Raw genomic sequence first — 56,625 nt, 5'->3', positions numbered from 1 at the left:
CCAGCGCCATCTGGTTCAGGGAGTTACGTGCTTTATCCAGATCCTGAGAACGGAAGGTTAACAACCCGCCCAGAGAACCGGAGGTTATCTGTTTTTCCGGGATCTCAACGTTGCCAGAAGCCGCATCTACATACGCAACAGTGATACGCGAAGGATCAGCGCTGGACTGAACGGCCGCCAGCTGATTGGAGGTGCTTCCCTGAACCAGGGTATAACCGTTCGCGAAGGAGATGTTGTAAGTACCGCTGTCCTGCACGGCCACTTCAACACCCACAATCTGGTTCAGGTTATTGACCAGCTGGTCACGCTGATCGAGCAGTTCGTTCGGGGATGAACCAGCACCCACACCAGTCAGACGTGAAATCTGATCGTTGAGGTTCGCAATTTGCTTCGCGTAGGCGTTGATCTGGTCGACGCTACTGGTGATAGAGGTATTAACCTGCTTATCCTGATCGCGCAGATACTGGTCGTTAACTTTGAACTGGTTAACCAGGCCATCGGCTTTGCCGAGTACCGTCTGACGCGCAGCGGGGTCTTCTGCGTTACTGACCAGCGTTTGCAGGCTGGTAAAGAAGTCCTGCAACGTCGTGGACAGCGAGTTTGTGGTATCAGAGAGCACGTCGTCAATTTTCGACATCTGCTGATAACGCGTTGTCAGCCCGCTGTTCTGGGTATCTGCCGCACGCAGCTGGTTAGTGATAAATGCATCATACTCACGCTGAACACCGGAGACATAAACCCCGTTGCCAACCCAGCCACCGCCTGTCAGCGTGCTGTTAGAGGCTCCCAGAATGGTGTTCTGGCGAGTGTAACCTGCCACGTTGTAGCTTGAAATATTATTACTGACGGTATTGAGTGCCGCCTGTGCAGCACTGAGGCCACTCATGGCGCTGTTAATCAAACTGGACATGGGGGTTCCTTTTATACTTTCAGACACGAGTCCTGATGAAGGTTATCGGCAGCCTCCACCGGGACTTGAGAACTTTCAGAACAGATTTTCGAGATCTGTGCTATAGGCTTTGCTGACTTTCTCGCCCATTGATTTCAGCTGCTGGATCATACTGGTGAGCTTACGCGCATAGTTTGGATCGGTGGCGTAGCCCGCATTCTGCAACGCTTGCGCGCCCTGCTCCGGCGTTGCCGCCTGGGTCACGGCGGTATAGCGCGGGTTGCGGCTCAGAACGTTCACGTAATCCGACAAGGCTTCCAGATAAGAGCTATACACACGGAATTTCGCTTTCACTTTCACGGCAGCGCCGTTTTCGTATTCCGTGGTGGTTATCTCGGTGGTTGGCCCTTTCCAGTTGGCGTTGGCCTTAACGCCAAAGATGTTAAAGCTTGGCTCACCGTTTTCTTTACGGATCTGACGTTGCCCCCAGCCCGACTCCAGCGCAGCCTGCGCCAGAATCAGGTGATGCGGTACGCCGCTCTGCTCACTGGCAAGCCGCGCAGGCAGGGAAAGCTGAGCCAGGAAGTCCTTGCTGTCACCGGAAAGCGGCTCGTCACTGTTATCCGTCGCCTTCGGCATCGCTTTACGCACCATCTGCGTCAGCGCCTGGTTCTGATAACTGGTCACCGTTTCCAGGTCAAACTTCATCGGCACCTGCTGCGGCTGCTCTTCCTGTGCCTGCACACCCTGTGCGGCTTCGGTCTGTTTCACAATCATGTCAGCCAGACCTAAGCCCTTCCCGGCCGTCATCTGCTGCGCAATCTGCTGGTCATACATGCTGGTATAGAGTCGCGTTGAGTCGCTGCTGAAAATCCCGTCTTTCGGCAGGGTTTCACGCATACTTTTCAGCATCATCTGTACAAACATCCCTTCCACCTGGCGGGCGACCGGGCGAATATTCGCCGATGGATCTTTACCCGCTTTGGTTTTCAGTTCGTTGAGCGACTGGGCATCCCAGGCGGCACTGGTCAGCAGTTTGCTATCGGTCAGCATTAGATGATTTCCACTTTGGCACGCAGGCAACCTGCAGTTTGCATCGATTGCAGAATGGACATCAGATCTATTGGCGTTGCGCCCAATGCGTTCAGCGCACGTACCACGCTGTTCAGGTTGGCACTGGAGCGCACGCTTTGCAGCGAACCGCCGCTCTGGCGCATATCAATCTGCGTTTGCGGCGTCACAACCGTCTGGCCGCCACCAAATGGCGTATTCGGCTGGCTGACGTTCGCGGAACGGTTCACCGTCACCGAGAGGTTACCCTGCGCCACGGCACAGCTGTCCAGCATCACTTCACGGTTCATCACCACAGAACCTGTACGCGAGTTAATAATGACTTTGGCATCCTGAAGCGGAACGTTCACTTCCATATTCTGGATATCCGCCAGCATCCGCACCTGGTTACTGCTGCCTGTAGAGGTACGGATCTGCACGGTACGTGCGTCCAGCGCAGTTGCGCTGCCATAGCCACGGCTGCGGTTGATGGTGTCGGCAATTTGCTGCGCCATCGTGAAGTCTTCATTATTCAGTTGCAGGTTAATGGTGTTACCGGAACCGAACTGGGTTGGCAGTTCACGTTCGATAATTGCCCCGCCGGTAATACGTCCGCCGTTGAGCTGGTTAACCTGCACGCTGCTGCCGCCCGCAGATGCACCCGCCCCACCGACCAGGATGTTCCCCTGCGCCAGCGCATACACCTGGCTATCGACACCTTTTAATGGCGTCATCAGCAGCGTACCGCCGCGCAGGCTTTTGGCGTTACCCATAGAGGAAACGACCACATCAATGGTTTGCCCCTGGCGCGCAAACGCCGGGAAAGAGGCGGTGACCATTACCGCGGCCACGTTTTTCAGCTGCATGTTCGTGCCCGCCGGTACGGTAATACCAAGCTGGGAGAGCATGTTGTTTAAGCTCTGGGTGGTGAACGGTGTCTGGGTGGTCTGGTCACCCGTACCGTCCAGCCCCACGACCAGGCCATAACCAATCAGTGAGTTTTCACGTACGCCCTGTACGCTGGTCAGATCGCGAATACGGTCTGCCTGAGCAAAGGTAGCCACCAGCGCCAGCGCCGCTGCGAAGAGGAATTTAAACATGAGTCACCTCGCTTACATCGGCGATAAGTTAAGGAAGAAGCGTTGCAGCCAGCCCATATTTTGCGCTTCGTTGATGTAGCCGTTGCCGACGTACTCGATGCGCGCATCCGCCACCTGGGTGGACGGTACGGTATTGGTGCCGCTGATGGTGCGAGGGTTAACCACACCGGAGAAACGAATGAACTCAGTGCCCTGGTTGATGGCAATCTGTTTTTCACCCACTACGTGTAAGTTGCCGTTAACCAGAACCTGGTCAACCGTCACCGTCAGCGTACCGCTGAAGGTGTTGCTGGCATTTGCGCCACCTTTACCATTAAAGGTGTTACCGCCAGATGCATCAACATCGGCACGCGCATTGCCAAACAGGCCCTGCAGATAGCGTGGTACGGTGTCGAAGCCAAAATTAGTTTTGCCATCACGGCTGGCGTTCGCCGACGAACTCTTGCTCGCACTGACGTTTTCCTGCAACACAATGGTCAGGGTATCGCCGACGTTACGTGGGCGACGGTCTTCAAACAGCGGCTGATAGCCATAGTTAATCGGCTGGGCGGTCTGGAAAATGGAGCCGTTCACAACTGGCGAAGGGCCAGGAGCGGGTTGGGCGGTCGTCGCACCCTCAACCAGTGGTTTAGACGGGACCCAGGCACACCCACTGAGGGTAACAGCCAGCACAGTCAGTATTGGATAACGAAACGCCGCGTTTTTTTGCATTGCCTTCATCTTCGAAAACAGGGAGCCGGTGTGGCAGTTACCACACCGGGCTACACCTTAGAGTTGCGTCAGTTTTTGCAGCATCTGGTCGGTCGTCGACACTGCTTTACTGTTAATTTCATACGCGCGCTGAACCTGGATCATATTCACCAGTTCTTCCGCAACGTTAACGTTCGAGGTTTCGACATAACCCTGATACAACAAACCTGCGCCGTTCAGGCCTGGCGTACTTTCATTTGGCGTACCGGAGGATTGCGTTTCGGTGTAAAGGTTCTCACCAATGCTTTCCAGACCAGTATCGTTCATGAAGGTGGTCAGGTTGAGCTGCCCTACCTGCACCGGGTTGGTCTGCCCCTGCTGCGTTACGCTGACCACACCATCACGTCCGATGGTGATACTCAGGGCGTTCGCCGGGATAGTGATCGCAGGCTGAACCTGGAAACCACCCGCTGTTACCAGCTGGCCGTTCTGATCAACCTGGAAAGATCCATCGCGAGTGTAGGCAGAGGTTCCGTCAGGCAGCTGCACCTGGAAGAAACCCTGGCCTTTGATCGCCACGTCTTTACTGTTGTTGGTCTGAGACAGGTTGCCCTGGCTGTGCAGACGCTCGGTCGCCACCGGACGAACACCGGTACCGATCTGCAAACCGGACGGCAGCGTGGTTTGTTCAGAAGACTGAGCACCTGGCTGACGAATAGTTTGGTAAAGCAAATCTTCGAACACGGCGCGCTGACGCTTGAAACCATTGGTACTGACGTTTGCCAGGTTGTTGGCAATAACGTCCATATTGGTTTGTTGTGCGTCCAGGCCCGTTTTCGCGATCCATAAAGAACTGATCATAAGAAGTCCTGTTAACTCATAGCCAGAAGTTGGTTAGCTTTGCTCGCGTTTTCATCAACGCTGCTGATAATTTTCATCTGCATTTCAAAACGACGGGCACTGGCGATCATATCGGTCATGGCTTCAACCGGTTTGACGTTACTGCCTTCCAGCACACCAGACATCACACGAATACTCGGATCAGCCTGTAATGTGGCACCGCGCGTGGCTTGCGCCGCCTGGGTCAGACGGAACATCCCGTCATCACCACGCTGCACTTCTTTACCTTCCGCTTTAACCAGCTTCAGACGACCGACAGGCGCAACGGTGTTTGCCGGGTCACCTGGGTTTAATGCCGAGATGGTCCCGTCAGCAGCGATGGTCAGCTCTGAGCCTTCCGGTACGGTAAGCGGGCCAGCTTCACCCATAACCGGGTGTCCCTGGATCGTCAGTTGCCCGGTGGCGCTCACCTGGATATTACCGTTGCGGGTATATCCCTCGCTGCCATCGGCAGTTTGCACGGCCAGCCAGCCGTCCTGCTGAAGCGCAACGTCCAGTGGACGCGAGGTGTAATCCATCTGACCCGGCGTCATATCCGCACCTGGTGTTGAGGCCGTTACCAGCGTACGCGTAGGTAACGACAGCCCTTCTACCGGCACGGCGCGCAGCGCATTAAGCTGCGCACGAAAACCCGGTGTAGAGGCGTTCGCCAGGTTGCTGGCGGTGACGGCCTGCTGATTGAGCGTCTGGCTTGCGGCGCCCATCGCTGTATATATTGCGTGATCCATTGCGCTTTCCTGTTAGCCGCTTAACGCAGGTTAACCAGCGTGTTGAGGATCTGATCCTGAGTTTTGATCGTCTGTGCGTTCGACTGATAGTTACGTTGAGCAACAATCATGTTCACCAGCTCTTTACTCAGGTCAACGTTAGAAGCTTCCAGGGCACCGTTGGTCAGCGTACCGAAGTTACCGGTTCCTGCTGTACCCAGCAGCGCAACGCCGGAAGACTGGGTTGCAGACCAGACGTTATCGCCTTCAGACTGCAAACCTTCGTTGTTAGCGAAGTTTGCCATCACGATCTGACCCAGAACCTGATTCTGTTCGTTGGAGTAGTTACCTACAACGGTGCCGTCATCGTTAATCTGGTAGCTCACCAGGTCACCCGGCTTGTAGCCGTTCTGGGTGGTTGCCACAACGTTGTTGGAACCGGTGTTCTGCTGCATGGAGTTCAGGAAGCTCAGGTTGAACGATGCAGGCGTTGCGCCACTGACTGAATCGGTAACGATATTGATAGACGGGGTGGTGTTGGCAGTAGTGGCCAATGACCAGGTTTCTGGCGTGGTGCCAAGCGCGGTGTAGTTATACACACCTGCCAGGTTACCGTTGTTGTCAAAATTCATCTGCGCCGCTTTGCTCACGGCAGCGTTAGCAACGCTTGAGTCCTGGGTATACAGATCCCAGGTGTTGTCCGCGGTTTTGACATAGTAAACGCTCATATTATGTTCGTTACCCTGGCTGTCATAAACCGTGACCGAACCCTTCTTGTTGTAGCTGTCCGCGTTGGTCGGATCAAATGCAACTGTCGGAACATCGTCCGTGGAGTTCAGGTTGATCTGCTGGGTCGCCGTGGTGGTCGATTTCGCGGCCATCAGGGTATTCGGAATCGAAATAGGCTGTGGGTTCGCACCGGTCTGTACCGATGGCGGTGTGCCCGCAACAGGGTAACCAGTCAGTTGCAGACCCTGCATGTTCACCAGGTTACGGTTTTCATCCAGTTTGAACTGGCCGTTACGGCTGTAGAACACGGAACCGTTCGCATCGACCATACGGAAGAAACCGTTCTGGCTGATTGCCACATCCAGGCCACGACCAGTGTTGGTGGTGGTACCGTCGGTAAAGTCCTGAGTGATGCCTGCAACTTTAACGCCCAGGCCTACTTTGGAACCGGCAAACATGTCTGCAAAAGAGGCAGAGCCGGATTTAAAACCGTAGGTCGCGGAGTTGGCGATGTTGTTGCCAATGACATCCAGGTTGGTGGCCGCAGCATTCAGGCCGCTGACCGCTTGAGAAAAGGCCATGACTTACTCCTGATAAGTGTTAAGGCTTAAATAATCTGCCGAACTTCGTCGAGTGTGGTGGTACCGGTGGTACCCAAATCCAGTTTGTTGCCGTCGCTGCCTTTAATCACGCCCTGCACCAGGCCAAACTGAAGTGGCTGTGCAACCAGCTGAGTGGTCCCGCTGCTGGCCGCGATAGAAACGGTGTAAGAACCGTTCGGCGCAGTGGAGCCATCGGTCGCGCTGCCGTCCCAGGTAAAGGTGTGAACACCGGCCGACAGTGCACCAATATCAATGGTACGAACCACGGCTCCGGTGGAGTCTTTAATCGTGGCGGTAACTTTGTCAGCAGCCTGTTGCAGCTCGACGCCAAACGGTGTAGTAGAGGTGGTTGTCGAGCCATCGGTGGTGGTGCTGCCGGCAAGCACCATCATGCCAGGGATCATAACGCCGTGACCAATCAGGTTCGCCGCCTGAAGCGACTGGCTGCTGTCGATTTGGCCAGATACTGAGCCAAGCGTGGTGTTGAGCTTTTCAATGCCGCTAACGGTACTGATCTGCGCAAGCTGCGTGGTCAGTTCGTTGTTCTGCATCGGGTTGGTTGGATCCTGGTTCTTCAGCTGCGCCACCAGCAGCGTCAGGAAGCTGCTTTGCAGATCGGAGGCACTGCTCCCCGTCAGGGAGCTGGAGCTGGTAGAGCTGGTACTGGTTACGCCCGAGTTAGTGGTGTCATTCACATTGACGGCGATGGACATGCGTGTCTCCTTTACTGGCCGAGAGTGAGTGTTTTGAGCATCATGCTCTTCACGGTATTAAGCACTTCGACGTTGGCCTGATAGCTACGCGAAGCCGACATGGAGTTGACCATTTCACCGACCACATCCACGTTTGGCATTTTCACGTAACCACTGGCGTCGGCGAGCGGATTACCCGGCTCGTATACCAGTTTGTCCGGTGCCTGGCTCTCTACCACGTCAGAGACTTTCACGCCGCCCGTCGCCGCGCCTGGCGCAGCATCGACCTGAAAGACAACCTGTTTTGCACGATAAGGCTGCCCGTCCGGGCCGGTCACGCTGTCGGCGTTTGCCAGGTTACTGGCTGCCACGTTCAAGCGTTTGGACTGCGCTGTCAGCGCCGAACCGGCGATATCAAAAATATTCAGCAAGGCCATGAATTAGTTGCCCCCCTGGAGGACGCTCATCATGCTTTTGATTTGTCCACCGAGTACGCTCAGGCCTGTCTGGTACTGAAGGCTGTTATCGGCAAACTGTGTACGTTCCCGGTCCATGTCTACGGTGTTACCGTCGAGTGAAGGTTGATCGGGGACACGATAAAGTAAGTCAGTGGTTGGCGCAGTCATCGCCTGAGCGGGAATATGGCGTGAGGATGTCAGTGCAAGCGCAACCCCTGTCCCTTCAGTACGTCCCCGCTCCATCACTTTTTTAAGCTCACTGGAAAAATCAATATCGCGCGCCTGAAACCCGGGGGTATCCGCGTTAGCGATATTGGCGGCTAAAATTTCCTGCCGCTGGGCGCGTAAATTGAGCGCTTCCTGCTGAAAACGTAAGGCAGCGTCGAGTTTATCGAGCATGTCTCCTCCGCTGATGGCAAAATTTCAGTTCACAGCTTAAATCTCAACCCGTCTGCCTTATCGACGGAATAAGCGCAAAATGCGTCGCTATTTATTGCGTTGATGCAAAACCACTGAAGGTAGAATCCTCTCAATTCTGAAAACGGTGGAACGTGCGATGCGGACGTTGAAACATGGCCTTGCGGCAACCTTATTGTTTTTAAGCCCCTTTGTTCAGGCAGATAATGTTCAGGCCGACAATAGTCAGGCCAATGGCCTTAGCGACCAGTTGACGAGCTTCTTTGCCCAGCAGCTGGCGGGCTTTAGCGATGACGTCACGGTTATCGTGCGCACACCGCCCAATATGTATCCTTCCTGCGACCAGCCCTCTTTCAGCGTGACCGGCAGTGCAAAACTGTGGGGCAATGTGAACGTGCTGGCGCGCTGCGCCAATGAAAAACGTTATTTACAGGTTGCAGTTCAGGCGACGGGCAATTATGTTGTCGCCGCCCAGCCTATCGCCCGGGGAAGCGTGTTACAGACAGGAAGCGTGACGCTAAAGCGTGGCCGCCTGGACCAGTTGCCGCCTCGCACCATGCTCGACATTAATCAGGCGCAGGACGCGGTAAGCCTTCGTGATGTCGCCCCAGGCCAGGCCATTCAGCTGTCTATGCTGCGCCAGGCATGGCGAGTAAAAGCAGGCCAGCGGGTGATGGTCGTAGCCAACGGAGATGGGTTTAGCGTCAACAGTGAAGGCCAGGCGTTAAATAACGCCGCCGTTGCACAAAATGCCCGTGTGAGGATGTCCTCAGGCCAGGTGGTTAGCGGAACTGTCGATACTGATGGGAATATTCTGATTAACCTATAATCTTTTTAAAGATTTCGCTGCGACTGCCGATAAATAATCAACTAATGATGATGTCAGGCGCAAACGCCGCGAACCCTCGATGAGGACAACATAATGAGCATTGATCGTACATCAGCCCTAAAACCGGTTAGCAGTGTACAACCTCGCGAAACGAATGACGCTACGCCGCAGAAAACGCGTCTGGAAAAACCGTCGACTGCAAACAGCACCAGCGTCACCCTGAGCGATGCGCAGGCGAAACTGATGCAGCCAGGCAGCAGCGATATCAACATGGACCGTGTTGAATCACTGAAAACCGCTATTCGTAACGGCGAGCTGAAAATGGACACCAGCAAAATCGCTGATGCACTGATTCAGGAAGCGCAGAGTTTCTTACAGAGTAACTAACCGTATGAGTCGACTGCCAGAAATACTGGATCAAATGACGGTTGTCCTGAACGACCTGAAAACGGTAATGGATGCAGAACAACAACACCTGTCTTCCGGTCAGATCAACGGCAGCGCGTTGCAACGTATTACCGAAGACAAAAGTTCGCTCCTGGCGACTCTGGATTACCTGGAGCAGCAGCGACGCGCGGAACAAGATCCGCGACGCAGTGCAAACGATGAGATTGTCGAACGCTGGCAGACTATTACAGAAAAGACCCAGCACCTTCGCGACCTCAATCAGCATAACGGCTGGCTGTTAGAAGGACAGATCGTTCGTAATCAGCAGGCGCTTGAAGTGTTAAAACCCCATAAAGAAACGGGGCTTTACGGCGCAGATGGTCAAACATCCAGTGCGAGAATTACGGGCGGGAAAAAGATTTCGATTTGACGTTTTAACGGCGAATCAGGGAACGGGGAGCACCATCTGGTGAACTCCCCTTTTGGCGTTTATGCCGTACGGCGGGCAAACTCTTTCACTTTAAACCCAAGTACTGCAAGCGTTGCGAAGTAAGCCACAATACCTACCACCACTACAGCCATCAGACGCAGCAGGCGATAAGGCATCGTACCCTGGGCCCAGTCTGGCATCACGTACATCATGCCGAGTAACGCCGCTGACATCACCAGCACCGCAATCAGTAAACGCACCAGGAAACTCGCCCATCCCGGCTGGGGGGTAAAGATATCCTGTTTACGCAGCTGCCAGTACAACAGCCCGGCGTTCAGGCAAGCCGCAAGGCCAATCGACAGTGACAGGCCGGCATGTTTCAGCGGGCCAATAAACGCAAGGTTCATCAACTGCGTCATGATCAGGGTCACGATGGCAATCTTAACCGGGGTTTTAATGTTCTGACGGGAATAGAAACCGGGAGCGAGCACTTTAACGACAATCAGCCCCATCAGCCCCACAGAATAGGCCACCAGCGCGCGTTGAGTCATGGCGGCATCAAAAGCAGTAAATTTACCGTACTGGAAAAGAGAAACGGTCAGGGGTTTAGCGAGGATCCCTATCGCCACCGAAGCAGGCAGCGCCAGCAGGAAGCAAAGACGCAAACCCCAGTCCATCAAACGGCAGTATTCATCATGATTGCCGCTGGCGAAGCTTTTCGACAGCGATGGCAACAGGATAGTCCCCAGCGCAACGCCCAGCACGCCTGACGGGAACTCCATCAGACGGTCAGCGTAATACATCCAGGAAACGGAGCCGGACACCAGGAAAGAGGCAAAGATGGTGTTGATGATAAGCGAGATCTGGCTGACGGATACGCCCAGGATCGCCGGGCCCATCTGCTTAATCACCCGCATCGCCCCGGCATCGCGGAAGTTAACGCGCGGCAGCACCAGCATCCCAATTTTTTTCAGATGCGGCAACTGATAGGCCAGCTGTAATACACCGCCCACGGTAACGGCCCAGGCCAGCGCCAGAACCGGCGGATTAAAATGCGGGGCCGCGAACAGCGCAAAGCCAATCATGCTGACATTAAGGAACGTGGGCGCAAACGCCGGAACGGAGAAGCGGTTCCAGGTGTTCAGAATGGCACCAACCAGTGAGGCCAGCGAGATAAGCAGAATATAAGGAAAGGTAATGCGCAGAAGCTGGCTGGTGAGGGCAAATTTATCGGCCGTATCAGCAAAACCTGGCGCCGTCACCATAATTACCCAGGGGGCCGCCAGCATCCCGATTACGGTCACTACCGCCAGTGCAAGCGTCAACAGGCCAGAAACATAGGAGACAAAAACGCGGGTGGCATCTTCGCCTTGCTTGCTTTTATATTCCGCAAGGATGGGAACAAACGCCTGTGAAAATGCCCCTTCGGCAAAAATACGGCGCAGCAAATTCGGCAGCTTGAACGCGACGAAAAAGGCGTCAGTGGCCATCCCTGCGCCAAAAACCCTTGCCACAATGGCATCGCGCGCAAAGCCAAGCACGCGGGAAAACATGGTCATCGAGCTGACTGCCGCCAGCGATTTTAATAAGTTCATTAACGTGAATTTCCAGAACCATACGGATTTGTAGGCCGGGTAAACGAAAGCGCCACCCGGCAAAGCCAACGAGCGGCGCTTAGTCTAACCCGATTTCAACGAATTACTATCCGCAGATGTTACAGCGAGTTATTCACTCATGGCATCTCGCCAGAGCCTTTCAACAATACGCTGCGCCAGGATTGCCTGCTCGCCAGAGGTTTCAGGAACCGTCTGATTTTGCACGCAGGTGATAAAGTGACGCGCACACCCGACAAAGCCACGTTGCTCAAGCGTGCTCTGCCACCCTGGAACGGACTGCATCACCACGCCGTTGCCCTTCTCTTCCCGCCACTCGCGCATATCGGTAATGTCATACAGTGCGCCATCGGTAACGGCCTGCACCGATTCCCGCTGGCTTCCTGCCCGGCGGTGCATACTGGTTGTTACCTGGAGATGATCCACCGAAAAATGATGTTCGGCATACACCATTTCGCCCTGCTCGCTGGTTAACAGCGTTCCGCTTTTCAGCTGCGCGTTGCCGTTGGTGAGCCACAGTGCGGTGTCCACAACATGCAGATAATCATCGAACAACGTAAAGCGCAGATCGTTCGGCCCAATGCTGTCAGTACGGTGCTTGTCCATGCGCAGCGAGGCAAGGTTCCCGGACTGGGCTTTGAGCTGCTGATAGAGTGGCGCAAAGCGACGGTTGAAACCCACCATCAGTTGCAGATTTTTGCTGGCCGCAAGGTCAATAAGGCGCTCAGCATCCTGAACGTTTTCCGCCAGCGGCTTATCCACGCAGACATGCACACCGGCGTTCAGCAATTCGCTGACTACCTGATAATGCGTTGAGGTTGAGGTATGCACAAACACCGCATCACAGTCGCGGGCTAAATCCAGCAGCGAGTTGGCATACGGGATGCGCCAGGTATCACAGATGCGCTGCGCTTTTTCGCGAGTAGGCGACCACGCCCCTTGCAGCGTCCAGTCCGTCGCTGCACCTAATACCGGCAACCAGGCTTTTTGAGCAATACCGCCAAGCCCGACGACTCCCACGCGTAATTTTGTCACCGTTAATCTCCCAAATGAGCAAGCAAGGCATCCAGACGCTGTTTAAGCCCGGCGACTTCTTCTTCAAGCGCTTCGACTCGCGCCGTCAGGCTGTCATTGCCCTCTTGTGCATCGGTTTCGGTATAACTGTCCAGCGGTTCCACATCACCGCTGAACAGGTGCATAAAGCGGCTTTCGCGCTTGCCCGGCTCCCGCGCAAGGCGTTGCACGTAAGGGCCATCTTCGCGTGTCGCCAGCCCTTCCAGCGTTTGCTCGACTTCCTGCATATCGCTGAATTCATGCATTCGGGAAGCACGTGAACGCAGTTCGCCAGGGGTTTGCGCGCCACGCAACAGCAGCGTGGTGATGACCGCCACTTCTGCGCTACTTAATTTGAGATCGCCAAACTCGGAATTACAAAAACGTTGTTCGTACTTGGTCACCCGGTTGCCAAACCCGCTCACCGTGCGCAGATAATGCCGTTTGACCAGCGCGTCCAGTACATCCTGCACGTCGTGTTCACCGAGATTCATCACCGGCTCGCGGTTGGTCTTTTGATTACAGGCCATGGTCACCGCATTCACAGATAACGGATATTGCTCTGGGGTGGTCACCTGCTTTTCAAGCAGGCAGCCAATGACCCGCGCTTCGGTGGCGGTTAACTGATATTTCATCTTTTCTCCTTAACGACCTGCTGTCCAGTCTGGGGTGGTTAACGCCGTCAGCACATGGTCACGCCATTCACCATCGATAAGCAGATAATCTTTGGCGTAACCTTCTTTCTCAAAACCTAAACGCGCCAGCAAATTTCCGCTGCGTTGGTTATGCGGCATATAGTTCGCCATGATGCGATGAATGTGTTGAGTGCGTTGCATATAGCGAATTGCCGTGGTCAGCGCTTCAAACATCAACCCCTGACCTTGCCACTTCTGTCCGATGGAATACCCAAGATAACAGGCGTGAAATGACCCACGCACTACGTTGGAAAAGTTAGCTATGCCAACGATCTCTTTTTCTTCCGGGTCCAGCAGCGCAAAATAGAACGCACTACCTTGCTTGTGAAACTCCGTAATCATACTGAGCCTCGCCTGCCAGCCTGACGGGTAACAATGGCTCTCATCCCGAACGGGTTCCCAGGGTTTTAAAAACTGGCGATTCTCGGCGTAATAATCCGCCAGACGCCAGGCATCACGCTCATGCACCAGACGGACGACAAGCCTGTCCGTTGTCAGGCGCACTTTTGGCACATTACTGCGATAGCCAAACATCGATACCACTCCTTCCCGTCGCTTCTGCTCTACCCATTAGCTTTACTATACCTGCGCCTTTGCCGTCTGTGAAAACAGTGACATACCATTTTGACCTCTTTTCACATTTTTCGATGAGAAGTCTCTATCAAAGCACCCTTTTGATAAAAAAATATTGTCGCTGGCGGGGTGGGAAAAAGCCTGACGACCCCGCAGAATATTAGCGTACTCACCATCTTCTTTTCCCTGGAGGGGAAATGTCCCGCGTATCACAGGCCAGGAACCTGGGTAAATATTTCCTGTTAGTCGATAACATGCTGGTCGTGCTCGGCTTTTTTGTCGTTTTTCCGCTTATTTCGATTCGCTTTGTCGATCAAATGGGCTGGGCGGCATTAATGGTCGGCATCGCGCTGGGTTTACGCCAGTTTGTCCAGCAGGGGCTGGGCGTATTTGGTGGTGCAATCGCTGACCGTTTTGGTGCCAAACCAATGATTGTCACCGGGATGTTGTTACGCGCGGCAGGTTTCGCCACCATGGGAATTGCGCATGAACCCTGGCTGCTGTGGTTCTCCTGCTTCCTTTCCGGTATAGGCGGCACCCTTTTCGATCCCCCACGAACGGCACTGGTGGTCAAGCTGATCCGCCCGCGCCAGCGTGGTCGCTTCTTCTCTATTCTGATGATGCAGGATAGCGCCGGTGCGGTGATTGGTGCGCTGTTGGGAAGCTGGTTGCTGCAATATGATTTTCGTCTGGTGTGTGCCACCGGCGCAGTGCTCTTTATTCTGTGTGCAGCCTTTAACGCCTGGCTGCTGCCTGCGTGGAAATTATCGACGGTAAAAGCCCCGGTGCGTGAAGGTCTGGGCCGCGTGCTAAGTGATAAACGTTTTGTCACTTATGTCCTGACCCTGACGGGCTATTACATGCTCGCGGTTCAGGTCATGCTAATGCTGCCCATCATGGTCAACGATATTGCCGGCTCGCCCGCGGCCGTCAAATGGATGTATGCCATTGAAGCCAGCCTCTCATTGACGCTGCTTTATCCGATTGCTCGCTGGAGCGAACGCCGGTTTCGTCTTGAGCATCGGCTGATGGCCGGGCTGCTGCTGATGACCCTGAGCATGATGCCGATTGGGCTAGTGAATACCTTGCAGCAGCTCTTTATGCTGATATGCACGTTCTACATCGGTTCGATTATCGCCGAACCGGCGCGTGAAACGCTGAGTGCCTCTCTGGCAGACGCCCGCGCCCGTGGCAGCTATATGGGGTTCAGCCGTCTTGGGCTGGCCTTTGGCGGTGCGCTGGGCTATGCCGGCGGTGGCTGGCTGTTTGATGCGGGCAAAGCGCTGAATCAACCAGAACTTCCGTGGATGATGCTGGGCGTGGTGGGCTTTATTACACTTCTTGCATTGTGGTGGCAGTTCAGCCAGAAACGCAGTGCGCGCGGGATGCTCGAGCCAGGCGCATAACCTCTCTGTTCGACGGGAGCGCTCTCCCGCCCTTCTTTATCAGTTTTTTCTGCTGGTTTCTGCCAGATCTCACTGACATACTGACGCATCAGGACAGAAGCGCCGATATTTTTTTGAGGAACGCCATGAAGAAGATCGTCTTTGCCGCAGCATTCGTCGTTAGCGGCCTGCTGGTGGGTTGTAACCAGCTTACGCAATATACCGTCAGTGAGCAGGAGATTAATCAGGCGCTGGAAAAGCATAACAACTTTTCAAAAGACATTGGCGTGCCGGGCCTTGCCGACGCGCATATCGTGCTGAGCAAGCTCACCAGCCAGATAGGGCGTGAAGAGCCGAACAAAGTCACCCTTACCGGTGATGCAGACCTGGACATGAATTCCCTCTTCGGTAGCCAGAAAGCGAATATCAAACTCAAGCTCAAAGCACTGCCGGTCTTCAATAAAGAGAAAGGGGCCATCTATCTGCAAGAGATGGAAGTGGTGGATGCAGTGGTTTCACCCGATAAGATGAAACCGGTGATCCAGACCCTGATCCCCTACCTCAACCAGTCGCTGAGCAGCTATTTCAACCAGCAGCCAGCCTATGTTCTGAGTGAAGATAAGAGCAAAGGCGAATCACTTGCCAAAAAATATGCAAAAGGGATAGAAGTGAAACCGGGAGAAATCATCATTCCATTCACCGATTAACCCCAGGGGCGCTCAGGCGCCCTTTTTTTTACGGAAATGTGTGCAAACGAAAACGTTTCCGCTTATGATTTGTGTCCGGCAAAAACGGCCATCCCAATGACTGATTCCTGACAAGCCGGAGCTCATCCATGACTGCACAACCCCAGGTTCTTAAAATCCGCCGCCCTGACGACTGGCATATCCATCTGCGTGATGGCGATATGCTGAAAACCGTCGTGCCTTATACCAGCGAAATTTATGGCCGCGCGATTGTTATGCCTAACCTGGTTCCGCCAGTCACCACCGTCGATGCCGCTATCGCGTATCGCCAGCGTATTCTTGATGCCGTCCCTGCGGGTCATGATTTTACCCCGCTGATGACCTGCTATCTGACGGACTCACTCGACCCGAACGAAGTGGAGCGTGGGTTTAACGAAGGGGTGTTCACCGCCGCTAAGCTCTACCCGGCCAATGCGACCACCAACTCCAGCCACGGTGTAACCAGTATCGACGCCATTATGCCGGTACTGGAAAGAATGCAGAAACTGGGGATGCCGCTGCTGATCCACGGCGAAGTTACCCATGCTGATATTGATATCTTCGACCGTGAGGCCCGTTTTATTGAAACGGTGATGGAGCCGCTGCGTCAGCGTCTGCCTGCACTGAAAGTGGTGTTTGAGCACATCACCACCAAAGATGCCGCCGAATATGTTCGCGACGGCAATGAGCTTATCGCTGCTACCATCACCCCACAGCATCTGATGTTTAACCGTAACCACATGCTGGTAGGCGGTGTTCGTCCGCATCTCTACTGCCTGCCGATCCTCAAGCGTAATATTCACCAGCAGGCACTGCGCGAGCTGGTGGCAAGTGGCTTCGACCGCGCATTCCTGGGCACCGATTCCGCGCCACACGCGCGTCATCGTAAAGAAGCGAGCTGCGGCTGTGCGGGCTGCTTTAACGCGCCAACGGCACTTGCCAGCTACGCAACCGTGTTTGAAGAGATGAACGCGCTGGCGCATTTTGAGGCCTTCTGCTCCCTGAACGGCCCTCGTTTCTATGGCCTGCCGGTCAATGAAACCTTTATCGAACTGGAGCGCACCGCGTACCAGGTTGAAGACGCCATTCCACTGACAGACGACACGCTGATCCCATTCCTGGCGGGTGAAACCGTGCACTGGACAGTTAAACGCTAAAAATATCAATGCCCCTTGTTGTCAAATCCACAATATACCTGTATAAATAAACAGTATATTACACAGGGGGCATTTATGCGTATTGAAGTTACCATCGCCAAAACAACCGTTCTGCCTGCTGGCGCGCTTGATGCGCTTGCCGGTGAATTATCCCGCCGTATTCACAACAGTTTCCCGGAAAACGACGGTGCCGTAACGGTACGTTATGCTACCGCGAACAATCTGTCCGTCATTGGCGCTGCGAAAGAAGATAAAGATCGCATCAGCGAAATCCTGCAAGAAACGTGGGAAAGTGCCGACGACTGGTTCATCACCGATTAAATCTTGCTCCCTCATTGTGTTTTTTTGCCGGGTCGCCCCGGCTTTTTTTTATCTGCTATCTGGTATTCGGGATAGTTCAAAATAATTGGGTGTCTTCTTTAAAAAACGTGAACAAGATGGTGTTTTATTGTTCGAACAATCCTAAAACACAGAAAAATGTGTTGCCAGCTATTTATTTTTCCCGTCATAACCCTTATTTATTGATATACTGAAATTGCTTCAGAAAAACATGCATTGAACCTCAAAGTCGTTGTCTTCTAGCACGTATTAAGGGGGTTATCATGGAAAAGAATAGTGAAGTCATCCAGACCCATCCTCTCGTTGGCTGGGATATCAGTACCGTAGATAGCTACGATGCTTTGATGCTGCGTTTGCACTACCAGACCCCGAATCAGCCAAACCGTGAAGAAGCGGAAATTGGGCAGACGCTGTGGCTTACCACTGCCGTCGCACGTCAGTTTATTTCTATTTTGGAAGCAGGTATTGCAAAAATAGAATCTGGCGACTACCAGGAAAATGAGTATAAACGGCATTAACCTTATGCCCACATTTCACTCAACAGGCACCCTCGGGGTGCCTTATTTATTTCTCCCTTGTATAACCCTCCGATGTTAATTACTCTGCTACAAAGTGTTGGTTTATGAGATACCTATGAAATACGACTTAATCATTATAGGCAGCGGCTCCGTGGGTTCTGCAGCAGGTTATTATGCAACGCAGGCCGGTCTTAACGTTCTGATGATAGACGCCCATCTTCCTCCGCATTCTGAAGGCAGCCATCACGGTGATACCCGTCTGATTCGTCATGCCTATGGCGAAGGTGAACGCTATGTGCCCCTCGTGCTGCGTGCCCAGACGCTTTGGGATGAACTGGCCACGCTCACCGAAGAGCGCGTCTTTGACCGAACAGGCATTATTAACCTCGGACCTGCCCATTCCGCTTTTCTGGCCACCGTCGAACACAGCGCGCGTGAGTTTAATCTTGATGTTGAGCGTCTTGACGCCGAAGCCATCATGAAACGCTGGCCGGAGATCCGTGTTCCTGATGATTACTTTGGGCTGTTTGAAGCCAATTCCGGCGTGTTGCATTGCGAGACGGCTATCAAAACCTGGATTTCTCTTGCTGAAAAAGCAGGATGCGCTCAACTATTCAACTGCCCGGTAACTGCCATTACCCATCACGAAGATGGCGTCACCGTCAGCACCCAGGAAGGCGACTACTCTGCCTCTCGTTTGCTTATCAGCGCTGGCACCTGGGTTACAAAACTGCTGCCTGACCTGCCCGTACAGCCAGTGCGTAAAGTCTTCTCCTGGTTTCAGGCGGATGGTCGTTACAGCAGCCAGAATAAGTTCCCGGCCTTCACTGGCGAATTGCCCAATGGCGATCAGTTCTACGGCTTCCCGTCAGAAAAAGACGCGCTCAAGATTGGTAAACACAACGGCGGGCAAGTTATCTCTTCACCAGAAGAGCGTAAACCTTTTGGCTCTTACCCGACCGACGGTTCTGAAGCCTTTACGTTCCTGCGAAATATCCTGCCAGGTATTGGCGGCCTGCTCTACGGTGCAGCCTGCACCTATGACAACACGCCGGATGAAGATTTCATCATCGACACCCTGCCTGGCCATGACAACACGCTGCTCATCACCGGGCTTAGCGGCCACGGGTTTAAATTTGCCTCTGTGCTGGGCGAAATCGCTGCACAATTTGCACAGGGGATCGCGCCACAGTTTGATCTGAAGCCCTTCTCCCTCTCCCGTTTTAACGGATAATACGCCAACAGGCTCCGAAGGTACGGAGCCTATGTTTTATCACTACATCTCTCGGGGTATTATGCGCAAAATCGTTAGCTACCTTATCAATAATATTCGCGAGCATTTAATGTTTTATATTTTATTGTGGTCGCTGCTGGCAATCATCGATTTTATTTATATTGTATTTTACTAAAAACAAACACTGACAATAACTGACATAACTTTATATTAATTTAATTGCACGAACTTACTGAATTACACCACCTCATCACTTTCAAAATCACTGAAATAAATTAAATAAATATCGTCATTCTATTTTTTAAGTTGCAATATCTTTTTACTCAGTCCATTTTTACCGTTCTGTTTATTACGAATGGTAATATTTATGCAACTGCGAAATTCGTCTTCGCGCTACGGTATTATATCCATGTGCTTACACTGGGTATTTGCTCTGGCTATTTATGCCATGTTCGGTCTTGGACTCTGGATGGTGACGCTCAGCTATTATGATGGCTGGTATCATCAGGCACCTGAGTTGCATAAAAGCATTGGCATTCTGCTGATGATGGGGCTCGTTTTCCGCGTGGTGTGGCGACATATTTCTCCACCGCCGCCGGCTCCGCAAAGCCACGGTAAATTCACGCGTCTTAGCGCAAAAGGGGCACATATTGCCCTCTATGCCCTGCTCATCGCCATTTTGGTTAGTGGGTATCTTATCTCCACCGCAGATGGCAAGCCGGTCAGCGTCTTTGGCATTTTTGATGTTCCCGCCACATTGACGGATGCCGGTTCACAGGCCGATATCGCGGGCATTGTTCATCTGTGGCTTGCCTGGAGCATCGTTATCTTTTCAGTCCTTCATGGGCTTGCTGCGCTCAAACACCACTTTATTGATAAAGACGATACGCTGAAGCGAATGCTCGGCCGTTCGTCAGTTGACTCTGGAGCATAAAATGAAAAAACACCTGTTGGGTATCGCGTTAGGTTCGCTGTTATTTACCACCGGTTCTGCGGTGGCCGCTGATTATAAAATTGATAAAGAAGGCCAACATGCTTTCGTCAATTTCCGGATTCAGCATCTTGGTTATAGCTGGTTATATGGCAGTTTTAACGATTTCGATGGCACATTTCGTTTTGATGACCAAAACCCCGCCGCGGATAACGTCAACGTCACCATAAATACCAGCAGCGTGGACACAAACCATGCTGAGCGCGATAAGCATTTGCGCAGTGCCGATTTTCTTAACGTAACCAAATTCCCGCAGGCCACATTCACTTCAACAGAGGTGAAGAAAGCCGGAGATAAACTTGATATTACCGGTAATCTCACACTCAACGGGGTAACAAAACCGGTCACACTTCAGGCAACGTTAATCGGCCAGGGTGATGATCCGTGGGGCGGAAAGCGTGCAGGTTTTGAAGCCACCGGGAAAATTCACCTGAAAGACTTTAATATCACCACGGATTTAGGACCGGCGTCCCAGGATGTCGAATTGATTATTTCTGTGGAAGGTGTTCAGCAGAAGTCGTAATAATGCAGCCCGGTGAGCCAACACACCACCGGGCTTATTTCTTTACTCCGGGTCAGGAATACCCAGTTTGGTATTCAGGCGACCACGAGATTTATTAAAGATCTTGTTGCCGTTTTCACGGCCAGCGCGACGGCGGCGTTGCTCTTCTTCAGGCAACATGCTCTCTTCACTGCACAGCTCGCTACAACAGTTGTGGTACTTCTCGGCACACGTCGGACACTGGATAAACAACAGATGGCAGCCATCATTTTTGCAGTTCGTGTGTGTATCGCACGGTGTACCGCACTGGTGGCAGTGTGAAATCACATCATCTGAAATCCGCTCGCCCATACGCTCATCGAACACGAAGTTCTTGCCGATAAAGCGCACCGGCAGCCCTTGCTCGCGGGCACGACGGGCATACTCAATGATGCCACCTTCAATGTGCCAGACTTTATTAAACCCGTTGTGTTTCATCCAGGCGCTAGCTTTTTCGCAGCGAATACCGCCGGTGCAGTACATAACGATTTTTTTATCTTTATGTTCCTGCATCATTTCAACGGCTTTCGGCAGTTGTTCACGGAAAGTATCCGCCGGGATTTCCAGTGCGTTTTCGAAATGACCCACTTCGTATTCGTAGTGGTTACGCATATCGATGAACACCGCATCCGGGTCGTCCAGCATCGCATTCACTTCGGCCGCTTTGAGGTATTCCCCCACATCGCCCGCATTAAAACTCGGGTCGTCGATACCGTCGGCAACAATACGTTCGCGGACTTTCATACGCAGCACCCAGAACGATTTACCGTCATCGTCCAGCGCAACATTCAGACGCAGGTCGTTCAGCGCAGGGTCAAACGCGTAGAGGAAATCACGGAACGCATTTACTTTGCTTTCAGGGATGCTGATCTGCGCATTAATACCTTCACGTGCCAAATAGACGCGTCCGAACACATTCAGTGCAGTGAATGCCTGGTAAAGTGTATCGCGGGTCGCTTGTGGATCGTTGATGGTGAAATATTTGTAGAATGAGATTGTCGTGCGCGGTTCGGTTTCAGCCAACATACGCTCTTTTAACATCTCATTCGATACGCGGTTGTGTAACACTGGCATGGTGTACAAGTCCTGCAATCGTTAAGAGTAAGAAAAATCGGTCGGCATCATATAGCAAACAATGACAATTTACATCCACACAATTTACGCTACATTTCACTCAGCCCGAATTATTGCATGTAACATTTGCTGTATTAACGCTCGATTCGATGACGGACATTTTGGTTAAGCCTTAAAAAATGAGACAATAAGACCTTCAGGACGTAAGAAAACAGGACAGACATGACCCAGTTACCGAAATTTACTGCCGACCTTTTGCATCCCCGTTATTGGTTAACCTGGCTTGGTATTGGCTTTTTGTGGCTGCTTGTACAACTCCCTTATCCGGTTATTTTCCGTCTGGGTAAAGGATTGGGTCGTATCGCACTAATGTTCATGAAGCGTCGCGCCAGAATTGCTTACCGCAATCTGGAACTCTGCTTTCCGCAAATGAGCGAATCAGAACGTCATGATATGGTCGCCAAAAATTTCGAGTCTGTGGGCATGGGGCTAATGGAAACCGGTATGGCATGGTTCTGGCCTGACAAACGCATGGCACGCTGGACTGAGATAACCGGAACAGGCATGGAGCCGGTGCATTCTCTTCAGGAGAATCAGACCGGGGTTCTGTTAATTGGTGTGCACTTTCTGACGCTGGAAATCGGCGCGCGTATGTTCGGAATGCAGGCACCGGGTATTGGCGTTTACCGCCCGAATGACAACCCGGTAATCGATTTAGTGCAGACCCATGGCCGGATGCGCTCAAACAAAAGCATGATCGACCGTAAGGATCTGAAAGGGATGATCCGTGCGCTCAAGTCAGGTGAAGTTGTCTGGTATGCCCCGGACCATGATTACGGCCCGCAGGCCAGCGTGTTTGTCCCCTTTTTTGCCGTTGATGAAGCCGCCACAACAACCGGCACCTGGATGCTGGCGCGGATGTCAAAAGCCGCTATCGTTCCCTTTGTTCCGCGCCGTAAACCCGACGGTTCAGGCTATCAGTTAATCATGCTGAAACCGGAAATGACACCGCCGCTGGACGATGCCGAAACCACGGCCAAATGGATGAACGGCGTTGTTGAACAATGCATTATGCTGGCGCCGGAGCAATACATGTGGTTGCATCGTCGCTTCAAGACCCGCCCGGAAGGTGTTCCCTCCCGTTATTAATCCTGTGCGGCCGCAGTGGCCGCATTTTGTTTTAGCTTTAAAAGCTCCCCGACATTGCAGCAATCATAACCCAGGCGCATAATTAGCAGGCTTATTACCTCTACTTTATCGTGCGCTGCACCTCGTTATGCGGATTGTTATGTCACCCTCAGATGCCCCCATAAACTGGAAACGTAACCTCACGGTTGCCTGGCTTGGCTGTTTTCTCACCGGTGCAGCATTCAGCCTGGTGATGCCTTTCCTTCCCCTCTATGTCGAACAGCTTGGCGTGACAGGTCACAGTGCGCTGAATATGTGGTCAGGACTGGTGTTCAGTATCACCTTCCTGTTCTCGGCGATTGCCTCACCGTTCTGGGGCGGGCTTGCCGACCGTAAAGGGCGAAAAATCATGCTACTGCGTTCCGCGCTTGGCATGTCCATTATTATGGTGCTGATGGGAATGGCGCAGAACGTCTGGCAGTTCCTGATTTTACGCGCACTGCTGGGTCTGCTGGGCGGGTTTGTGCCCAACGCTAACGCTCTTATCGCCACGCAAATTCCCCGACATAAAAGCGGCTGGGCACTGGGGACGCTTTCAACAGGTGCGGTGAGCGGTGCGCTACTGGGGCCACTTGCTGGCGGGTTACTGGCAGATAATTACGGGTTGCGACCGGTCTTTTTCATCACCGCCAGCGTGTTGTTCCTCTGTTTTATCGTCACCTTGCTCTGTATCCGGGAAAAATTTACCCCGGTTGCCAAAAAAGAGATGCTCCACGCCAGGGACGTTCTGGCTTCGCTGAAAAACCCGAAACTGGTATTAAGCCTGTTTGTCACCACCATGATAATCCAGGTCGCCACGGGCTCTATTGCTCCGATTCTGACGCTCTACGTGCGTGATCTCGCGGGTAATGTGAATAATATTGCCTTTATCAGCGGGCTTATTGCTTCTGTGCCCGGGGTTGCCGCGCTGCTGAGTGCGCCGCGTCTGGGAAGACTGGGCGATAAGATTGGCCCGGAGAAGATCCTGATTTGTGCGCTGGTCATCTCGGTATTGTTGCTCATCCCGATGTCGATGGTGCAATCCCCGTGGCAGCTGGGCCTGCTCCGTTTCCTGCTGGGCGCCGCAGATGGCGCACTTCTTCCCGCGGTTCAGACCTTGCTGGTTTATAACTCCACCAACCAGATCGCCGGGCGTATTTTTAGCTATAACCAGTCGTTCCGTGACATCGGCAATGTCACCGGACCGCTCGTCGGCGCAGGGGTTTCTGCAAGCTTTGGTTTTCGCGCCGTATTTATCGTGACTGCAGGTGTGGTCCTGTTTAACGCCATCTATTCCTGGTTCAGTTTATCGAGAGCATTACGCCCTGCTCCCGGCGAGCCGGCTGAACAAAATAGCCCTGCCCGCGAATAAGACGAAGGCGTGACGGCATATTTTCGTATTCATACTTGCAGGATCTGATAATCAGCTATTCTTTCCCTGAATACCTTCTCGAAAACAGGGAGAAACTGATGACCATGTACGCCACGCTGGAAGCAGGGTAAAGTAAAATACATCATAAATTTGTGCCGTTTTAGCCCACACAGATTCTCCCACAAATCACTTTCGTATCGTTCCTTTCAGCCTTGTAGCAGGATAATTTGAGTTGTTACGTATATTGGCAATTTCTTGTTTTATCCGGTCGATTTCTCCCAGTAATTTGAACGCCTCCCTTAAACCCTTGCGTAGCTTCCGCTTCTGTTCTTCTGTAATCTCTTGTATTTTCATGTTTAATCTCTATCTATAGATGTACATACTATGCGGTCATAAGTTTGTGCCGTCATAGTCCACACAAACGCTTTCACAAATCACCTTCGTACCGTTCCATTCATCTTTGTAGATACTGGTGTCGATACCGCAACCAGGCTGGAACGTGTACCCCGTCTCATTCACGAACTTCTGGTACTTAGTTGTCTGTACTGAAGAGTCATAGTACCTATTACCTGAATACTTAAATCCTGCTGAACCTTGCGGTATGTAGTGGTCAACAAAAACTGGCCACGGCTTTGGAGTTTTTCCAGAACAATCGTTCTGATTCATTCGGCGTCAAGCCACCATTATATTGATGGGGTCTGAGCTGGCTGTAATATCCCGTGATGTAGTTCGTTATCGCTGCGCTGGCTTCGCTAACATTAGCGTATCCATTATCCGGCACCCATTCTGTTTTCAGACTTCTAAAAAAACGTTCCATCGGACTGTTATCCCAGCAATTTCCCCGGCGACTCAGGCTTTGCTTTATCTGATATCTCCACAGTAACTGCCTGAAATTCCTGCTGGTATAGTGGCTACCTTGATCCGAGTGATACAGCAAATTAGCTGGCTTTCCTCGCGCTTCCCAGGCCATGGACAGCGCTTTCGCTGTCAGTGCTGAGTCCGGGAAAAATGACATCGCCCAGCCAACCGGTTTACGTGAAAACAGATCAAGCACTACGGCCAAATAAGCCCAGCGTTTACCCGTCCAGATATAAGTCACATCACCACACCAGACCTGATTAGGCTCTGTTACAGCAAACTGGCGTTCCAGATAATTAGGGATCTCAACGTGTTCTTTAGACACCTTTTTATATCGATGACCTGGCTGCTGACAGCTGATGAGACGAAGCTCTTTCATCAGTTTTGTTGCCCGCCAGCGGCTAAGTTTTACACCTTTGTTCGTGACCATCGCGGCAATATTACGAGCACCTGCGGAACCATTACTTTCGCGATAGCTTTCACGGACAAGACTGAGTAATACCACGCGTGTGGCATCAGGCTTCTTTGGCTGCCGCCAGTATTTATAGCTGCTGCGGTGAACCCCAAACACGTTGCACACGACGGCAACGGGAAACCGCGCCCTGAGTTTCTCAACTAATGAGAACTGTTCAGGGAGCCTGACATCAAGAGCGCGGTAGCCTTTTTTAATATATCTCTTTCCATTTCAACGCGTTGAAGTCTTTTCTTTAGCTCGCGTATTTCAATCTGCTCAGGTGTCATGGGTGAAGCTATGGGTGATTTTCCCGATCGTTCTTCTTTCAACTGGCGGACCCACTTATCCATCGTGGATTTGCCGACATTCATTGCCGTGGCAGCGGCGGCAACGGTGTAATGCTGATCGAGTACAAGCTGGGCAGCTTCAAGGCGAAACTCGGGGCTAAAATTGCGTCTGTTACGTCCGGTCATAATGTCACCTGTTTTTGACTATGAGGCGATGATATCACCTCTATTCAGGTGGCCAAATTTAGTGTGCCACTACAGGATTAAATCCATTACTTGAATGTGTAATGCTGATTCCTTTTTTGTAATTCTTGCCATAAAATACCCTTGTACAATTTGTGTACGGGTATTTAGGAGGATTTGCAATGACTGAAGAACAGTTTGAACGCGAGTACCCAAAAGATAAGTACCGTTATGTAAAACAAAGAATGCGTACAAAAGGAACGATGCAACAAACAGAAATCGAAGATTTCGACATAATTCTTATAGAATCTGGTGAAGTAGTACTAAAGGCAACACGAACAGAACACACAAATCTTAAGGGATTTAAAACCACTGTCGATTGGGATTGGTAAGATGAACTATTATATGGATGAAAGCGGAAACACTGGCGATATTATTAACAGAAAAAAGGATGTGAATTTTTCAAATCAGCCTATTTTTGCTCATTCATGTATTGGCTTTAGTACTGAGAGCCTCAGAAAGATCGAGGCTTTCATTAAAGTATTAAAAAGAAATTTTGACATACCTGATGAGCAAGAATTAAAATCAGAAGATTTTTATTTCAAAAACCCAAAATTAATTATGTTGATATCTTTATTTTTGGTTGATCACAACATCCCCATAATCTGTGAGGTCACAGATAAAAAACATAATATCGCAATAGCTATAGTGCAAAACTTGATTTTTCCTCAAAGTGAGGAAAATGAGCGACAAGAAGCAAATGTCATACGAAGCATGATAGCTGAGAGAATCACAGAACATGCACCAGAAGAATGTTTCAAAAGATATATGGCAATGTGTCAACTTCGAACAGATAAGAGTTTCTATGATCTAATCGATGTTTTGAAAGTGTTTTTTTCTGGATCTGACCCACAGGATATTTTTGCATTAAAAATGATTGAAATGACAATCGATGACTATGAAGAATTTAAAAAAGAAAACAATATTGAAAGTGCTGCGAAATATTTTATGATGTTGCCTGATTTTGATAGCAGTGGTAATGAAGTGAAAATGTTACCATTAGTTTACAGCTTTTATAACATTGCAGCTCGTTTGAATAAACACCATAAAAAGAATCTCAAGAATATTAAAGTTATCCATGATACAACATATGAATATTCTAAAACACTAAAATATTGCTTGACCAACATTCTCAAATCAGAATTGAAAAATAAAGATAGCGTCCCAAATAGTGATTATGAATTGAAAGAGACTTTTGAACTTTATTTCGAAGATTCAAAGAATAGTATTGGTATTCAAGTAGCAGACTTAGTAGCAGGATTTCTACAAAGATACATTAATGGCACACTGTATAAACAAATTAAAGTTGAAAATATCTACCACGGTATTTTCGAACTATTGATAAAACAAAACCAATTAAACAATCCGCTTGGAGTTAATTTTGTATTACCCGAGACTAAGCGTTATTGGCTTTTTCATAAATTTGACTTATAAAAAAAGCCCCAAGCGGGGCTTTTTTAGTTTCCACCAACCATAATCAATAGTACTTGCATAAGTTGTCCAAGCGGTACTTGGATTAACACAATACCGAAGTAATCAAATACTGGTATAATAATCCAGTTATAGAGAATGATTAAAGTGATCACAAAGCCAAGAGCATTACGCCAATGGAATGATACCTTTTCGATCTCTTCTTTGTTGGTTTCTATCTGCCCTTCGGCATTTGTTTTTTCTACATCTGCTTGAATAGTTTTTCTCTTAAGGAAAAAGTCCATACCCTTTGATAGTAGTTCTACTATTACACTTATCATTCTATGATCCCCACGTTGTAAGCCCAAAAATGTTTACCTTTTACGAATAGCTTTTTACATTCAATAACGTACACCGATAATACTAAACCTTGTAATTCCCATTCATATACTTCACCATTTTCAAAAGATTGTGGTTTCTCATAGATAACATTCATTACTGAATCTATCGTGCGAGTACTATTCTTAATGATCTTTTGAAATTTCTTACCAAGAAACATTTTGTTCATCGGCATACTATTAGCATCTGGTGTAATGCCATTCATAGTAATTTCACTGGTTAATTCACCATAATGTTGTTCTATGCTATTCATCTTTTTGTTACCCTAAATGTACCTTTAATATCACTAATCATTACACGTACACCTTTATCTACTTCGGTGTAGAAGTCATAGATAATCTTGCGTCGTTTCTCTTCACGTAGACCAATTACACGTTTTGTTTTTCGTTTAGTATCTTTTTTACTGGTATCAATTAAACGTTCTTTACCATTCTTACCTTTTACTACTTTGTATTGACCTGATGAAATGCGTTTTTTCATCATTGAAATGTTACCAAATCGATCAAGTCTAGCAGTACTAGTAGGAATGAATTTATCCACGGTCTTTTGCTCTACTAAAACTTCATAAAGATACTTTGCCTGAATGTTTTTAATCATAATGGTACAAGAAACGCCATTCCCGCGTTTCTTATACATGTAAAGTACTGCCCTTTGTGTAAATGAAACAGCACCCTTATCTATAGAATTATTTAAATCTGTTTGTATTCTTTGGGATAGTACTCTTGAACGGTTTATAAGTTCTAATTGGAATTGTTTACCTAACTTGATTCCCTGTTTGTTTATGTAGTTCTTAGTACTATTAATCCCATTTATTCTACTTGCCATGTATTTACCTCAATATCTCTAATAACTCTTGTACTATTCCCAAGAGATGCTTTTTATCTTTTACGTTTGGTGCTCTAATCTTCGTCATCATTGCGAGATTCAAACAATTAGGTTTCAACATCTCATGAAGAATCAAAATAGACTCCACTAGTAAGGTTTCACGCATTGTAGGAAAGGCATAAAGAATGATTTTTCGGTATTGTTCACCATCTTCAATTTTTTGATTTACGATCTTTGAACTGCTTGTATAGTTCTCCCAACCATTTCCAACTGAATCAACCTTCAACCTCTTCACTTCCTTTACCCTCTTGTACATCTGTTTAGAACCGATGTAAGTACAACCATCTTCAAATTGAAATAGATAAACAAACCCTACGTAATCGCCATTAGTTAAAGTACGTTCATCCCAATCTTCTGTAAATTCCCATTCCGTAGGACAATGAATATCCATAAGTAAATACACCTATATTAATTAACTATATAGGTATTTATTAATGGCAACGTTAAAAGAGAGATTAAAAGTACTGGAAGGTACAAAACAATATCAAACAAAAATGAAGTACTACCGAAAGGGCAAATTCTGGATTTATAAAGATTCTGAAGGTTTTGATACCATTGGGTACGGTCATTTCGTACACCGTGGCGAGGATTTCAGTACTGGACTCACAGAAGACGAAGCAGACAAACTACTAGATCATGATATACAAATCGCGATTAATAACATGGAAACTTTAAACATTTGGCTACCAGATGATTGGCGTGATTTCATGGTTATTATGATTTTCCAATTGGGTTTAGGTGGCGTTCAGAAGTTCAAAAAGATGTTACAAGCACTTCGAGATAAAAACTATCCTGAAGCAGTTGAACAAGCTAAAGATTCACTATGGTATAAACAAACCCCAAATCGTTTAAACGCTATGATAGCTGAGCTAACAAACAAATAAAAAAAGAGGCAAGTACTTTATAGTAGCTTGCCTTTTCTATTATTTATCACTTCGTTCAAGAATGGTAATAATCTTTTCAATTTTCACATCCAAATCATGAATCTGATTTTCAAGTTTACGTAATGAATCACGCATTTGATCTTGATCAGATTCAATACGTTCAATACTTGATTCTTGTACAGCCTGTTTAGTTTCAATGTTACTAACACGAGAAAGTAGATCATTTGTATCTTTTGTATTATCCCTAAAGATAGAATATAAAAAAACACATCCAGAAATAACAAGTGCCAAAATACTACCAATTTCCATAATCATTATCCCGCTTATTATTATTGTACATATATTTAGTATCCAGTGAATGAAGCAAGGGCAATACTAAGCCCATTACTCCCCATTGCCTGGCGATATGTTTTCTGATTCTTAGATACATATTGTAAGCTGAATGAAGTACTGGAATTGCGGCGTATGACTAGACCTGAATAACCAATAGTTACTCCATCATCCGATAAATTGCCAGGACATTGTGACCAGCAGAACCACGGATCAGCAAATGAAGTTGTTACCGTAATAGCAGTACTGAGATCAGTAGCAGCAGGTACAGTAAAGAAATCACGTATACGTGGCATTGTTCCGGCTGACGCCGCAGACCATATCAAACTACCAGATGCGTTATAGACGTCCAGATACCCCGATACGGGTGTAGCAGTATGTGTACTTGTCATGAATCGACCAATACCAGGCTGGAACATGCTCGCCCCAGGAAAGCACCAACCGCCATTAGTCTGTATCTGAAACCAGTACTGTGAAGTGTTCCTATTCGTGATGGTATTGGCATTTAAGCTACCAAGAGCACCACCATTACCAAAGGCACATGTAAAACCTGTATAGTAGCCCTGATCAGTTAACGTACCCATCCCTTTAACGCTACCAGTGAGAATTGACTTGTTTGTACTGTCAATCGTTAGAGCACCTGCCGAGTTATAGACCTCAAAACCTGACATCGTTATACCTCCCACTTATAGACGTTGAAACTATAAGTACCTGCTGTTGGTGATGCCGTTGGAAAGTAGATAATTGACATTGAACCGTTGTTACAGATAACCGACCATTCATTAAACACATCTGACGCTGGAGCATAGCTAGCAAACCAGCCAGTAGTACGCATACCAGGAACCGTGACAGTGTATGATTGAGCTGATGTAGCTGTAATTGTGTACGTTCCCATGAAACGCATATTGTAGTCACCTAGATTTACAATCAAAGTACCGGAAGCATTCCAGCACTGTAAACCTTGAGCCATATTTAAATCCTTTTAAAAGCGTAGGGGTATAATCGCCCCTACAATATTTATTACCACAATCCCATTCTTACTCGTAGAACATCATTGTTATCAAAAATCTGAATTATATTATTACTGATAACCATTCTGCCCGTGCCACCACTACCATTAATGTAGAAAGTCCCAGCCTTATTAATCTGCCAACCTGAACTATTAGCTACGTAGTTTGTACTTTGAATAGTTCCAGCGATCTTAGCGGTAGTAATTGCCGCATCTACAATCTCTGCCGTATTCACTGAAGCACTAGCTATTTTCGCATTTGTAATTGCTGAATCAGCTATATAGGCCGTACCAATACTTGCCGCTTGGATCATACTTGTCTTGATATATGTAGTACCGTTCACTATGGCAAATGGAGCCGTACCGCCTACCGTAGCAGTATCAGTACCGGAAACAATAAACTTGTTAGCAGCAACATATAGTGCTGAGTTTGTACTTGCACCCTGTGACGCGACTAGACGAATGCCCGCTACTGTACCATTAGCATTTACTGATAGTGAGTATTGAGAATCTACAGTACTCGCAGTAGCTTTAGTACTCATTTGTTGGTTAACAGTAGCAATCTGTCCATTAACATCACTTCGCAATTGAGTAACTGCCTGTGTTTGAGCAGAGTTATTATCAACGACTGTTTTTGATAGTGTACCAATCTGTGCTGTGTTGTTATTGACACTATTCTTGACTATATTGACTTGAGTATTAGTATAATCATTCGACTCGTTAACCGCATTATTTAATGTATCGGTTAAACGATCATCTAAGTCTAATATCGCATTAATGTTATCAGCATCTTCCTGTGTGAAAACATACTTAGAGTTAATTGTGATTACTTGAGCAGGTGAATAGTTGATATTATCCGTACCAAACACATCAAAGAATCCCATTTTAACCGTATAAGTACCATCAACTATATTAGGTACTGAATCAAACTCTGGAGCATAACTTGTATATAATTTAGTTGTAGTACCGGAAACAATACTGATAATAGCACCAGCATAATCACGTTCAGTTGATTTAGTCCAGCTACAGAACAAGTTACCAAAACCACCAGTGAAACTAACACCTGTTACTAAAGCCGCCTGTTTATTCTCAACTGTAATTTTCACTTCAGCAGAATAAGTTCCAGTATTAAAACCTTGTGCGATAATCCCAATAGTAGGTTTACGAATCTTTAGACGGTTAATAGCAAGAGTTAAATTAAAACTATTATCTTGTGTATAGAATGTGTCTACTAAGGTTGTACCATTATAGATGTTAATCGTATAGTACTTGAAATAGCTCGTAAATGAACGACCATTTACCATCAAGTTCTTTTGTGAATCCCAACGAATATTGAAATCTGGAGCATCAGTTACATATGCCGATTCTGTTTTATTTGCCAATACCGCACCAGTTACAGCAGGTAACGAGAAATTGTATGTAGGCACAATACCAGTTAGTGATAAACGTGGTGATTGTAGACCCAAATTATTATAGGCAATCACTGAGAAGTCATAACTAGCTGTATCTGACAAACCAAATAACTCATATTCAAGCAACTGTACTGAGGATGCTCCCGCATACGTCCAGTTTGTAGCACTATTCAATTTATAGTAAACATAATAACCACGTAGGTATGGATCTGGTGAAGCATCCCAGGTTAGGTTTACAATAGAGCCACTATTCGTATTACCACGGCGTACAGCCTGTAAGTTAGTTGGTGGAAGTATTTGTAGTTGTGGGAACCCAATAGTACCACCTGGCGACCACACACCCGGATCTACGCCATCATACATAGCATCAGGAGCTTCTACAGCAGTGATAGTAACGTAGCCTACGTTCTCTTGATCGGTGCTGATATCCTTGCTTAGTACTTTCCACTTACCTGAAATGCTAAGTTCATCATTTGAAACGGTGATAGCATCCCATACTTTCAAATCCCAACCTTCAGAAGTAGTAAAGCTAATGGTACGTAACGCATATTTTGCTTTAAGAACGTCCACGTTTGCCATTTTAGCAATTACTTCCTGATCATACGCCCATGTATAATCACGGCTTAATGCTATTACTTGCCCATCTTTCTGTACTGCTTCATCAATAGTAATATCGGATGGAATGCGTACTACATCAGTTGTATACATCGATTCGGGGTTAGTAAATTTACAGTCTACGACGTTAAAGTAATCCGTAAATCCTGAAGTACTGACCTGTACCGAGCCAACCATATTACGCTCATTGAATGAAGCAACCGATAGGGTTTTACGGTCGGTAGTTAAGCAGATTTGACCAGCATGGACATACATGATCCCGCCGAAAGATTGACAAATATTCTCAATATTATCTTTGTAAGTACTTTGATAACTAATTGCCCCATTAGCGTAGTACTCGAAAGCATCACAGTACTGTGCTGTTTCAGTAAATGTATCAAGATTAATTAACCCTGGTTCAATACCCATACCATACGTAGTATTAGTTAGGTAATCATAGATAATTGAAGGTGGATTACTTGAAGCAAATGAAGTATCAGAAACCAAATCGAAAATAACCTGCCCTTTCATTTCTACAGTTAGTGCGAATTGGTCATTTACAAGTAGATTATTTTCAAGTGACTTTTGAGTTTTCTTGATAACGGTACTGATACTAACAACACCTTTACCAAGAAATTTGTTAGTCCATTTACTGCCCGCATATTGAGCGGCTAGCATTTTAGTAGTTGTATAGTTACCTCCAAAACGTACTTCTAATTGAAGTATGTCCTGATATTTTGCCGCAATACTTGCTTTGGGTACTACACCATCTTGTGTAATTGGTACTGCTAGTACTGGCTCATTATCAATATAGATTTGAAGTATATTCTTTTCAGTACCAGAATATGCCACGGCTTGTTCACTAAAGAGATACTGAGAATCTGAATTTGGTACGTTATACCAACTAACGATACTCCCAGTAAGAATATATGAACCACCTGATACACCGTTTTTATGTGGTAGTTGACCACCGTATAGTACTGGTAATCCCGTAACTGGCGATACTGATCGAGATGCGTTATCAGCAACGTCGTTATATCCCGATACCCCAACTTGACCTAGCATAGAGGTAGCTACTAGTGATACAGCACCCGCTGAAGCCCCCCAACCAACAGCAGCTAGAGCAGTACCGCCACTGAAATATACAGCAGCAGCGACTACAACCGCAGTCACGATAGCCCCGAAGAAGCCGCCTAAACTTTTACCCATGCTTATGTTTCCTTACTCTATAGTACTGTCCTTTTGTTGGTTTTGGGTGAAGTACAAAGCCATCATGTGAATCATTCACCCCAAGTACACGGCCTGAAGCAACTACCGCCATAACTAATGGATTGTCTGGATCTAACCAGATATCCCCATCTATAACGCTCTCTACGGGGTTACAGTACTGTTCAACAATTTCCCCTGTATGATTCCACCCATCAGCATTTAAACCCTCTATACCCTCTTTAATGCTCGTATATTGGCGATCTGCTAGTGTAGTTGTCCCATTAATCAAATCGATGATACGTAGTACAATCAAGTTACAATCGTTATCACCATACTTATATGGGTTATCCAGTGAGTACTGAATAATACTCATAATCTCATTATGTAAATTTCTCATTATTTGTACTTCCAATTCTGATTTTGGTTAACCTGGCCTAATAGACTAAAGTACTCATCACCTTTATAGATGGATTGATATACTGAATTAGCAGCAATTAATGCAGGTTGACGATCTAGTTTTTTATATACTGAGTTCACATAGATAGTCATTTCATTTTGTTCCTGATTTGGATCTGCTATGGCCTGTACATAATCAATAAAACCAGTAAACATAAGCATTGAATCAATCACTGTACTGTTATATGGATTTAAAATTACCAGTTTGATATTCATCTGAGCATCTTTAAGGAAACCACCAAAAGCAAGAGCACGTACTGAATCATTCACGTTACTTACTTTGAAGTTGATAGCATCATTGGTAATGCCTTTTTGCTCTGAATATGACGGTAGAGAACCACTGATAATGTCGGGAAAACTGATATATTGATAACCATCTAAATCAATATCGATTAGTGAATCAGTCCAGTGAAAACCATTTGTACCCTTGGGTAGAACATCAAAGCATGTAACATTAACGCCCATACTCATAACGTCCATTAGTGTTAATCGAGTTTTTGTAGTACCTTTAGTTAGTTTCCAGTATTTCAATAGATCCGCATTTGTATATGTACTCGCATTCATTAGAATATATTCTCCGTCGCTTTCAATGTAACGGACATTAGATTTCCAATTGTGGTTGAATAATCATTATCTGGATCTAATACCGCTTCAATCATCAAGTTGTTATATTTAATAATTTCGCTGGCTTGTACTTGATTTTGTAATACCGGAAAAATAGTAATACTAGTACTGGTACGTTCAACAATACGGTAAATTTTATTATGATTACTGAATTGTACCCACTCACCAATAGCCATAGCATTAGTATTGGTAGGGATAACCATATTGCCCTTTGCGATAGCAGCAGTACTAGTTAATGAGCCTGTTTGAGTACCACGATAAGTACCAGCAACACCAAGTGACATAGTGAACGGTTTACCCTGTGCGTACTGTGCTACAAAGGCGTTATATTCATTGCTATGTGAAGCATTGAAATTTAGTGTGAATTGAATTTGATAATATTGGATTCCAGTACTTCGCATAATACGCTGACCAGTCCATGTTTGATTAGAGTAGATTGGTTCTACACTTTTTAATTGAAAGTTAGTTACTTTCACGTTATTAGAAAATTGCATATTAACCCCTTTAAATATTGCTTTACTTTTTATTCTTTATATATTTATAATCACTAAAAAAAGAGGTGTTTAATGGAATTTTTCAAGCACAATTATCAATCACTTTTCGGTTTTGATCGTAAGTGTGAGATAGAAATCATCATTAAAAATGAAGACCATGATGGGATTCCAGTTGTAATTGCCCCTGGTTTTCTGACAGAAGAACAAGAAGATTGGTTAACCTATATACAAGAAAGAATAGATGCTCCTTTAATTTATGTTAAGTGGAGATCATCTTCTGTTTTAAAAATAACAAAAAACGTACTTATCCCTATAGTACCTACTTCTCTGATTCCAGGCATCGGATTATATAGATTCACTGGTTTAATAGGTACTGTCTATAAAAACTGGAGTAATGCTGCTAAAGAAGCATCTTTGGCAGGTAGAGATCTAGCTAAAGTACTTAATGACATTTGGGATGATGATGATAAAGCAATATTTATTGGGCATTCTCTTGGTGTTAGGGTAATAACTCAAGCCATGAAAAACTTAAACCATGATAATGTTCTAACATCAATATCTATTGCTGGGGCAATTGACCTAGAAGACTATGAAGAGAGAATATCAGCCATAAAATCCAAAAGAAGAATTAAGCATAGTAATTTGTATAGCGATAATGACTCTATTCTTAAATGGCTTTATAGAATTGGTGAACTTAATTTCAAAAATCAACCTGTTGGTCTTATGCGTTGTGATTTAGATAATGTAATAAATTATAGAACGAGCATTGGTCATACTGAATACCATGAAAAGTATATATTCAGTAAGACTATTGTTGATCTTTACGATAAAGCTGTAAAATCCATTAAAGTTTAATGAATGAAAGTACTGGCAACCGTGCCAGTACTTTTTATGAATTACGCTTACGTGCGTTTGTATATGCCTGAGCTACGCTATTAGAGTGCTTTTTCAACATGTCATTAAACTTAGCATCATCACCAGCTACATCACCTTGAATGATTAGCGGGGCATTGATAATAGTGTCACCGGAAGTACCGCTACCAGAATCAACATTATCAAGAAACTTAGTTAACTTCTTATTCGCTTCTGGTTGTACTACACGTTCACCAGCTTTAAGTACGAATGATTTATTATCATAGCTAGATGGAAGTTCATCTACACCACCGTGGAACTGACCACTGCCCGCCCCTTTAGCAGTACTGATAATGTTCATACCTAATGATAAGATCTGTGCGTAGTTGGCTAGTGAAGCCGGGAACGGTGTAGCTAGTGCCTGTGCTAATGCTGATTGAATTGATAGTACTGTCTGAGCAATAGTAATACCACGTGATACAGCGTAGGCCGCCTGAGCAGCACCAGAAGACTCACCAAAAGCATCTACCATACCTTGAGCTAATGAATCTGCCGCATTACCGAAGATACTTAATTGTGCTTGTGCGTTTTGATTACTAATCGTAATGGCTTGAGCGTTATATTTTGCGGTAATTTGGGCTTTTCGTTCTTCATAGTCTTCATGACCTTTTAGTAATAGTTCATTTTGTTGTAGTTCGAAATTCATAGCCTCAGTATTTTCTTTCTGTAACTGATCAGTATTATCAAAGGCAAATGGATTATCACCATTAATACGCTCATTTTGCTGATCTGCTAGGAAACTAGTTTGAGTACTGTTTAATCCACCACTGGCAATTAACGCATTAGAATCTTTCAAACTCTTATTAGGATCTGAATAGCCAATCATTTGATTAACCATATCTAGACGCTTTGCCGCACCTGATGCCAATTGATCACTTAGAAGTTTCTGTAGTTGAGTTTTACTAAGTCCAAGAGTTGTTGCTGATTTATTAATTACATCTACTAGTGCTTTTTGTTGTCTGTCAAACTCTGCTAACTGCCTTTCATTACTGTCAATCGTCATATCGGCAATAGCTTTATCAAGTGCTGATTGAGCTGATAGGCGATCTCGTGCCGCTTTCTCTTGTAGGGTTTTGGCCTTTGCAGCCGCTTGCTCTTGCTTACGTTGTTCTTCTTTTAACTTCTTGTCACGATCTGCTTGTTCCTTAGCTGGATCTACATACCCGCCCTTTTCGTCTAATTGAACGGTAGCAGCCCCCAAAGGTAACGTATTGTTTAGTACTGGAGCCTTATTATTCTTTCGTCGTTCTTCTTCACCATCAATCATCGATTGAGTTAAGGGATCTACTAGATTGAGAATACCTAAGCTATTAAGCACCTTATGTAATGCGTTTGCTTTTGTTATGTAGGTATCAAAGAAATCAGTACTATCCGGTTTCTTACTCATTACATCTACAAAGTTATTAGTAGCTAAAACAATTGGGTTTAGTGCTTCAAATAGATACGTTTTACCAGTTTGAGTAAGTGTATTAAGATTTTTATCAAATTCCGCATACTGTTTAGCTTGCTCATCAGTAATATCTACTGATTCCTTCGAGATCTTCAACCACGCTTCATTAGCATTCGCGGATTCATTCAGTACACCAGTTAATTTACTGGCATCACTGGCTACTGATTCAAGTAGGAACTTCTGGTCCGCAACACTTGCCCCCGCATCACGTAAATCATAAAACATCTGAATTACTGCTTTTACGCCGCCTTGAGTATCATTTAAAAACTTAGTGTACTTCTTAGGATCTAAACCTACTGATTTGATATCATCAGAGATACCTCCACCATTACGGTAAGCATCAGCTAATTTATCAAGTGTGTCCTGGTTAATATCACCAAATTTTTCCGCATCAAATCCCGTTTCACGGAATGCCTTTTGAAGTTTCTGTAGCTGTTCTACTGATAATCCAGATTGTTTACTAAGTTGATTTAGTTCACGTACCATATCATTGGCTTTCAGTACTAGAGCACCAACAGAAGTAGCACCAAGGCCAGCAACTGAAATTACCCCACCTATGCCAGTACTCATTCGTCCAAAAGCACCCGCAATACTATCAGCACTTGAAGAAAGTGTACCGGATGTATTACGAGAGAATGTATCTAGTGATTTTAGTGATTGTGCTAATGCCCTTTGTAAACCAGTAGCATCACCATCAATATCTACACGAATATCATTATTTCTTGCCATTATTTTTTCTCATAGCCTCATTTTTAATAGCCTCACCAATGGAAGATATAGAAGTAGCTTGGTTATCTTCTTTATTGGCTTTTCGTTTTTCTGCTTTTTCACGAGTACTAAGAGTTGGATTAAGTACATCTAGAAAATCATAGTCGGATACCTTTAAGTTTTTCTTAGCTTCAGGTGTTAAAGTACTTGAATTAAGAGACGAGTAATAACATTGATATGCGTGTTTCAACATATCAATATGAATACCGGACGGTTCTATATAAGCATCATAAACCATTAGCATATCTAGTACTTCAGCATCCAAGTTAAAGTACTCATCAGGTGACAACCCTCTTTTGTTAACCATCTTACAAAAGTGTAATAACTGGCTATCACCTCTTACTTTTTTTCAAGTTCGTCTGTTACGTCTGCTTCCTTGAATAGTTTTATAATTTCATCGTGAATGCGGTTTAAGGGAATACTATCCATCATATTGACGTTAATACGCCCATCAATATCTTCATTAGAGAAGATAGGATCACCATTTTCATCTTTCACGCATAGGATTAGAGTACTAGCTAGATCAGTACATTTTTGAATATCAAGTGCTGTAGGACGATGGATATAAATTGTTTCGCCTTCGATATCCATTGGATGTGGTTTAGGCTGTAGTTTTGATTTTAGATTTTGTAAGTTCATTTGAATCTCCAATAAAAGAAAAAGGGAAGATATTCGCCTTCCATTTATTTATTTTTATTATGGAGTTACAGTAATCAAACCAGAATCAATTGCCGCACCATCTACCGCTAGGGTAAAGGTTTTAGTTACTACTTCATCTTTGTCACCGCCGATAGTAGTACTTGAAACGAAACAGGTATAAACCACATAAAAACCAGTTTCTTTAGACGCATCTTCAAAATAACTTAGTTTAATCTGACAACGTTTTTGTTCGTCTGCTAGTTGTTCTAATTTTTGGTGAGTTACGTTATCTGGTAGGTAGTTAACCGCAAGTGAAATATCAGGAATTGATTTTGTACCCAATAGTTTTCGATCATAAGCGTTATTAAATGTTTTAACACTAATTACGGTACTTTCGAAACCAGAAGTAGTAAACGTGTTAACTTCAGGTACTTCAGCAAAGTCAGTAGCAACTGTAGAACCAGCAGAACCCACTTCAACGGTAATATTAGCACCAGAAAAAATATCCATAGCCATAGTTATATCCTTATATAAGAAAAGTTTCATTGGGTAAAATCCATTTACCCTGAATGTATTTATTTATTTTGTAGTTATTGATTGCACTAATGCTTTTAGTTCATCAAGTTGTGATTGTTGTTCTTTTATGTAACTACTTAAGCATTGAATAGCAGCAAGTGAATCCATAATTAATGGATTTAAATCAAGAGTCATTTTTCCGGTACTTTCAGCACCATGTACATACTCTGGATCTATTTGTTGAATTTGTTGAGCAATTACACCACGGCGTTCAGCTTCACTTTCATCATCAAGATAATAGAATCGTTTAAATTCCATTTGCTCAATATTTGATAGTGATTCATGTACATCAAGATCGCCATTTACATGTTTGAAATTAATATCTGAAGTACCAGCATTTTGTAATAACGTATAGGCAGTAGTTGTGATTGGTGTTTCAGAACTAGCCAGTACCCATCGGAAAGCTACGTTACCATTTGGTTGGATGATCATTTGACCTGTACGACTATCACCATAACTAGATTGCCATCCTGCCCCGGCTGGACACCAGGCTAAACCACTGCCGCCGCCACTAATGAATGCGTTCTCTGCTCCGTGGTTTACTGGAGTTGCGTAACTACTTGCTCCTGCCCCTAAGCCAAAATCGCCATTAGCTACGATAGTACGATCAACACTAGACGTACCATTATGTGCTTGATCTGCGAAGAAATAACGTTTACGTGTGTTTGATGCATCATATGTATGTAACTGGCATGTCCCATCAGAGATACCATAAATTGATACTTTCGGATATTCAGCAGTTACCCCATATGGTTTAAGGTTAATTACTGGTAGGTCAGCACTAGCTACTGGCTTAATAGTTAAACCATTAAATGATGGTGAACTACTATCACCCACACCCAAGTTATTACGGGCTGTTGTGGCATTGTTAGAACCTGTACCACCGCTACCAATACCAAGTGGGGCAGAAAGAGATACACCACCATCAGCACGGATATTTAACGTACCGCCACCTGCCGTAGAACTACCGCCATCAGCACGGATACGCACGTCATAGTCACTGCCTGTACCGGAACTATGGAAATCTACATATGCAGCTCTAGCAACAGCCATTGCCCCGATCTCAATACCACCTGCACCATTAGGTGAAAAGATAGTTTGACCAGAAGTGAAGGTATTAGAACCAGACCATGTGTTATCGCCATTCAATAGTGCAATTGCCGCACCTGATGTACCCGTATCTACAGTTGCTGCTGTGCCAAGTCCTAAGTTAGTTCTTGCTCCCGCCGCTGATGTACTGCCTGTACCGCCGTTAGGTACAGATAAAGCGGTTGTTAGGTTTAAAGTACTTAGCTGTACTGAATTAGCCGTAATAGTTAGATTTCCCTGGCCTACGGTAGAGCTACCACCGGATGAAATGATCCTAACGTCATAGTCATTATTAGTACCGGAACTATGAAGATCGACATATGCCGAACCAGCAGTTGTGGTACTGCCAATCTCTACGCCACCACTAACGCCGACCGTAGAGAATATTGCAGATGAGAAAGTATTGCCCCCTGACCAGGTATTAGTACCACTCAGTAAAGGGACTGTACCGCCACTTGTACCAGTGTTGACAGTTGCTGCTGTACCAAGTCCTAAGTTATTTCTTGCTCCCGCAGCCGTGTTAGCTCCAGTACCGCCATTAGTAATGGCTAGTGGTTTCCATGACCCATCATTTTTGTTACGTGAACCCCAATCACCATTAGATGTAATTGTAATTGCCCAGTCACCACGGCCTAATGAACCATCAGTTAATGGAGCATACATTTGTGTCCATGTGCTGTTTTGAATGAGGTACGCAATACCGAGATTGATTTTTGCTGCATCGACGTTCGTTAGGTCACTTAGGTTATTAGATTTAATCAGGTACTTTGCATCAGATTCAGTACTTGAAAGTACGCCAAGGTTAGTACATGCAGCAGCTACGTTACCCAAATCAGATAGGTTACTCGCAATCTTCATTTGAGCATCATTAGTGACGTTAGAAAGCCCTACATCAGCTTTCACAAGTGAAATATCACTGGTTAGGGTTTTACCATTCACTTTAGTACTTGTAGGTACTGAGCCAGTATCGGTACTGGTTAATGTAATATCACTGGTTAGGGGTTTACCGTTTACTGTACGTGATAGTGGCGTGTATCGGTCATCCATCTGTGTTGCGGTATAAATGCGTGTCCATGCCGTTGTGCCGTTCTTCGCGAATAAACTCAAAGTACCGGTTTTGGTCATCGCAAATTCTGCAACGCTAGTACCGTCTACTAGGCCAATACCCATCATATCCGCCCCGGCAGGATTACCCGCTTGTGTAGATGGTACTTTGATAAAGCTGTTACCCGTTGGTACTAGTGGTGCGTACTGCGGTACATCGGTAGTGTTTGAACCAACACCATAATCACCCTGATAGATTGGCAATAGTGCCGCCACTGTCATCATACGAGCCGCTACAGTTTCAGCCTGGAATGTATATGACTTAGTTACTACTTCATCCTTATCACCGAATAGAGCAGTATTAGTAATATATCCATTCACCATTGCGTATGTGATAGTGCTTTCATCCATGTTTAGATCGTACTGAATAATCATCTGGAATAAGATTTGATCTTCAGCAGAAGTATCTAAAAACTGGTGTGTAGGATCATCAGGTAGATAATTTACGACAATTTGGAATGGTTCTACAGAACCATCAGATAGTAATACTGTTTTGTATTCAGAATCATATGTATCAAAATTAGTGGATTCAACATTAATTTTTAGTACAGGAAAAGTGTTAACCTCATTGATTGTAATATTACCAATACCTTGTGGTGATCGGTTTCCTGTATCGGTATTGTATTGTAGGTTCAATCCCTGACCTGTAATAATGTCACTCATAGTTTTTCCTTGTGGTTATCTAATCTTTTCCGTAACTTGAATATTTATAGTAAATGACAAGGAAACTGAGCCAGTTATAGGATCTGTGACAATATCTGATTGTTCATACGAATAACTTAGTAGTACTAGACCTGCCAATTTAAATACTTCAATTTTCTGTGCATCAAAAGCACTAATAATCTGATCATATGTAATTGACGGTGCAGTATTACCTGATTCTGGTTTGGGGGAAATCAAGTACTGAATACTGAATGTACCTACTTGACGTTGAAGGCCAAAAGTAATGCTACTCATAGAATAATCAAATGCTAATTGCTCAAATACATCAACATCACGTGATACAGTTAAGTTTTTAGTAGTGTCAATTAGCTGTTTAAGCGTACTGCGTACTTTTTGAATTAGCATCATAATTAGTAATCCTCTGCGTAAGATTGACCAGCAGAAGTACGGAAATAGCAATTAACCATGCCTGATAGATCATCTTCAATATTATATATTGTTTGGTTTACACCATCGATTATTAGTACTGTACCGATAACTACATTTGCTGTACTAAGATCGCTTTTCTTCATTGATACGTATGTTTCTACGCTTTCGATAAATCCACCCGCCGATTCAATAGAAACGGGAAGCACCTCTACAATTCCAGTAAAAGTACTTCCCGTAGAAGTTTGGATAGATTGACCGAAAGCATTTAAAAACAAATCCTGCTGATTGTCAGTAAATGCTCTCATAGTAATTACCCAATAACGATATTTACGAATGCTTCTGTATGAGCTAGAGCGATATCTGAGTAATCCCAAACACGGTAAACGATAGTGTTACTTGACCGATAAGTAGTGTCATCATAATCAATTTCTTGACCTTCCCAATTCGCAATAATTACGTTAGAGAAATCACCAAGAAGGATTTCACCATCTGCCACGAATTCAGAAACAACTACGCGTACTTCATCGGCTAGCCACATTTCAACCGCACGATAACCTTCTACCATTGCTTTAGCAGCGGTGTTATCAAGTACTACGATCTGACGTAGTGCGGATAGGGTTTTACCGTTCATTACAGCTTTAACACCACGCATATCAACGTTAGCACTTGCTAGTTGAGCGATTGCCGCTTGAACATCAGCTAGGGTAATAGTGCCAGCGTTAGCAACGTTGTGTACTGGAGCAGCAGCAGCGACCTTATCCATAACGTTTTGTTCTAGACCCTGAGCAGCGTAACGTAATAGTTCAGCCTGTACGAAAGATTCGATATTAGGAGCAGTTAGAATTGCTGTTTTAGACAGTGGAATGGAACCACCAAATGCTTTTGGGGTTAGGGTTACTTTGGTGAAAGAAGCAATAGAATCTACTTGTTCTTCAGACTCACCATAGAATTTAAATACTGGAGCAATACCAGCAGCTTTAGGAATACTTAAATTACCACGTCCAGAAAGCCCGGAATATGTAGTAGTATTAAGATCACCAAGTGCGGATAGCTTAAGTAGTTCTGGAATATATTGATCTTGTAGATCATCGGCTACAATACCAGAAGCGGTAGTAGTGTTAGTAGCAGGAACGGTAGCACGTACAAAACCGTGTAGGCCGCGTTCATATGATTCTAGTACTGCCATGTCACCAGACTTAATAGCACGTACCATATCTTTTAATAGATTTTTATTATCCATTTTGTTGATTTCCTTATCATGATTAGGATTGTTTTTGTTCTCTGTTAGTGAACGTTTGAAATCGCTAATTGAAATTCCATTTTCAATTGCGTCATTCACGTCAATTTTTAGCACCTGACCAAGTGCGTTTAATTCACGTACACGTTCATCATCTTCAGTACTTTTATTTATATTTTGGGTTACAAGTAATGAACGTAACTCTGCCAATTCAGCTTTTAATTCTTCTACTTGTTCTACAATTACTTCATCTACAGTTTCTTCTGTATCTTCAATTACTTCTTCAGCAACGTTTTCTACAGCTTCTTCAATTGCATTTTTTTCTTCTTCAGTAGTTTCTACAATCTCTTCTACTACTTCTTCAGCAGCTTCAACTACAAATTCAATAAGGGATTTATCATCTTCCATTGAATGATCCTTAATACTAGTTTCGTTATTACTATTTAGTATTTCTGGATCAATACTTGATTCCATTGAACGTCCTACGCCAACGGTAGGATCAGCAGCTACAGTAACTAATGAAATTTCATAGATTTCAAAATCTGTAATATAAAGATTTTGACCCTCAAAGCGATAACCATTGATGTTATAGCCAATGCTGATTTGATTTAGTATGCCTTCTTGAATCATTTCCCATTCATCGTCAGCAATACTACTAATTTTCAAAGTGGCACGGCCTACGCGATCAGAATCCATACGTGCTGATACTACAGCACCAATTAATTCATCCCTGTCATGATTAAAGAGTACTGCCCCGTTGTTATTAAGGCGGCGTAAATCAACGTTTTCGGAACCACATAGAAGAACTTCATTATAGATAACACCATCAATATCACGCTCTACGGGGTTTTCTGAGCAAAACGCAACATCAATAGTACGCGATTCAATATCAATCGCTTTGAGAGGTATCGTTAGTTCCCTCTTCTGGTGTTTGATTTCCATTCTGGATTACTTCCTTGTTTTCGGTTTCCTTTTCTATTTCTGCTAGTACTTTCACTGGATCACCTCCTAATTCCGCAATAACTTGTGTTTTGGATTTTAATCCTGCATCCAATTGAAGAATTTCAGCCTGAATATCTTTAACTGGATCTAAACTAATTGGTTTTTGTGATATGTAACGAGCACAAACTAGATCATCAAAGTCTGAAAAACTGAGATCTAATTTATTATTATTTAGCATTTCATTCTTTAACCATGCTAGATATATTGGTTTCAGTACTTTACTAATAAGAACATTAGAACGAGTGCGGAATGTGGTTTGCTGTAGCTTCTCTGTTAGACGTGCCGCACTAAATGAAGCATTGGATGTATCAGATAGCAATGCTTGCTTAGTTACGTTTAAGCCCATGCTAATTTGATTCATTAGCTCATTAGTGAAAACATCAATTCCATCTACACCATTAGTAGGGTTTACAGTTTTGATATCTTGACCTTCACCAAGTTCACCAATAAAACCAGCTTCAAAGTATTCTGTGTATGTTGGTGTGATACCTTCAATATCATCAGCACCTAAGAGTTCAGTACTTGTGTTATCGTTATTGTTAGTAATGAATGCCATACTTGAAGCACTTACACGTTTAGCGGTTAGTGCCGCCTCTGTGAAGTTCTTTAGGTCTTCAATCAGTTTACTACTGGCAACTAGATCCGGTATTCCACGTTCCTGACCCATTTGATCAGCGATGAAGTAATGACAAATTTCATTTGCTGGAATTACATCATATGCTCCCGTAATATAACTATAAGTAACTGGATCAAACTTACAGAAAAAGTAGTTTATCGGGCGATGATTTGAATCGAATTCAATTCCATTTGATATATAGTTACCACTTCCTAAATGTTGGTTATTTAGCTGTAGCAAACGGCTGGTATCTAGAATTTCTAGTTTGATAGTACCGTTAATCTTGTGAATACGAATGAAACATTCACCATCCTGTACCCGGATTTTCTCTACATTTTGTTGGAATAAGTCAAAACTTAGTGAACCATCTAAAGAAAACTTATCAGGATCATAAGCCCAACGATCAAATAGTTTCTCTAATTGCTCGTTAATTTGGTTAATCTCATCATCAGTACTATCAATTTCTACTGAAGGTTTTACGTAAACACCATCAGAACCTACTACACCATCTACTGAAAGGTTCATGTACTTACGCCCAATTGGGTTTTTAAGTACGGCATCACGCGAAAACGCACGCATTGTTGGTAATGCTTTCATTAGTAGAAAGTTAATATTACTTCCTGAGTTGGCATTGAAACCAAAATTCATAACAGCGGTATTACGCACTGCCTGTAGCTCTTTCTTCAAATTACTATTAGGTTGTGCTCTCTTCTGTGTTTGCTTAACCTGTTTTTGTACTGATTTAACTTCTACGGCTTGTTTTTTCGTCCAGAACATCAGCGAGTACTCCCAGGTCTAGGCTTGAATACTGTGATACTCTTGATTGGTTTTCCGCCACTGGAAGTACTGACATTATTCATTTTTGAATATAATTGATTTGCTCGTTTTACATAACGTTCACGCATTGCTTCTAAAGAACTTAGTGATTCACTAACGAGTGTTTTATTGTTGATTGTTATTGAGTAATTAGCCCCGCCAGCAACTTTATTAGCAATCACTGTATCAATCTCACTAATCATCTGTTTTAGTTGTGCGTATTCGCTCGTGAATAACATAGGGTTAATTACTTCACTGGTGAAAGTACTAGATTGACCTTGTGAAATTTGGGTACAGAATAGTGTTTCCTGTGCCGCACTCAAATTCAAGGTAACTGTAAATTCACGCGAAGTACTACCACTTAGATTATCAAGAGAAGTACTAATACCAGACGTTGTAAAACTAATAACAAGTATTGTTTGAGGCGGTACTGTTACTTCAAGATCCATAGGATTACTAATCAAATAGATCTTTTCTGGTAATAGTGCCATGCGATATCCTTATCATTTACCGAACCAATTTGAACCCATACCAGTACGCCTATTATTTCGTTTAGTAGCCTTCTGTATAGGTTGTGATTCTTCTGGTTTATTTATCTTTTGCGGTAATGATTTGGCTTTATGTTCTCGTAGTTTTTTAAATGGTTGAGTGCCTAATTTACTTTGAGCATATACAATTGCGATCATTCCATACACGAGACAATCTAAAGCCTCGTTTCGCTTCTGCCCTTTCTTCAGTCTCCAAACTAGTTTACCCCCAGCAGGTTTTAATTCTTCTGCCGATAATTGTTCAAAGTAATCTGAAGGTAGAGTACTGGAAAAGCGTAATTGTATTGGTGCGTTCTTTGCTTCAGTACTGAGCATCAAGTTTAGAAGTTTACGAATCGTATTCTTCTGATCATGTACGTTCAGGATCTGTAGCTCATAGCCCGCTTGAGTACTACGCTTGAAGAGATCGCCTGTAGTACTGCTAGAACCCTTGATAGGATGATACTTAGCCCAACGTGCGGTAAACTTCTTAACCGTATCTGTAGCGTTACCGTTCGAACTATCCACGAATACGGCAAGTGTAGGTACTATTCGACCATCAACACTACGGAAATCTTGACGGCAAAACTGATCTAAGTCCTTCCATGCCTGTGATTCGATTTTAGTACAATCATGTCCATAGAAGAATTCATGACCAAGTACATAAATGTTCTTCTCGTCAAAACATAAAACAGTTGCTTCCAGGCGGTCTAATTGCTGGTCTACGGCAATTGTTATACCTAAAGTACTTTCAGGAACTTTATGTAGATTAAATTCATCTTCTCGTAGTGATTCCAGTTGTAGAATATCTAATTCTTTCTGATATTCATCCTCATATGGTAATCCAAGTTCATTGTTATAGAATGTTTGGAGGTTGAAATTATAAAGAGCATCGGAAAACTTACTTACCATTTCTGAAATAGTATTCAATGGTGAATACATACGTGATATCTGATAGCCGACTACTCCCGGATCACCGTCAGTACTAGTAGCAATCCATCGACCCTTATCGATCATCTGATGGCGTGTATGCTCGTCTATCTCTTCCTGACAATGGGGGCAAATCAAACGAGTAGTAGTACTGTCTGGTATTGCTCGACCGTTTTCTAAAGTCTTAAACTCAAAGGCAACTTGCTCCCATTCAAGAGTATATTCATGACCGCATGTGTGGGAGACAAACCAACGGCGTTTATCTGAGAGATTGTACTCCGAGTTAATTAAATCATCTTTATATAATGGAGTACTCGAAATAACTACTAGAGAATCGTCACCAAAAGTACTAGTACGTGCTTCCGCTAATTTGATTGGGTTTCCTTCATCAGTTATGCCAACGTTAGAAACTTCGTCAAGTAGTACTACACGACAAGTAATACCACGCAAGTTACCCGGAGTATTAAGGTTTAACCAGTAAACGAATGTACCGTTTACCATTTGTGTTTGTTTGGCGTTGTTGGCTGCGTTCTTATCGTTCTTGTCTGTTACTAATAGCTTGAGTACTTCACTAGTTTCAATAGCTGGTAGAAATTTACCATCTTTGAATTTCTTTACTTCAGATTCAGAACTACTACCAAAAGCAAAATTACATGGAACATTTGCCATTAGGTTAAATGCTATTGATTGTAGCACTGTCGTCTTGAGCAATTGAGAGCACGACTGTAAAACTATTTTTTTAGTACTTCTCTCTTGTGCTATATCCATTGGTTCACGTTGAAAACTAAACGGAACCCAATCAAGTCCCATATTTGGACCATCTACAAACTTAACTACACCATTACTGATCCACTGGCTTGTTCTCTGTAGCTTCGGCGGTTGAATCGTCGGTAGTATTTTCTGTAGTACTTTCGTTAATTTCTTCTTGTTTGTTTCCATCTTCTAATATTTCTTCATCCGTGGGTAATTCAAATTCCATGCTTCCTAGCTGGAATAAAGTACTATCAATATGTTGTTTCAATATGTCGCGTAAATCCTTAGCATCTGTCTGAGCAAATAGCTCTAAGTATGTTTTAGAAGGGATTGCCCTCATTGCGGTTTTAACTTGAAATAGGTATTCAGTTAATACTTGTTCTAGATATTCGGTACTGACTACTTCCCCGGATTTTTCCTGTAGTTCTAATTCAGATAGTGCCGCCTCTGCCTTTAGCTTCTTCAGGCGTTCTAATTCAATTTGTTCTTTAGTATCGGTATTACGTAATGGGTTTATGATATTATCAAGAATCCACTCGTAAATTTCAGATTCTGTTTGAGTACAGTCTAACCCCTTACCGACCCACTCACGGCTAATAACGGAAACGTCATAACCATAACGGCGTGATAATTCACTATACGAAATAGACAGGTTGGTTTTATTTGTTCTTGTTTTAGACATAAAAAAGTCCTCCTGACTTATTTATCAGGAGGACTATGTTTTGTGTACTTCTAAAACATCACATATAATTTAAAGCACCCGCTGCCGAAACTACGCGGTCTTTAAATAATTCAAGGGGAACCTATTTTGTTTATTTACCATTTTTGGTGATTGAAATAATTAAGTGCTTTATGATAACCTTTTCGAACTACACACATACGAGGTTAGTTTTATGCTGGCTGCGATCTTAAAGTTCTTTGAGTTGTTCACAAAGTTACCAAAGTCTGTTCAAGAGCAAATCATAAATGCTCTCATTCTAACTCTTACACTTGGCTTCAAACGTTTCTTTAAAAAGAAAAAAGAAGAAGATTTAAGGAAAGCTACTGAAGAGGCAGTTAGTCCCTATAAATGGCATACAACATCAGTTGCTGTAAGTAATCTCATGCCATCCCTTTACTCTCAAAAGAAAAAAGAAGAGTTTGCTAACTCAGTTGTTGAGTTAATTAGAAGTAATTCATTCATCAAAGAACTAAGTACTCGCATCGAAAAGATTAATACTAATGATGAAGAAACTTATGTTGCTTTGTGCTCTATCGAAACTAAAAAGCTAATCATCGAAATGCTTGAAAAGAACACCAAGTAAATGATTGCCATTGATTTCTGAATGACAATTTCATAGTTCTTTATTTGGCAAGGAATGAATATGAATCTACAAGCAAGTCTGTTTATAGCCGCAGCAATAGCTATTGCTGCCTATCAATGGGTTAAGCATAAGGGTACGAAAAAAAATTGGGAGAAAGGTAGTATCATTTTTGTAGGCTTATTACTTGCAATACCAGTGTTCTTTGTTTCCTCTGTTGCAATTTTTGGTATTTGGGGGCAGGAAGGTCAAGCAAAGGAAGATGCTCAACTGGCAGCACGTAAAGCAGAAGAAGATAAGAATCCGATTGGCTATGCAAAAAATCACCATAATCCCGTTTATGAATGCCAGCGAGCTATTGAGAAACTAGCTAAGTATGATTTTAAATGGAAGGATTCAATTACCAATCCTGCATTTGTCACTTACTCATGGATTAGTAAAGATTCAAAAGTGATTGAAATGTATGGCGACCAAGCTCAAGCACAGAATGGATTTGGTGCATATAAAAATGTCCGGTATTCATGCAAATTTAATGGTGAAACTGGCGAAATTTTATCTTTTGACTTCAATTAAATTTTAATTGCAGCCCTACCAATTTTAACTTGGTAGGGCTTCATTTAATGAAGTCCATACAAGCTATTAACTTTATGGAAAGGAACTGATCTGTATAGATAGCCCTGCACCGCTGGTAGCTCCAGCTGCTCGTAGCATCTGGTGATGGTTCTTATACTGTATGGATACAATCACATTATCGCAGTACTTAAAGTTTGTCATGGTACTGCTCATGTGTAAGTGAGAATAGCCTTTCATTGAATACCTAATAAGATTCTAATTCGTTCAGTAAGTTCCTATGTATTAGCATTACTTGAAGTACTGTTTAGTTCTGTAAGCTTGCAGACATGAAAAGCTTTATTTATTGCATTATAACATCTTTCATTAGCAATCAACTTAATTTAACTTAAGTTGTCACCATAAATGCTTAGTAGGAACTAATTGACATTTTGTTAATAAATCCTTATAAAATAATAAACATCAATTACTTTATAAGGGTTTAAAATGGGATCATGGTCAAGTGTAATTGCTAAGCAACTTGAAGCAATTCAAAATTGCTAACAAAAGTATTTCAGAAATGTCAAGTGCTATTGAAAATGAAACTAATAATAGCAATAAACATGATGCTGATAATACTGCCAATAAAAAGTCTAAAATTTTAGATGATATTTTATTATCTCTGCCTCCTGATATTTCTCGTTATACTAAGAAAAAACTGACAGAAGTTATAGACTATGAACCTCGCATTGGCGTTATGGGTAAAACCGGCGTAGGTAAATCGTCATTGTGTAATGCAATATTCCAGCAAGATGTATGTAAAGTTAGCCATGTTGAGGCTTGCACAAGAAAACTTGAAGAGTTACAAATTGATGTTGGGGGCAGAAAACTTACCCTTATTGATTTGCCAGGAGTGGGTGAAAGTGAAGCAAGAGACATCGAGTATAAGAGTCTTTATCAAGAACTAATACCAACACTTGACCTGGTTTTATGGGTGATCAAAGCTGACGACAGAGTACTCGGTCCTGATGAAAATTTCTATAAAAACGTTATTAAGCCGCTTAGTGCTGAAGATAAAATCTTGTTTGTAATAAACCAAGCTGACAAGATTGAACCCTCATACGAATGGGATGGTTCTAAGAAACGCCCTTCTGCTACACAAATAGAAAACCTTGAGCGTAAAGAAATTGATATTTACAATCGCTTGTTTGAGAATAATAATGGATGTATCGCTGTATCGGCTCCGTTAAAATACAACATCAGCAATCTTGTCAAGAAAATGGTTTTAAGATTACCAAAGCGTTCTAAAGCTGCGGTGTATAGTACTCTTCGTGAAGAAAATAAAACTGAAGAGGTTAAGCAAGAATCAAAAAAGGGGTTTACCGAAGCGGTAAAAGACGTTCTTGACTCCATTATAGATAATGCTCCAATTCCAAAGATTGTGAAAGAGCCTCTTAAAAAAGCCAAAGATTATGTTTGCGACAAGATCTCAAGCTTCTTTGACTCGTGGTTTTAATTCTCTTTAAGATAATTATTTAATTCATCGATAATTAGTTAATTATTCCCCCTGAACAGTACCTGATAACCTACCCCTAATGGATGGTACTGAACAGGGGATCATCAGTATACTTTTCATTCTTCATCAATTTTGTAGTGCTATTATAAAAAATATTGATATAGAAAAGGGATTGTTTCGTACTTATATGCGAGAAACCACAAGGTACTTTAATTGAGGGGTTATCGTTTTTGAATGCTGAGTACCGGATGTACCAGGCACATGAAGAGGATGATTGGTTTAGCCAGGGTGAATTACCATTTTGAGTACACGCCACACCCACACCTTAACAAACCTACCCATTGTGGGGGGCGTGTTCTTAATACTATACTTGATTATGTTCCAAATGTTAAGATATTCAAGTAAATGTCTATCAGGATATACCAATGTACATATCTCGAAATGTCGATTACTTCGAAAAACTACTTGATAAGCGGCGAACGTATTTTAATTGTTTAAAGTTAGATAGTGATGATTTGAAAAAAATAAGTGTTGCTTTTGAAAAAGCACATGACATTAGGAAATTTGAGATTAGTCTCTACTGGCAGCGTTCGACCTTTCTTCTGGGTTTTATGTCTGTATTAGCAGTTACTTTAGCATATTGTTTTTCTACCTATTTAGATAAAGATTCATCTGACAATACTAAATTCATTTTGTTACTGACTGCTACAAGCGTTTCTTTATTAGGTTTAATCATGAGTCTGATATGGAAAAGAATAGTTAAAGCTGGAAAGTACTGGCAAAACAACTGGGAATTCCATATTAACATTTTGGAGCCATATGTCTCTGGTAATTTACATAAAATTCATTTTTATAAGAAAAGTAGCCATACGCGTTTTTCTATACATGACACTATTCTATCAATAGTGAATAGAATGGCTTTCTTATGGTTTATCATTTTGCTCGCTGGTTCATTTTTAATTTATAACAATCTATTTCCATTGTATATTACTACTGATCTTAGGAAAGAAATAATCTATCTATTTGTCTGCCCAATAATTGTGACTTATAGTATATTTGAGTTATTCTGTAATTTAAAACAATTTTTTGTGGACATTTTTAAAAAGGAAGAGTCACATATTTCATCTAATGAATTTAAAATTACTCTTGATAAGTTTGATTTCTCATCTGGGACGGAGAGATAAAATGTCAAAAATAAATTGGAATACTTGTCTATTAACGACTGTTGTTGCATTGCTTATTGTAGCAATCCTTGTGCTTATTAAGATTCTTTTTGCAGGTGTCAATGGGTTTGAATGGGGATCTGTTAGTGATTGGTTTAGTTCCATTTCCAATATTATAATGGCTTGTGCTGCTGTATACGCTGCTCTACAGGCGAAGAAATGGTTTAAGCAAAAAAAATACGAACTTGCACATTCTTTATCCAGAGATTTGACGTTTACTCTTTATGAAATAAAAAATATATTACTCGAACTTCATGGAACCGTTAAAATCTTTACTACTTCCTCAACAACTAAAAATGATTTGGCAGAGATTAAATTATACATAGATAAGATCTGCACATTAATATCTAAAAAAGAAAAAATGCTTTTCGATTTAAAAAGACTCAACTGGAACTTAAAAGATGAGTTCACTAATATATATCAATTATCTCCAAGTATAGAATTTGAAGCTCGCTATTGCAAGGCGGAGTTATCACATGTTATGTATGAATATGCGAATATTTCAGGTGATGAGTTAGAATATGACATTAATCAATTGCCCCCCCTAATCGAAGAATATGATGATGCAATAACTAAATTTCTTAATGTCGAAACTCCCTATGAAGATTATTTTGATATAGCTAAATGAATCTTTACCAAAATTTCAAAAGTACTCCCACTGATTTTGGTGAGAGTACTTCAAAGAATAGAGCCTTTAACGATTGACCTGAAACTTTCTAAGTACTAAGCGTGTGAGCAGGAATAGTATGGCAGCGTAGATAAGTACCATCAGGATTAAGGCAACGAACCTTACCGGATCTGCATCAGCTGCATCAGCTGCATCAGCTGCATCAGCCTCATATAACCCACTAAGGCCGGAACCGAAAGTACTATAGGCGGTAACCATGACCCATTGAGTGGCTTACCGAAACTTGATAGCCACTATGCGACTGGATGAATTGTTTTCTGTTCATGTCTATCCCTCTCTTAAGTACTTCTTTGTACACAAAAAATGTACTCTTGATCCAGTACTTTATGTAATCATCCAATTGCACCATAGTTAGGGGAAAATGACCAGTTAGAGTCTGTTATGAAACCGGGGTGGGGCTGGCAGGTGCTGCGTGAGTACTGCTGGATTACTTTGATTTGGTACTGTCAGTTGTCTGAGCGATAGCGAGTAGCAGACCTTGCGTTGTTTCGAGTACTGGCGAGAAAAACGCAAAGTTACGATCTAATATTTGGTTTTTATAGAGACTGACGAGCAAAGCGAAGTTAGGCTCTCTAGAGACTGAAAAGTAGTAAGACAAATATGCTTTAATGTAATGGGTATGGGTTAATATTAATATAGGTCGCAAGATGTGTTTAGACACCATATATTGATATATATCAACAAGTTACACACTACATATAGGTCATATAGCACTCCATCTTGCGAAGTAAACGCTAATCTTGCGAAGCGGTTATTTCGCAGAATCATCAATCATTTTCTGTAGTTCTATGATCATTTCCTGTGCTGAAAGGCCACTATCGTACATCTTATCGATTTCATACTTCTGTACGGGTGTTATGTAGTACAGCCCATCTTGTGCGGTTTTGAATAACCTCACGCCATTGTTGTGTGCCTCTACCATCGCTACGGACAATTGCTTGGTGATAGTGAGAAACTTACGGACTGTGTTATCAGATGGTGGCGTATCACTCGTATGTAACCCATAGTAGTGCTGTAGCCAGTACTTGACACTATCCCTGTTCACGATCAAACAATTGAATAGTACATAATACACTTTTTCCTTCGGATAACCTTTCTTACCAGAACACTTAGTAATAATGTCGATAACTATTCTTTTCCCTTCAATCGTTAGATCACTAAACCTGCTGAAGTTTCCAGCTAATGAAATAAATTCACTATTATCGAAGTTTTGCTGCTTTCCTGCCATGATAATTACTCCTATACAAGATTTTAATTAATACTGGCCTGATGTGTTCCTAGCATTCAGGCCTTTTTATTTCAGAATAAAATTGGGTGTTTACACTCCGCGTACCTTTTTGAACCATTCACGATACTCTGGAACTTTATTTTTGCGTAAATTACTAATGAAATGTTTATCACAATTCACTTTTAGTACGTTACAAATCCTAGCACTTGTCATATCGCTTACTAGGATATTTTCGTACTGTGAGAATGTTAGTTGAATGAAATCTACCTTTTCTTTATTTTGTACTGATTTGTTCAATGACTTTCTGTTAGTCCTGATTTTTCTTTTCAATTTACTATAACTTGCTAGTCTTCCCATGATTGTTTCCTTACGTTTTCGCGTTACTACCTGTAACCACGTTTACTCTTCTTTTTCGATGAGTAGCCAACCGTGCTCCATTATTCGCCTTTAATTATCGATAGATTGATTAAGTACTGAATAGCACTACTGACACTTTTAGCCTTTCCTTCGCTGATTAGCTTTTGTAGAAATGCTTCTTGTGTTCCATTTAGGCGTACACCTACGCCATGTGTTTTGTTTTCTTTCATATTAATCCTTGTTGTTAATTGTTCACTTTTCCATGAAAAAACCATGTAAAAAAGTGCCCCATAGAAATGGAGCAACTATTATTTACAGGAATTTCGAAGGAGGAAATAGTTAATGTCATAGCTATTTAGTACCAGAGCCTTATAACTCTAATATAGA

64 protein-coding genes (1 of these 64 only partly in view) are annotated in these 56,625 nt (G+C 44.1%); 23 read left to right on the top strand and 41 right to left on the bottom strand.

The annotated features are described in order from the left end of the window. From flgK to flgB, 10 genes are all read right to left on the bottom strand, one after another. A protein-coding gene (gene flgK / locus ACT9TW_RS14070) for a flagellar hook-associated protein FlgK (RefSeq protein ID WP_446492764.1) crosses the window boundary here: on the bottom strand, positions 1–910 show its 5' portion. 731 nt of this gene lie to the left of the window's left edge; 910 of the gene's 1,641 nt are visible here — the first part of the coding sequence; its start codon is at positions 908–910; its stop codon lies off the left edge, out of view. Positions 911–985: 75 nt separating this feature from the next. Continuing rightward, entirely contained in the window at positions 986–1,942 is a 957-nt protein-coding gene (gene flgJ, locus ACT9TW_RS14065) for a flagellar assembly peptidoglycan hydrolase FlgJ (RefSeq protein ID WP_315688312.1), read from the bottom strand. Further along, positions 1,942–3,039, bottom strand: a complete 1,098-nt coding sequence (locus ACT9TW_RS14060) for a flagellar basal body P-ring protein FlgI (RefSeq protein WP_182060453.1) — start codon at positions 3,037–3,039, stop codon at positions 1,942–1,944. The genes flgJ and ACT9TW_RS14060 overlap by 1 nt, the downstream gene beginning before the upstream one ends. A 12-nt stretch (positions 3,040–3,051) precedes the next feature. After that, positions 3,052–3,750 (bottom strand): flagellar basal body L-ring protein FlgH, encoded by a 699-nt coding sequence (gene flgH / locus ACT9TW_RS14055; protein WP_446492763.1) that lies wholly within the window; start codon positions 3,748–3,750, stop codon positions 3,052–3,054. A gap of 57 nt (positions 3,751–3,807) precedes the next feature. Further along, entirely contained in the window at positions 3,808–4,590 is a 783-nt protein-coding gene (gene flgG, locus ACT9TW_RS14050) for a flagellar basal-body rod protein FlgG (RefSeq protein ID WP_014069773.1), read from the bottom strand. Between the two features lie 11 nt (positions 4,591–4,601). Further along, positions 4,602–5,357 carry a flagellar basal body rod protein FlgF gene (locus tag ACT9TW_RS14045; protein WP_109081055.1) on the bottom strand — a complete coding sequence of 252 codons (756 nt, stop codon included), beginning with the start codon at positions 5,355–5,357 and terminating at the stop codon, positions 4,602–4,604. Between the two features lie 20 nt (positions 5,358–5,377). Next, the gene (gene flgE / locus ACT9TW_RS14040; RefSeq protein WP_446492762.1) at positions 5,378–6,646 is read right to left on the bottom strand and encodes a flagellar hook protein FlgE; all 1,269 of its coding nucleotides are present in this window, start codon (positions 6,644–6,646) and stop codon (positions 5,378–5,380) included. Positions 6,647–6,672: 26 nt separating this feature from the next. Continuing rightward, on the bottom strand, positions 6,673–7,380 hold the full coding sequence (flgD, locus tag ACT9TW_RS14035; protein ID WP_446492761.1) for a flagellar hook assembly protein FlgD: 708 nt from the start codon (positions 7,378–7,380) through the stop codon (positions 6,673–6,675). A gap of 11 nt (positions 7,381–7,391) precedes the next feature. Beyond that, positions 7,392–7,796 carry a flagellar basal body rod protein FlgC gene (gene flgC / locus ACT9TW_RS14030; protein ID WP_014069769.1) on the bottom strand — a complete coding sequence of 135 codons (405 nt, stop codon included), beginning with the start codon at positions 7,794–7,796 and terminating at the stop codon, positions 7,392–7,394. Positions 7,797–7,799: 3 nt separating this feature from the next. Then, on the bottom strand, positions 7,800–8,216 hold the full coding sequence (gene flgB / locus ACT9TW_RS14025) for a flagellar basal body rod protein FlgB (RefSeq protein WP_182060449.1): 417 nt from the start codon (positions 8,214–8,216) through the stop codon (positions 7,800–7,802). A gap of 157 nt (positions 8,217–8,373) precedes the next feature. Between flgB and flgA the strand changes: the two genes are divergently transcribed. From flgA to flgN, 3 genes are all read left to right on the top strand, one after another. Continuing rightward, complete coding sequence (gene flgA / locus ACT9TW_RS14020; RefSeq protein ID WP_182060448.1) at positions 8,374–9,063, top strand: flagellar basal body P-ring formation chaperone FlgA; 690 nt, start codon at positions 8,374–8,376, stop codon at positions 9,061–9,063. A gap of 93 nt (positions 9,064–9,156) precedes the next feature. Further along, on the top strand, positions 9,157–9,450 hold the full coding sequence (flgM, locus tag ACT9TW_RS14015; RefSeq protein ID WP_182060447.1) for a flagellar biosynthesis anti-sigma factor FlgM: 294 nt from the start codon (positions 9,157–9,159) through the stop codon (positions 9,448–9,450). A gap of 4 nt (positions 9,451–9,454) precedes the next feature. After that, complete coding sequence (gene flgN / locus ACT9TW_RS14010) at positions 9,455–9,880, top strand: flagella biosynthesis chaperone FlgN (RefSeq protein WP_014069765.1); 426 nt, start codon at positions 9,455–9,457, stop codon at positions 9,878–9,880. Positions 9,881–9,939: 59 nt separating this feature from the next. Here the strand turns inward: flgN and murJ are convergent, their stop codons facing one another. The 4 genes from murJ to rimJ form a co-directional block, all read right to left on the bottom strand. Next, positions 9,940–11,475 carry a murein biosynthesis integral membrane protein MurJ gene (murJ, locus tag ACT9TW_RS14005; RefSeq protein ID WP_315688311.1) on the bottom strand — a complete coding sequence of 512 codons (1,536 nt, stop codon included), beginning with the start codon at positions 11,473–11,475 and terminating at the stop codon, positions 9,940–9,942. A 129-nt stretch (positions 11,476–11,604) separates the two neighbouring features. Continuing rightward, a complete protein-coding gene (locus ACT9TW_RS14000; RefSeq protein WP_446492760.1) occupies positions 11,605–12,528 on the bottom strand; it encodes a Gfo/Idh/MocA family protein in 924 nt (307 codons plus the stop codon). 2 nt (positions 12,529–12,530) lie between these two features. Beyond that, positions 12,531–13,181 (bottom strand): YceH family protein, encoded by a 651-nt coding sequence (locus tag ACT9TW_RS13995; RefSeq protein WP_446492759.1) that lies wholly within the window; start codon positions 13,179–13,181, stop codon positions 12,531–12,533. Positions 13,182–13,190: 9 nt separating this feature from the next. Then, positions 13,191–13,775, bottom strand: a complete 585-nt coding sequence (gene rimJ / locus ACT9TW_RS13990) for a ribosomal protein S5-alanine N-acetyltransferase (RefSeq protein WP_182060443.1) — start codon at positions 13,773–13,775, stop codon at positions 13,191–13,193. A gap of 236 nt (positions 13,776–14,011) precedes the next feature. Between rimJ and mdtH the strand changes: the two genes are divergently transcribed. From mdtH to ACT9TW_RS13945, 9 genes are all read left to right on the top strand, one after another. Beyond that, positions 14,012–15,220 (top strand): multidrug efflux MFS transporter MdtH, encoded by a 1,209-nt coding sequence (gene mdtH, locus ACT9TW_RS13985; protein WP_446492758.1) that lies wholly within the window; start codon positions 14,012–14,014, stop codon positions 15,218–15,220. 125 nt (positions 15,221–15,345) lie between these two features. After that, on the top strand, positions 15,346–15,906 hold the full coding sequence (locus ACT9TW_RS13980) for a lipoprotein (protein WP_182060441.1): 561 nt from the start codon (positions 15,346–15,348) through the stop codon (positions 15,904–15,906). A gap of 128 nt (positions 15,907–16,034) precedes the next feature. Continuing rightward, positions 16,035–17,081 carry a dihydroorotase gene (gene pyrC, locus ACT9TW_RS13975; protein ID WP_446492757.1) on the top strand — a complete coding sequence of 349 codons (1,047 nt, stop codon included), beginning with the start codon at positions 16,035–16,037 and terminating at the stop codon, positions 17,079–17,081. A 75-nt stretch (positions 17,082–17,156) separates the two neighbouring features. Next, positions 17,157–17,402: a DNA damage-inducible protein I gene (dinI, locus tag ACT9TW_RS13970; protein ID WP_446492756.1), complete on the top strand. Its 246-nt coding sequence runs from the start codon at positions 17,157–17,159 to the stop codon at positions 17,400–17,402. A 281-nt stretch (positions 17,403–17,683) separates the two neighbouring features. Next, positions 17,684–17,938 carry a biofilm formation regulator BssS gene (bssS, locus tag ACT9TW_RS13965; protein WP_014069756.1) on the top strand — a complete coding sequence of 85 codons (255 nt, stop codon included), beginning with the start codon at positions 17,684–17,686 and terminating at the stop codon, positions 17,936–17,938. A 115-nt stretch (positions 17,939–18,053) separates the two neighbouring features. Further along, on the top strand, positions 18,054–19,172 hold the full coding sequence (gene solA / locus ACT9TW_RS13960; protein ID WP_446492755.1) for an N-methyl-L-tryptophan oxidase: 1,119 nt from the start codon (positions 18,054–18,056) through the stop codon (positions 19,170–19,172). A 61-nt stretch (positions 19,173–19,233) separates the two neighbouring features. Then, positions 19,234–19,347: a DUF2770 family protein gene (locus ACT9TW_RS13955; protein WP_182060437.1), complete on the top strand. Its 114-nt coding sequence runs from the start codon at positions 19,234–19,236 to the stop codon at positions 19,345–19,347. A gap of 192 nt (positions 19,348–19,539) precedes the next feature. Next, entirely contained in the window at positions 19,540–20,106 is a 567-nt protein-coding gene (locus ACT9TW_RS13950) for a cytochrome b (protein WP_446492754.1), read from the top strand. Position 20,107: 1 nt separating this feature from the next. Further along, positions 20,108–20,686 (top strand): YceI family protein, encoded by a 579-nt coding sequence (locus tag ACT9TW_RS13945; RefSeq protein WP_446492753.1) that lies wholly within the window; start codon positions 20,108–20,110, stop codon positions 20,684–20,686. Between the two features lie 42 nt (positions 20,687–20,728). Here ACT9TW_RS13945 and trhO read toward each other — a convergent pair whose 3' ends face one another. After that, complete coding sequence (trhO, locus tag ACT9TW_RS13940) at positions 20,729–21,778, bottom strand: oxygen-dependent tRNA uridine(34) hydroxylase TrhO (protein ID WP_446492752.1); 1,050 nt, start codon at positions 21,776–21,778, stop codon at positions 20,729–20,731. Between the two features lie 222 nt (positions 21,779–22,000). On the opposite strand from trhO, the gene ACT9TW_RS13935 reads away from it, so the two are divergent. Both ACT9TW_RS13935 and mdtG read left to right on the top strand, forming a co-directional pair. Then, positions 22,001–22,927: a Kdo(2)-lipid IV(A) acyltransferase gene (locus tag ACT9TW_RS13935; RefSeq protein WP_446492751.1), complete on the top strand. Its 927-nt coding sequence runs from the start codon at positions 22,001–22,003 to the stop codon at positions 22,925–22,927. A 139-nt stretch (positions 22,928–23,066) separates the two neighbouring features. Then, on the top strand, positions 23,067–24,317 hold the full coding sequence (gene mdtG, locus ACT9TW_RS13930; protein WP_446492750.1) for a multidrug efflux MFS transporter MdtG: 1,251 nt from the start codon (positions 23,067–23,069) through the stop codon (positions 24,315–24,317). Between the two features lie 610 nt (positions 24,318–24,927). Here mdtG and ACT9TW_RS13925 read toward each other — a convergent pair. Then, positions 24,928–26,102, bottom strand: a protein-coding gene (locus ACT9TW_RS13925; RefSeq protein ID WP_446492749.1) for an IS3 family transposase whose coding sequence is annotated in 2 segments (ribosomal slippage) — positions 24,928–25,844 and positions 25,844–26,102 — 1,176 coding nt in all. Because the reading frame shifts where the segments join, the coding sequence is not laid out codon by codon here. A gap of 179 nt (positions 26,103–26,281) precedes the next feature. Here ACT9TW_RS13925 and ACT9TW_RS13920 point away from each other — a divergent pair. Further along, on the top strand, positions 26,282–26,491 hold the full coding sequence (locus tag ACT9TW_RS13920) for a hypothetical protein (protein ID WP_445663078.1): 210 nt from the start codon (positions 26,282–26,284) through the stop codon (positions 26,489–26,491). A 13-nt stretch (positions 26,492–26,504) separates the two neighbouring features. Beyond that, the gene (locus ACT9TW_RS13915; protein ID WP_446492748.1) at positions 26,505–27,593 is read left to right on the top strand and encodes a DUF3800 domain-containing protein; all 1,089 of its coding nucleotides are present in this window, start codon (positions 26,505–26,507) and stop codon (positions 27,591–27,593) included. Between the two features lie 23 nt (positions 27,594–27,616). Here ACT9TW_RS13915 and ACT9TW_RS13910 read toward each other — a convergent pair whose 3' ends face one another. From ACT9TW_RS13910 to ACT9TW_RS13895, 4 genes are read right to left on the bottom strand one after another with little or no spacing between them, the layout of a single operon-like run. Continuing rightward, complete coding sequence (locus tag ACT9TW_RS13910) at positions 27,617–27,910, bottom strand: 3TM-type holin (protein WP_446492747.1); 294 nt, start codon at positions 27,908–27,910, stop codon at positions 27,617–27,619. Then, positions 27,907–28,221: a hypothetical protein gene (locus ACT9TW_RS13905; protein WP_446492746.1), complete on the bottom strand. Its 315-nt coding sequence runs from the start codon at positions 28,219–28,221 to the stop codon at positions 27,907–27,909. Before ACT9TW_RS13905 ends, ACT9TW_RS13910 begins: the two co-directional genes overlap by 4 nt. After that, complete coding sequence (locus ACT9TW_RS13900; protein ID WP_446492745.1) at positions 28,218–28,793, bottom strand: hypothetical protein; 576 nt, start codon at positions 28,791–28,793, stop codon at positions 28,218–28,220. Before ACT9TW_RS13900 ends, ACT9TW_RS13905 begins: the two co-directional genes overlap by 4 nt. A gap of 4 nt (positions 28,794–28,797) precedes the next feature. Further along, entirely contained in the window at positions 28,798–29,244 is a 447-nt protein-coding gene (locus ACT9TW_RS13895; protein WP_446492744.1) for a hypothetical protein, read from the bottom strand. Positions 29,245–29,287: 43 nt separating this feature from the next. Between ACT9TW_RS13895 and ACT9TW_RS13890 the strand changes: the two genes are divergently transcribed. Then, positions 29,288–29,737 carry a glycoside hydrolase family protein gene (locus ACT9TW_RS13890; protein ID WP_446492743.1) on the top strand — a complete coding sequence of 150 codons (450 nt, stop codon included), beginning with the start codon at positions 29,288–29,290 and terminating at the stop codon, positions 29,735–29,737. A 39-nt stretch (positions 29,738–29,776) separates the two neighbouring features. Here the strand turns inward: ACT9TW_RS13890 and ACT9TW_RS13885 are convergent, their stop codons facing one another. Genes ACT9TW_RS13885 through ACT9TW_RS13855 form a run of 7 tightly spaced genes read right to left on the bottom strand, consistent with a single transcriptional unit; the run spans position 29,777 to position 35,865 of the window. Beyond that, complete coding sequence (locus tag ACT9TW_RS13885) at positions 29,777–30,046, bottom strand: hypothetical protein (protein ID WP_446492742.1); 270 nt, start codon at positions 30,044–30,046, stop codon at positions 29,777–29,779. A gap of 35 nt (positions 30,047–30,081) precedes the next feature. Next, positions 30,082–30,738: a hypothetical protein gene (locus tag ACT9TW_RS13880; RefSeq protein ID WP_446492741.1), complete on the bottom strand. Its 657-nt coding sequence runs from the start codon at positions 30,736–30,738 to the stop codon at positions 30,082–30,084. Positions 30,739–30,740: 2 nt separating this feature from the next. Next, positions 30,741–31,037, bottom strand: coding sequence for a hypothetical protein (locus tag ACT9TW_RS13875; RefSeq protein ID WP_446492740.1), 297 nt, complete (start codon positions 31,035–31,037; stop codon positions 30,741–30,743). Positions 31,038–31,087: 50 nt separating this feature from the next. Beyond that, positions 31,088–34,291 carry a phage tail tip fiber protein gene (locus ACT9TW_RS13870; RefSeq protein WP_446492739.1) on the bottom strand — a complete coding sequence of 1,068 codons (3,204 nt, stop codon included), beginning with the start codon at positions 34,289–34,291 and terminating at the stop codon, positions 31,088–31,090. After that, complete coding sequence (locus tag ACT9TW_RS13865; protein WP_446492738.1) at positions 34,284–34,664, bottom strand: DUF6950 family protein; 381 nt, start codon at positions 34,662–34,664, stop codon at positions 34,284–34,286. The genes ACT9TW_RS13870 and ACT9TW_RS13865 overlap by 8 nt, the downstream gene beginning before the upstream one ends. Before the next feature lie 23 nt (positions 34,665–34,687). Beyond that, complete coding sequence (locus ACT9TW_RS13860) at positions 34,688–35,311, bottom strand: DUF2163 domain-containing protein (RefSeq protein ID WP_446492737.1); 624 nt, start codon at positions 35,309–35,311, stop codon at positions 34,688–34,690. Next, positions 35,311–35,865 carry a hypothetical protein gene (locus ACT9TW_RS13855; protein ID WP_446492736.1) on the bottom strand — a complete coding sequence of 185 codons (555 nt, stop codon included), beginning with the start codon at positions 35,863–35,865 and terminating at the stop codon, positions 35,311–35,313. The genes ACT9TW_RS13860 and ACT9TW_RS13855 overlap by 1 nt, the downstream gene beginning before the upstream one ends. A gap of 72 nt (positions 35,866–35,937) precedes the next feature. On the opposite strand from ACT9TW_RS13855, the gene ACT9TW_RS13850 reads away from it, so the two are divergent. Continuing rightward, on the top strand, positions 35,938–36,720 hold the full coding sequence (locus ACT9TW_RS13850) for a DUF726 domain-containing protein (RefSeq protein ID WP_446492735.1): 783 nt from the start codon (positions 35,938–35,940) through the stop codon (positions 36,718–36,720). Positions 36,721–36,754: 34 nt separating this feature from the next. Here the strand turns inward: ACT9TW_RS13850 and ACT9TW_RS13845 are convergent, their stop codons facing one another. The 12 genes from ACT9TW_RS13845 to ACT9TW_RS13790 form a co-directional block, all read right to left on the bottom strand. Beyond that, positions 36,755–38,956 carry a hypothetical protein gene (locus tag ACT9TW_RS13845; protein WP_446492734.1) on the bottom strand — a complete coding sequence of 734 codons (2,202 nt, stop codon included), beginning with the start codon at positions 38,954–38,956 and terminating at the stop codon, positions 36,755–36,757. Next, complete coding sequence (locus ACT9TW_RS13840) at positions 38,943–39,260, bottom strand: hypothetical protein (RefSeq protein WP_446492733.1); 318 nt, start codon at positions 39,258–39,260, stop codon at positions 38,943–38,945. Before ACT9TW_RS13840 ends, ACT9TW_RS13845 begins: the two co-directional genes overlap by 14 nt. Before the next feature lie 74 nt (positions 39,261–39,334). Beyond that, on the bottom strand, positions 39,335–39,634 hold the full coding sequence (locus ACT9TW_RS13835) for a hypothetical protein (RefSeq protein ID WP_446492732.1): 300 nt from the start codon (positions 39,632–39,634) through the stop codon (positions 39,335–39,337). A gap of 57 nt (positions 39,635–39,691) precedes the next feature. Continuing rightward, positions 39,692–40,150 carry a phage tail tube protein gene (locus ACT9TW_RS13830; RefSeq protein ID WP_446492731.1) on the bottom strand — a complete coding sequence of 153 codons (459 nt, stop codon included), beginning with the start codon at positions 40,148–40,150 and terminating at the stop codon, positions 39,692–39,694. Between the two features lie 63 nt (positions 40,151–40,213). After that, on the bottom strand, positions 40,214–43,066 hold the full coding sequence (locus ACT9TW_RS13825; protein ID WP_446492730.1) for a tail fiber domain-containing protein: 2,853 nt from the start codon (positions 43,064–43,066) through the stop codon (positions 40,214–40,216). A 15-nt stretch (positions 43,067–43,081) separates the two neighbouring features. Then, a complete protein-coding gene (locus ACT9TW_RS13820; RefSeq protein ID WP_446492729.1) occupies positions 43,082–43,474 on the bottom strand; it encodes a hypothetical protein in 393 nt (130 codons plus the stop codon). A 2-nt stretch (positions 43,475–43,476) separates the two neighbouring features. Next, a complete protein-coding gene (locus ACT9TW_RS13815; RefSeq protein WP_446492728.1) occupies positions 43,477–43,800 on the bottom strand; it encodes a hypothetical protein in 324 nt (107 codons plus the stop codon). A 5-nt stretch (positions 43,801–43,805) separates the two neighbouring features. After that, positions 43,806–45,674: a phage major capsid protein gene (locus ACT9TW_RS13810; protein WP_446492727.1), complete on the bottom strand. Its 1,869-nt coding sequence runs from the start codon at positions 45,672–45,674 to the stop codon at positions 43,806–43,808. After that, positions 45,622–47,127, bottom strand: a complete 1,506-nt coding sequence (locus ACT9TW_RS13805; RefSeq protein WP_446492726.1) for a phage portal protein — start codon at positions 47,125–47,127, stop codon at positions 45,622–45,624. Before ACT9TW_RS13805 ends, ACT9TW_RS13810 begins: the two co-directional genes overlap by 53 nt. Next, the gene (locus ACT9TW_RS13800; RefSeq protein ID WP_446492725.1) at positions 47,127–47,657 is read right to left on the bottom strand and encodes a hypothetical protein; all 531 of its coding nucleotides are present in this window, start codon (positions 47,655–47,657) and stop codon (positions 47,127–47,129) included. Before ACT9TW_RS13800 ends, ACT9TW_RS13805 begins: the two co-directional genes overlap by 1 nt. A gap of 12 nt (positions 47,658–47,669) precedes the next feature. Continuing rightward, positions 47,670–49,562 (bottom strand): terminase gpA endonuclease subunit, encoded by a 1,893-nt coding sequence (locus tag ACT9TW_RS13795; protein ID WP_446492724.1) that lies wholly within the window; start codon positions 49,560–49,562, stop codon positions 47,670–47,672. After that, positions 49,465–50,058, bottom strand: a complete 594-nt coding sequence (locus tag ACT9TW_RS13790; RefSeq protein WP_446492723.1) for a hypothetical protein — start codon at positions 50,056–50,058, stop codon at positions 49,465–49,467. The genes ACT9TW_RS13795 and ACT9TW_RS13790 overlap by 98 nt, the downstream gene beginning before the upstream one ends. A gap of 211 nt (positions 50,059–50,269) precedes the next feature. Here ACT9TW_RS13790 and ACT9TW_RS13785 point away from each other — a divergent pair, with 211 nt between their 5' ends. The 5 genes from ACT9TW_RS13785 to ACT9TW_RS13765 all read left to right on the top strand — a co-directional run bounded on the left by ACT9TW_RS13785 (position 50,270) and on the right by ACT9TW_RS13765 (position 54,593). After that, a complete protein-coding gene (locus ACT9TW_RS13785; protein WP_446492722.1) occupies positions 50,270–50,680 on the top strand; it encodes a hypothetical protein in 411 nt (136 codons plus the stop codon). 60 nt (positions 50,681–50,740) lie between these two features. After that, on the top strand, positions 50,741–51,250 hold the full coding sequence (locus ACT9TW_RS13780) for a hypothetical protein (protein ID WP_446492721.1): 510 nt from the start codon (positions 50,741–50,743) through the stop codon (positions 51,248–51,250). Positions 51,251–51,806: 556 nt separating this feature from the next. Beyond that, positions 51,807–52,742 carry a GTPase family protein gene (locus ACT9TW_RS13775; RefSeq protein WP_446492720.1) on the top strand — a complete coding sequence of 312 codons (936 nt, stop codon included), beginning with the start codon at positions 51,807–51,809 and terminating at the stop codon, positions 52,740–52,742. Positions 52,743–53,167: 425 nt separating this feature from the next. Further along, the gene (locus ACT9TW_RS13770; RefSeq protein ID WP_446492719.1) at positions 53,168–53,926 is read left to right on the top strand and encodes a RipA family octameric membrane protein; all 759 of its coding nucleotides are present in this window, start codon (positions 53,168–53,170) and stop codon (positions 53,924–53,926) included. Position 53,927: 1 nt separating this feature from the next. Beyond that, positions 53,928–54,593, top strand: a complete 666-nt coding sequence (locus ACT9TW_RS13765; RefSeq protein ID WP_446492718.1) for a hypothetical protein — start codon at positions 53,928–53,930, stop codon at positions 54,591–54,593. Between the two features lie 811 nt (positions 54,594–55,404). Here the strand turns inward: ACT9TW_RS13765 and ACT9TW_RS13760 are convergent. Then, complete coding sequence (locus ACT9TW_RS13760) at positions 55,405–55,881, bottom strand: hypothetical protein (protein ID WP_041461144.1); 477 nt, start codon at positions 55,879–55,881, stop codon at positions 55,405–55,407. A 437-nt stretch (positions 55,882–56,318) separates the two neighbouring features. After that, the gene (locus ACT9TW_RS13755; protein WP_446492717.1) at positions 56,319–56,468 is read right to left on the bottom strand and encodes a hypothetical protein; all 150 of its coding nucleotides are present in this window, start codon (positions 56,466–56,468) and stop codon (positions 56,319–56,321) included. Positions 56,469–56,625: the final 157 nt, after the last annotated feature.

The organism is Enterobacter sp. C4G1, assembly GCF_052886895.1.
Note: the sequence above shows the minus strand (reverse complement) of the source record. Positions and strands in the feature narration are given on the sequence as shown.

Bases quoted from the DNA above. Each gene is read 5' to 3' on its own strand.
- flgJ (WP_315688312.1), bottom strand. From the start codon at position 1,942: ATGCTGACCGATAGCAAACTGCTGACCAGTGCCGCCTGGGATGCCCAG.
- ACT9TW_RS14060 (WP_182060453.1), bottom strand. From the start codon at position 3,039: ATGTTTAAATTCCTCTTCGCAGCGGCGCTGGCGCTGGTGGCTACCTTT.
- flgH (WP_446492763.1), bottom strand. From the start codon at position 3,750: ATGCAAAAAAACGCGGCGTTTCGTTATCCAATACTGACTGTGCTGGCT.
- flgG (WP_014069773.1), bottom strand. From the start codon at position 4,590: ATGATCAGTTCTTTATGGATCGCGAAAACGGGCCTGGACGCACAACAA.
- ACT9TW_RS14045 (WP_109081055.1), bottom strand. From the start codon at position 5,357: ATGGATCACGCAATATATACAGCGATGGGCGCCGCAAGCCAGACGCTC.
- flgE (WP_446492762.1), bottom strand. From the start codon at position 6,646: ATGGCCTTTTCTCAAGCGGTCAGCGGCCTGAATGCTGCGGCCACCAAC.
- flgD (WP_446492761.1), bottom strand. From the start codon at position 7,380: ATGTCCATCGCCGTCAATGTGAATGACACCACTAACTCGGGCGTAACC.
- flgC (WP_014069769.1), bottom strand. From the start codon at position 7,796: ATGGCCTTGCTGAATATTTTTGATATCGCCGGTTCGGCGCTGACAGCG.
- flgB (WP_182060449.1), bottom strand. From the start codon at position 8,216: ATGCTCGATAAACTCGACGCTGCCTTACGTTTTCAGCAGGAAGCGCTC.
- flgA (WP_182060448.1), top strand. From the start codon at position 8,374: ATGCGGACGTTGAAACATGGCCTTGCGGCAACCTTATTGTTTTTAAGC.
- flgM (WP_182060447.1), top strand. From the start codon at position 9,157: ATGAGCATTGATCGTACATCAGCCCTAAAACCGGTTAGCAGTGTACAA.
- flgN (WP_014069765.1), top strand. From the start codon at position 9,455: ATGAGTCGACTGCCAGAAATACTGGATCAAATGACGGTTGTCCTGAAC.
- murJ (WP_315688311.1), bottom strand. From the start codon at position 11,475: ATGAACTTATTAAAATCGCTGGCGGCAGTCAGCTCGATGACCATGTTT.
- ACT9TW_RS13995 (WP_446492759.1), bottom strand. From the start codon at position 13,181: ATGAAATATCAGTTAACCGCCACCGAAGCGCGGGTCATTGGCTGCCTG.
- rimJ (WP_182060443.1), bottom strand. From the start codon at position 13,775: ATGTTTGGCTATCGCAGTAATGTGCCAAAAGTGCGCCTGACAACGGAC.
- mdtH (WP_446492758.1), top strand. From the start codon at position 14,012: ATGTCCCGCGTATCACAGGCCAGGAACCTGGGTAAATATTTCCTGTTA.
- ACT9TW_RS13980 (WP_182060441.1), top strand. From the start codon at position 15,346: ATGAAGAAGATCGTCTTTGCCGCAGCATTCGTCGTTAGCGGCCTGCTG.
- pyrC (WP_446492757.1), top strand. From the start codon at position 16,035: ATGACTGCACAACCCCAGGTTCTTAAAATCCGCCGCCCTGACGACTGG.
- dinI (WP_446492756.1), top strand. From the start codon at position 17,157: ATGCGTATTGAAGTTACCATCGCCAAAACAACCGTTCTGCCTGCTGGC.
- bssS (WP_014069756.1), top strand. From the start codon at position 17,684: ATGGAAAAGAATAGTGAAGTCATCCAGACCCATCCTCTCGTTGGCTGG.
- solA (WP_446492755.1), top strand. From the start codon at position 18,054: ATGAAATACGACTTAATCATTATAGGCAGCGGCTCCGTGGGTTCTGCA.
- ACT9TW_RS13955 (WP_182060437.1), top strand. From the start codon at position 19,234: ATGCGCAAAATCGTTAGCTACCTTATCAATAATATTCGCGAGCATTTA.
- ACT9TW_RS13950 (WP_446492754.1), top strand. From the start codon at position 19,540: ATGCAACTGCGAAATTCGTCTTCGCGCTACGGTATTATATCCATGTGC.
- ACT9TW_RS13945 (WP_446492753.1), top strand. From the start codon at position 20,108: ATGAAAAAACACCTGTTGGGTATCGCGTTAGGTTCGCTGTTATTTACC.
- trhO (WP_446492752.1), bottom strand. From the start codon at position 21,778: ATGCCAGTGTTACACAACCGCGTATCGAATGAGATGTTAAAAGAGCGT.
- ACT9TW_RS13935 (WP_446492751.1), top strand. From the start codon at position 22,001: ATGACCCAGTTACCGAAATTTACTGCCGACCTTTTGCATCCCCGTTAT.
- mdtG (WP_446492750.1), top strand. From the start codon at position 23,067: ATGTCACCCTCAGATGCCCCCATAAACTGGAAACGTAACCTCACGGTT.
- ACT9TW_RS13920 (WP_445663078.1), top strand. From the start codon at position 26,282: ATGACTGAAGAACAGTTTGAACGCGAGTACCCAAAAGATAAGTACCGT.
- ACT9TW_RS13915 (WP_446492748.1), top strand. From the start codon at position 26,505: ATGGATGAAAGCGGAAACACTGGCGATATTATTAACAGAAAAAAGGAT.
- ACT9TW_RS13910 (WP_446492747.1), bottom strand. From the start codon at position 27,910: ATGATAAGTGTAATAGTAGAACTACTATCAAAGGGTATGGACTTTTTC.
- ACT9TW_RS13905 (WP_446492746.1), bottom strand. From the start codon at position 28,221: ATGAATAGCATAGAACAACATTATGGTGAATTAACCAGTGAAATTACT.
- ACT9TW_RS13900 (WP_446492745.1), bottom strand. From the start codon at position 28,793: ATGGCAAGTAGAATAAATGGGATTAATAGTACTAAGAACTACATAAAC.
- ACT9TW_RS13895 (WP_446492744.1), bottom strand. From the start codon at position 29,244: ATGGATATTCATTGTCCTACGGAATGGGAATTTACAGAAGATTGGGAT.
- ACT9TW_RS13890 (WP_446492743.1), top strand. From the start codon at position 29,288: ATGGCAACGTTAAAAGAGAGATTAAAAGTACTGGAAGGTACAAAACAA.
- ACT9TW_RS13885 (WP_446492742.1), bottom strand. From the start codon at position 30,046: ATGGAAATTGGTAGTATTTTGGCACTTGTTATTTCTGGATGTGTTTTT.
- ACT9TW_RS13880 (WP_446492741.1), bottom strand. From the start codon at position 30,738: ATGTCAGGTTTTGAGGTCTATAACTCGGCAGGTGCTCTAACGATTGAC.
- ACT9TW_RS13875 (WP_446492740.1), bottom strand. From the start codon at position 31,037: ATGGCTCAAGGTTTACAGTGCTGGAATGCTTCCGGTACTTTGATTGTA.
- ACT9TW_RS13870 (WP_446492739.1), bottom strand. From the start codon at position 34,291: ATGGGTAAAAGTTTAGGCGGCTTCTTCGGGGCTATCGTGACTGCGGTT.
- ACT9TW_RS13865 (WP_446492738.1), bottom strand. From the start codon at position 34,664: ATGAGTATTATTCAGTACTCACTGGATAACCCATATAAGTATGGTGAT.
- ACT9TW_RS13860 (WP_446492737.1), bottom strand. From the start codon at position 35,311: ATGAATGCGAGTACATATACAAATGCGGATCTATTGAAATACTGGAAA.
- ACT9TW_RS13855 (WP_446492736.1), bottom strand. From the start codon at position 35,865: ATGCAATTTTCTAATAACGTGAAAGTAACTAACTTTCAATTAAAAAGT.
- ACT9TW_RS13850 (WP_446492735.1), top strand. From the start codon at position 35,938: ATGGAATTTTTCAAGCACAATTATCAATCACTTTTCGGTTTTGATCGT.
- ACT9TW_RS13845 (WP_446492734.1), bottom strand. From the start codon at position 38,956: ATGGCAAGAAATAATGATATTCGTGTAGATATTGATGGTGATGCTACT.
- ACT9TW_RS13835 (WP_446492732.1), bottom strand. From the start codon at position 39,634: ATGAACTTACAAAATCTAAAATCAAAACTACAGCCTAAACCACATCCA.
- ACT9TW_RS13830 (WP_446492731.1), bottom strand. From the start codon at position 40,150: ATGGCTATGGATATTTTTTCTGGTGCTAATATTACCGTTGAAGTGGGT.
- ACT9TW_RS13825 (WP_446492730.1), bottom strand. From the start codon at position 43,066: ATGAGTGACATTATTACAGGTCAGGGATTGAACCTACAATACAATACC.
- ACT9TW_RS13820 (WP_446492729.1), bottom strand. From the start codon at position 43,474: ATGATGCTAATTCAAAAAGTACGCAGTACGCTTAAACAGCTAATTGAC.
- ACT9TW_RS13815 (WP_446492728.1), bottom strand. From the start codon at position 43,800: ATGAGAGCATTTACTGACAATCAGCAGGATTTGTTTTTAAATGCTTTC.
- ACT9TW_RS13810 (WP_446492727.1), bottom strand. From the start codon at position 45,674: ATGGAAATCAAACACCAGAAGAGGGAACTAACGATACCTCTCAAAGCG.
- ACT9TW_RS13805 (WP_446492726.1), bottom strand. From the start codon at position 47,127: ATGTTCTGGACGAAAAAACAAGCCGTAGAAGTTAAATCAGTACAAAAA.
- ACT9TW_RS13800 (WP_446492725.1), bottom strand. From the start codon at position 47,657: ATGGCACTATTACCAGAAAAGATCTATTTGATTAGTAATCCTATGGAT.
- ACT9TW_RS13795 (WP_446492724.1), bottom strand. From the start codon at position 49,562: ATGGAAACAAACAAGAAGAAATTAACGAAAGTACTACAGAAAATACTA.
- ACT9TW_RS13790 (WP_446492723.1), bottom strand. From the start codon at position 50,058: ATGTCTAAAACAAGAACAAATAAAACCAACCTGTCTATTTCGTATAGT.
- ACT9TW_RS13785 (WP_446492722.1), top strand. From the start codon at position 50,270: ATGCTGGCTGCGATCTTAAAGTTCTTTGAGTTGTTCACAAAGTTACCA.
- ACT9TW_RS13780 (WP_446492721.1), top strand. From the start codon at position 50,741: ATGAATCTACAAGCAAGTCTGTTTATAGCCGCAGCAATAGCTATTGCT.
- ACT9TW_RS13775 (WP_446492720.1), top strand. From the start codon at position 51,807: ATGTCAAGTGCTATTGAAAATGAAACTAATAATAGCAATAAACATGAT.
- ACT9TW_RS13770 (WP_446492719.1), top strand. From the start codon at position 53,168: ATGTACATATCTCGAAATGTCGATTACTTCGAAAAACTACTTGATAAG.
- ACT9TW_RS13765 (WP_446492718.1), top strand. From the start codon at position 53,928: ATGTCAAAAATAAATTGGAATACTTGTCTATTAACGACTGTTGTTGCA.
- ACT9TW_RS13760 (WP_041461144.1), bottom strand. From the start codon at position 55,881: ATGGCAGGAAAGCAGCAAAACTTCGATAATAGTGAATTTATTTCATTA.
- ACT9TW_RS13755 (WP_446492717.1), bottom strand. From the start codon at position 56,468: ATGAAAGAAAACAAAACACATGGCGTAGGTGTACGCCTAAATGGAACA.